This window comes from Xanthomonas sp. NCPPB 2864, assembly GCF_056675615.1.
The window spans coordinates 1-46750 of sequence record NZ_JBWWVS010000017.1 but is presented as its reverse complement, the minus strand read 5'-3'; the positions used below and the strand labels follow the sequence as shown (position 1 = coordinate 46750).

The 46750-nt window shown below is 65.6% G+C and carries 36 protein-coding genes and 1 riboswitch; of the genes, 28 read left to right on the top strand and 8 right to left on the bottom strand.

The features are described from left to right. Together AC1KVE_RS20510 and crcB are read left to right on the top strand one after the other, a co-directional pair. A partial coding sequence (locus AC1KVE_RS20510) for an AAA family ATPase (protein WP_481093108.1) occupies nucleotides 1-434 on the top strand: 434 nt, incomplete at its 5' end. Nucleotides 435-436: 2 nt separating this feature from the next. After that, nucleotides 437-505: riboswitch (Fluoride riboswitch) on the top strand. A gap of 114 nt (nucleotides 506-619) precedes the next feature. Further along, entirely contained in the window at nucleotides 620-1021 is a 402-nt protein-coding gene (gene crcB / locus AC1KVE_RS20505; RefSeq protein WP_065031396.1) for a fluoride efflux transporter CrcB, read from the top strand. A gap of 325 nt (nucleotides 1022-1346) precedes the next feature. Here the strand turns inward: crcB and AC1KVE_RS20500 are convergent, their stop codons facing one another. From AC1KVE_RS20500 to AC1KVE_RS20490, 3 genes are all read right to left on the bottom strand, one after another. Continuing rightward, nucleotides 1347-2552, bottom strand: coding sequence for an acetyl-CoA C-acyltransferase (locus AC1KVE_RS20500; RefSeq protein ID WP_102256773.1), 1206 nt, complete (start codon nucleotides 2550-2552; stop codon nucleotides 1347-1349). Nucleotides 2553-2714: 162 nt separating this feature from the next. After that, nucleotides 2715-5087 (bottom strand): 3-hydroxyacyl-CoA dehydrogenase/enoyl-CoA hydratase family protein, encoded by a 2373-nt coding sequence (locus AC1KVE_RS20495; RefSeq protein ID WP_481092847.1) that lies wholly within the window; start codon nucleotides 5085-5087, stop codon nucleotides 2715-2717. A gap of 25 nt (nucleotides 5088-5112) precedes the next feature. Next, nucleotides 5113-5745, bottom strand: a complete 633-nt coding sequence (locus tag AC1KVE_RS20490) for a TetR/AcrR family transcriptional regulator (protein WP_024940119.1) — start codon at nucleotides 5743-5745, stop codon at nucleotides 5113-5115. A 217-nt stretch (nucleotides 5746-5962) separates the two neighbouring features. Here AC1KVE_RS20490 and ndk point away from each other — a divergent pair, with 217 nt between their 5' ends. The 8 genes from ndk (at nucleotide 5963) to AC1KVE_RS20450 (ending at nucleotide 13999) form a co-directional block, all read left to right on the top strand. Continuing rightward, the gene (gene ndk / locus AC1KVE_RS20485) at nucleotides 5963-6388 is read left to right on the top strand and encodes a nucleoside-diphosphate kinase (RefSeq protein WP_024940120.1); all 426 of its coding nucleotides are present in this window, start codon (nucleotides 5963-5965) and stop codon (nucleotides 6386-6388) included. A gap of 18 nt (nucleotides 6389-6406) precedes the next feature. After that, nucleotides 6407-7612, top strand: a complete 1206-nt coding sequence (rlmN, locus tag AC1KVE_RS20480) for a dual-specificity RNA methyltransferase RlmN (protein ID WP_065031393.1) — start codon at nucleotides 6407-6409, stop codon at nucleotides 7610-7612. A gap of 10 nt (nucleotides 7613-7622) precedes the next feature. Further along, on the top strand, nucleotides 7623-8411 hold the full coding sequence (gene pilW / locus AC1KVE_RS20475; protein WP_065031392.1) for a type IV pilus biogenesis/stability protein PilW: 789 nt from the start codon (nucleotides 7623-7625) through the stop codon (nucleotides 8409-8411). After that, entirely contained in the window at nucleotides 8408-9268 is an 861-nt protein-coding gene (locus AC1KVE_RS20470; RefSeq protein WP_184455901.1) for a RodZ domain-containing protein, read from the top strand. The genes pilW and AC1KVE_RS20470 overlap by 4 nt, the downstream gene beginning before the upstream one ends. A gap of 70 nt (nucleotides 9269-9338) precedes the next feature. Then, nucleotides 9339-9977, top strand: coding sequence for a YfgM family protein (locus tag AC1KVE_RS20465; protein ID WP_054590942.1), 639 nt, complete (start codon nucleotides 9339-9341; stop codon nucleotides 9975-9977). Beyond that, nucleotides 9977-11194 carry an outer membrane protein assembly factor BamB gene (bamB, locus tag AC1KVE_RS20460; protein ID WP_046342719.1) on the top strand — a complete coding sequence of 406 codons (1218 nt, stop codon included), beginning with the start codon at nucleotides 9977-9979 and terminating at the stop codon, nucleotides 11192-11194. The genes AC1KVE_RS20465 and bamB overlap by 1 nt, the downstream gene beginning before the upstream one ends. A gap of 10 nt (nucleotides 11195-11204) precedes the next feature. After that, nucleotides 11205-12602 (top strand): ribosome biogenesis GTPase Der, encoded by a 1398-nt coding sequence (gene der, locus AC1KVE_RS20455; RefSeq protein WP_024940126.1) that lies wholly within the window; start codon nucleotides 11205-11207, stop codon nucleotides 12600-12602. A 176-nt stretch (nucleotides 12603-12778) separates the two neighbouring features. Then, on the top strand, nucleotides 12779-13999 hold the full coding sequence (locus AC1KVE_RS20450) for a molybdopterin molybdotransferase MoeA (protein WP_349783290.1): 1221 nt from the start codon (nucleotides 12779-12781) through the stop codon (nucleotides 13997-13999). Nucleotides 14000-14223: 224 nt separating this feature from the next. Here AC1KVE_RS20450 and moeB read toward each other — a convergent pair whose 3' ends face one another. After that, nucleotides 14224-15366 carry a molybdopterin-synthase adenylyltransferase MoeB gene (gene moeB, locus AC1KVE_RS20445; protein WP_349783291.1) on the bottom strand — a complete coding sequence of 381 codons (1143 nt, stop codon included), beginning with the start codon at nucleotides 15364-15366 and terminating at the stop codon, nucleotides 14224-14226. Between the two features lie 104 nt (nucleotides 15367-15470). Between moeB and AC1KVE_RS20440 the strand changes: the two genes are divergently transcribed. From AC1KVE_RS20440 to AC1KVE_RS20430, 3 genes are all read left to right on the top strand, one after another. Beyond that, on the top strand, nucleotides 15471-15686 hold the full coding sequence (locus AC1KVE_RS20440) for a hypothetical protein (protein ID WP_154831983.1): 216 nt from the start codon (nucleotides 15471-15473) through the stop codon (nucleotides 15684-15686). Nucleotides 15687-15977: 291 nt separating this feature from the next. Then, complete coding sequence (locus AC1KVE_RS20435; RefSeq protein WP_481092848.1) at nucleotides 15978-16556, top strand: DUF4142 domain-containing protein; 579 nt, start codon at nucleotides 15978-15980, stop codon at nucleotides 16554-16556. A gap of 48 nt (nucleotides 16557-16604) precedes the next feature. Next, nucleotides 16605-17030 carry a hypothetical protein gene (locus AC1KVE_RS20430; RefSeq protein ID WP_184455909.1) on the top strand — a complete coding sequence of 142 codons (426 nt, stop codon included), beginning with the start codon at nucleotides 16605-16607 and terminating at the stop codon, nucleotides 17028-17030. Nucleotides 17031-17120: 90 nt separating this feature from the next. Here AC1KVE_RS20430 and AC1KVE_RS20425 read toward each other — a convergent pair whose 3' ends face one another. Next, nucleotides 17121-17873 carry an OBAP family protein gene (locus AC1KVE_RS20425; protein WP_046342728.1) on the bottom strand — a complete coding sequence of 251 codons (753 nt, stop codon included), beginning with the start codon at nucleotides 17871-17873 and terminating at the stop codon, nucleotides 17121-17123. A 161-nt stretch (nucleotides 17874-18034) separates the two neighbouring features. Between AC1KVE_RS20425 and xth the strand changes: the two genes are divergently transcribed. Next, nucleotides 18035-19027 carry an exodeoxyribonuclease III gene (gene xth, locus AC1KVE_RS20420; protein WP_481092849.1) on the top strand — a complete coding sequence of 331 codons (993 nt, stop codon included), beginning with the start codon at nucleotides 18035-18037 and terminating at the stop codon, nucleotides 19025-19027. A 10-nt stretch (nucleotides 19028-19037) separates the two neighbouring features. On the opposite strand, the gene AC1KVE_RS20415 is transcribed toward xth, so the two are convergent. Next, on the bottom strand, nucleotides 19038-19325 hold the full coding sequence (locus AC1KVE_RS20415; RefSeq protein ID WP_053045453.1) for a PQ-loop domain-containing transporter: 288 nt from the start codon (nucleotides 19323-19325) through the stop codon (nucleotides 19038-19040). A gap of 211 nt (nucleotides 19326-19536) precedes the next feature. On the opposite strand from AC1KVE_RS20415, the gene AC1KVE_RS20410 reads away from it, so the two are divergent. The 3 genes from AC1KVE_RS20410 to AC1KVE_RS20400 are packed head-to-tail and all read left to right on the top strand — an operon-like array spanning nucleotide 19537 to nucleotide 21752. Beyond that, entirely contained in the window at nucleotides 19537-20790 is a 1254-nt protein-coding gene (locus AC1KVE_RS20410; RefSeq protein WP_184455913.1) for a molybdopterin molybdotransferase MoeA, read from the top strand. A 46-nt stretch (nucleotides 20791-20836) separates the two neighbouring features. Further along, nucleotides 20837-21406, top strand: coding sequence for a molybdenum cofactor guanylyltransferase (locus AC1KVE_RS20405; RefSeq protein WP_102256761.1), 570 nt, complete (start codon nucleotides 20837-20839; stop codon nucleotides 21404-21406). Then, nucleotides 21390-21752 carry a hypothetical protein gene (locus AC1KVE_RS20400; protein ID WP_184455915.1) on the top strand — a complete coding sequence of 121 codons (363 nt, stop codon included), beginning with the start codon at nucleotides 21390-21392 and terminating at the stop codon, nucleotides 21750-21752. The genes AC1KVE_RS20405 and AC1KVE_RS20400 overlap by 17 nt, the downstream gene beginning before the upstream one ends. Before the next feature lie 27 nt (nucleotides 21753-21779). Here the strand turns inward: AC1KVE_RS20400 and AC1KVE_RS20395 are convergent, their stop codons facing one another. Next, complete coding sequence (locus AC1KVE_RS20395; protein ID WP_184434510.1) at nucleotides 21780-22778, bottom strand: NAD(P)-dependent oxidoreductase; 999 nt, start codon at nucleotides 22776-22778, stop codon at nucleotides 21780-21782. An 82-nt stretch (nucleotides 22779-22860) separates the two neighbouring features. Between AC1KVE_RS20395 and AC1KVE_RS20390 the strand changes: the two genes are divergently transcribed. From AC1KVE_RS20390 to AC1KVE_RS20345, 10 genes are all read left to right on the top strand, one after another. Then, nucleotides 22861-23433, top strand: coding sequence for an ANTAR domain-containing response regulator (locus tag AC1KVE_RS20390; protein ID WP_024940396.1), 573 nt, complete (start codon nucleotides 22861-22863; stop codon nucleotides 23431-23433). 4 nt (nucleotides 23434-23437) lie between these two features. Beyond that, complete coding sequence (locus tag AC1KVE_RS20385) at nucleotides 23438-24508, top strand: CmpA/NrtA family ABC transporter substrate-binding protein (protein WP_481092850.1); 1071 nt, start codon at nucleotides 23438-23440, stop codon at nucleotides 24506-24508. Nucleotides 24509-25404: 896 nt separating this feature from the next. After that, nucleotides 25405-26574, top strand: a complete 1170-nt coding sequence (locus AC1KVE_RS20380; protein WP_184456502.1) for a nitrate/nitrite transporter — start codon at nucleotides 25405-25407, stop codon at nucleotides 26572-26574. Between the two features lie 58 nt (nucleotides 26575-26632). Then, nucleotides 26633-29050: a nitrite reductase large subunit NirB gene (gene nirB / locus AC1KVE_RS20375; RefSeq protein WP_228911806.1), complete on the top strand. Its 2418-nt coding sequence runs from the start codon at nucleotides 26633-26635 to the stop codon at nucleotides 29048-29050. Then, nucleotides 29047-29412 carry a nitrite reductase small subunit NirD gene (nirD, locus tag AC1KVE_RS20370; protein ID WP_184578006.1) on the top strand — a complete coding sequence of 122 codons (366 nt, stop codon included), beginning with the start codon at nucleotides 29047-29049 and terminating at the stop codon, nucleotides 29410-29412. The genes nirB and nirD overlap by 4 nt, the downstream gene beginning before the upstream one ends. Continuing rightward, on the top strand, nucleotides 29409-32207 hold the full coding sequence (locus AC1KVE_RS20365) for a nitrate reductase (protein WP_481092851.1): 2799 nt from the start codon (nucleotides 29409-29411) through the stop codon (nucleotides 32205-32207). Before nirD ends, AC1KVE_RS20365 begins: the two co-directional genes overlap by 4 nt. A gap of 68 nt (nucleotides 32208-32275) precedes the next feature. Further along, nucleotides 32276-33022: a uroporphyrinogen-III C-methyltransferase gene (cobA, locus tag AC1KVE_RS20360; RefSeq protein WP_181142323.1), complete on the top strand. Its 747-nt coding sequence runs from the start codon at nucleotides 32276-32278 to the stop codon at nucleotides 33020-33022. A 515-nt stretch (nucleotides 33023-33537) separates the two neighbouring features. Next, nucleotides 33538-33795, top strand: a complete 258-nt coding sequence (locus AC1KVE_RS20355; protein ID WP_024940389.1) for a KGG domain-containing protein — start codon at nucleotides 33538-33540, stop codon at nucleotides 33793-33795. A gap of 674 nt (nucleotides 33796-34469) precedes the next feature. Next, nucleotides 34470-35390: a M14 family metallopeptidase gene (locus AC1KVE_RS20350; protein WP_481092852.1), complete on the top strand. Its 921-nt coding sequence runs from the start codon at nucleotides 34470-34472 to the stop codon at nucleotides 35388-35390. A gap of 133 nt (nucleotides 35391-35523) precedes the next feature. Then, complete coding sequence (locus tag AC1KVE_RS20345) at nucleotides 35524-36222, top strand: DUF1349 domain-containing protein (RefSeq protein ID WP_228911789.1); 699 nt, start codon at nucleotides 35524-35526, stop codon at nucleotides 36220-36222. Nucleotides 36223-36345: 123 nt separating this feature from the next. Here the strand turns inward: AC1KVE_RS20345 and AC1KVE_RS20340 are convergent, their stop codons facing one another. Then, the gene (locus AC1KVE_RS20340) at nucleotides 36346-38157 is read right to left on the bottom strand and encodes an EAL domain-containing protein (RefSeq protein WP_102581663.1); all 1812 of its coding nucleotides are present in this window, start codon (nucleotides 38155-38157) and stop codon (nucleotides 36346-36348) included. 732 nt (nucleotides 38158-38889) lie between these two features. Here AC1KVE_RS20340 and AC1KVE_RS20335 point away from each other — a divergent pair. After that, a partial coding sequence (locus AC1KVE_RS20335; RefSeq protein WP_481093107.1) for an autotransporter-associated beta strand repeat-containing protein occupies nucleotides 38890-46750 on the top strand: 7861 nt, incomplete at its 3' end.

Sequence of the window (46750 nt, the reverse complement as noted above, 5' to 3'; positions counted from 1 at the left end):
CGCGCGCGCAGAGCATGGCGCTGGAAGCCTGGGACATCTACGAGCGTCTGGGCAGCCCGGAGGGCGAGCTGGCGTTCGCGCAACTGGTGCTGTATCTGGCCAGCACCGCCAAGTCCAATGCCGGCTATGCCGCCTTCAACCAGGCCAAGGCCGAGGTGCGCGCCACCGGCACGCAGGAGGTGCCGCTGCATCTGCGCAACGCGCCGACCAAGCTGATGAAGACGTTGGGCTACGGGCAGGACTATCAGTACGACCACGACGCCGAAGGCGGGATCGCGCTGGACCAGACCGGCTTTCCGGATGCGATGGGCGAGCGGGTCTATTACAACCCGGTGCCGCGCGGGCTGGAGATCAAGCTCAAGGAAAAGCTCGACCGCCTGCGCGCCGCGCGCGAACAGGCGCGGGCTGACAAGGGCGGCAAGCCCACGGCATAATCGGCCGCACAGGAGATGGCATTCCTCCTTGAACCGCATGCACCCTGCGCGCTGATGATGCCTGCCCACCCCCGCCGGGGCGGCAGGTCTGTGCCCCGGCATCCTTTCTCGCTCAGAAAACCGGATGATGCCGACATGCACGACACCTTGTTGAAACCCCCTTTGGCCGCCTGCGGAGTGCGCGCATGAACGCACCGGTGTGGTGGCAGCAATTGCTGTTGGCGATGACCGGCGGTGCGCTGGGCTCCGGCCTGCGCTTTGCCATCGGTGCGTCGTTGCTGCAGCGCTTCGGTAACGGATTTCCGTGGGGCACGCTGACGGTGAATCTGCTCGGCTCGTTCGTCGCCGGCGTGCTGCTGGTCTGGCTGGATGCGCGCGGGCCGGCAAGCTGGCCGTTGCGGGCCTTGTTGATCGTCGGCGTGATCGGCGGGCTGACCACGTTCTCGTCGTTGATGATGGAATGCCTGGTATTCGCACGCACGGATCGGTCCGCGATGATCGGCGTGTATCTGGCCATCACGCTGGTGGCCGGGCTGGCGCTGGTGTTCGCCGGTGCGCGTGCCGGTCAGTGGCTGGTGGCGCGTTAGGCGCAGCTTTGCCGTGTAATCGCGGCAGTGAAGCCAAGGCCGGGATGCGGCGACGTTGCGAGCGTAGATACACACCGACGATTGAATGGCTGGCATGGGTTGGCGCCGCCGGGCGACGGTCAACGTGCGATCAGGAGCCATGCTCGGACGCGACGCCTGGCCGCGTGCCTGTCGGGCGCGCCGACGGATGCATGGTGTCGCTGGCATTCGCTGACGACCGTTTGCACTGGCGCATAAAAAAGGCGTGCTCGCGCACGCCCTGATTGACTGACAGCCTGGTCGGCGTTGCGGGATCGGCCCGGCGGCCGATCCCGCAGTGCATGACTTACAGCGCTTCGATGATGCCTGCCGCGCCCATGCCGGTGCCGATGCACATGGTGACCATGCCGTATTTCTGCTGACGACGGCGCAGACCGTGCACCAGGGTGGCGGCACGGATCGCACCGGTGGCGCCCAGCGGGTGGCCCAGGGCGATGGCGCCGCCGAGCGGGTTGACCTTGGACGGATCCAGCTCGCTGTCGCGGATCACCGCCAACGCCTGTGCGGCGAAGGCTTCGTTGAGCTCGATCCAGTCGATCTGGTCCTTGGTCAGGCCGGCCTGCTTGAGCGCCTTGGGAATCGCCGCGATCGGGCCGATCCCCATCACCTCCGGACGCACGCCGGCCACCGAGAAGCTGACAAAGCGCGCCAGCGGGGTCAGCCCGTAATCCTTGATCGCCTGCTCGGAGGCCAGCAGCACCGCACCGGCGCCGTCGCTCATCTGCGAGGAGTTGCCGGCGGTGACGCTGCCGCCGAACTGGCCGTTGCGGAACACCGGACGCAGCTTGGCCAGGCCTTCGAGCGAGCTGTCGGGGCGCGGGCCTTCATCGGTGTCGATCAGCCGCTTGCGCAGCGCGATGACATTGCCGGCCAGGTCGGGCTGGTGCGAGAGGATCTCGTACGGAGTGATCTCGTCGCGGAATTCGCCGGCGGCAATGGCGGCAATCGCCTTCTGGTGCGAAGCGAGCGCGAATGCATCCTGATCCTCGCGCGAGACCTTCCATTCCTCGGCCACTTTCTCGGCGGTGATGCCCATGCCGTAGGCGATCGCGACGTGGTCGTCGGCAAAGACGTTCGGCGACATGGCGACCTTGTTGCCCATCATCGGCACCATCGACATCGACTCGGTACCGCCGGCCAGCATCAGGTCGGCATTGCCCAGACGGATCTGGTCGGCGGCCATCGCCACGGCCTGGATGCCGGACGAACAGAACCGATTGATGGTCTGGCCGGCCACGCTGTTGGGCAGGCCGGCGAGCAGCACGCCGATGCGCGCCACGTTCATGCCTTGCTCGCCCTCGGGCATCGCGCAGCCGATGATGGCATCGTCGATCCGCGACAGATCGATGCCCGGCGCCTGCGCCACCACCGCACGCAGCACGTGCGCCAGCATGTCGTCGGGACGGGTATTGCGGAACACGCCCTTGGGCGCCTTGCCGACCGGCGTACGGGTGGCGGCGACGATGTAGGCTTCTTGAATCTGCTTGCTCATGGCTATCTCCGATAGCCGGGATTGGGGAGTCGGGATTGGGGATTCGCAACTGCGGATCCTGATTCCTGAATGGTCCTGCCCGGCGGATGAATTTGGTGGAAGCGAGAATGTTGGAGGGCAGGGGAGCCGCTGTTACGAATCCCCAAACCCGAATCCCGAATCTCAGTTCCTCAACGGCTTACCCGTCTTGAGCATGTGCCCAATCCGCGCCTGGGTCTTTTCCTGCTGGGCCAGTTCGACGAAGTGCTTGCGCTCCAGCTTGAGCAGCCATTCTTCGTCGACCAGTGCGCCGCGATCGACTTCACCGCCACACATCACCGTGGCGATGCGGGTGGCGATTTCATAGTCGTAGTCGCTGATGAAGCGGCCTTCCAGCATGTTGACCAGCAGCATCTTGAAGGTGGCGATGCCGACGTCGCCGGCGACCTGGATGCGGCGTGCCGGCAGCGGGGCGCGGTAGCCGCCTTCAGCCAATGCGCGCGCTTCGGCCTTGGCGATGTGCAGCGCCTCGAAGCTGTTGAACACCACCTTGTCGGTGGCGCGCAGCAGGCCCAGCTCCTTGGCATTGACCGCCGAATTGGAGACCTTGGCCATCGCGATGGTTTCGAAGGTCTTCTTCAGCTCGGCGAACACATCGCCGCCCGGACCTGCGGCCTGCGAGGCGCGCACGGCGATTTCCTTCAGGCCACCGCCGGCCGGCAGCAGGCCGACGCCAGCTTCGACCAGGCCGATATAGCTTTCCAGCGAGGCCACGGTCTTGGCGCTGTGCATCTGGAACTCGCAGCCGCCGCCCAGCGCCAGCCCGCGCACGGCCGAAATCACCGGCACCTGCGCGTACTTGATGCGCTGGCTGGTGGCCTGGAAGTTGGCGACCAGCGCTTCGAATGCATCGACCTTGCCGGCCTGCAGCAGACCCAGCGCGCCGGCCAGATCGGCGCCGGCGGAGAAGGGCTCCTTCTGCTGCCAGATCACCAGCCCGGCGAAGTCCCTCTCGGCGCGGCCAACGACCTCCTGCAGGCCATTGAGCACGTGATCGGAGACGGTGTTCATCTTGGTCTTGAAGCTGACCACGGCGATGTCGTCGCCGTCATGCCACATGCGCACGCCGTCGTTTTCGAACACCGTCTCGCCCGGCGAGAACTGCTCGCCCAGCAGCGGATCGGGGAAGCGCTGGCGCTTGTACACCGGCAGTGCCGAGCGCGGCAGCTTGGCGTCGCGCGCCGGGCTGTACGAGCCTTCGGACGCATGCACGCCGTCGCGGCCGTCGAACACCCAGTTCGGCAGCGGCGCGCTGCTCATGCTCTTGCCGTTGGAGATGTCTTCGGCAATCCACTGCGCTACCTGCTTCCAGCCGGCGGCCTGCCAGGTCTCGAACGGGCCGAGCGACCAGCCGTAGCCCCAGCGGATCGCCAGATCCACGTCGCGCGCGGTCTCGGCGATATCGGCCAGGTGATAGGCGCTGTAGTGGAACAGGTCGCGGAAGGTAGCCCACAGGAACTGCGCCTGCGGGTGCTGGCTCTCGCGCAGTTTGGCGAACTTCTCGGCCGGGTTCTTGATCTTGAGGATCTCGACCACTTCCGGCGCCGCGCTGCGATCGGCGGTTCTGTAATCCTGCTTCTCCAGGTCCAGCACCACGATGTCCTTGCCGACCTTGCGGAAGATGCCGGCACCGACCTTCTGGCCGAGCGCGCCCTTGCCGATCAGCGCCTCCAGCCACTTGGGCGACTTGAAGTACTGGTGCCACGGATCGTCGGGCAGGGTGTCGCCCATGGTCTTGATCACGTGCGCCATGGTGTCCAGGCCGACCACGTCCGAGGTGCGGTAGGTCGCCGACTTCGGGCGCCCGACCAGCGGGCCGGTCAGCGCATCGACTTCATCGAAGCCCAGCCCGAACTCGGCGGTGTGGTGGATGGTGGACAGGATCGAGAACACGCCGATGCGGTTGCCGATGAAGTTCGGGGTGTCCTTCGCATACACCACGCCCTTGCCCAGCGTGGTGACCAGGAAGCTTTCCAGTCCTTCCAGCACGGCCTTGTCGGTGCCCTTGGCGGGAATCAGTTCGGCCAGGTGCATGTAGCGCGGCGGATTGAAGAAATGCACGCCGCAGAAGCGGTGGCGCAACTGCTCGGGCAGCACGTCGGAGAGCTTGTTGATGCCCAGGCCCGAGGTATTGGAGGCCAGCACGGCGTGATCGGCCACGAACGGGGCGATCTTCTTGTACAGGTCCTGCTTCCAGTCCATGCGCTCGGCAATCGCTTCGATGATCAGGTCGCAATCGCGCAGCTGCTCCAGACCGCTTTCATAGTTGGCCGGCGTGATCGCCTCGGCCAGGGCCTTGCTGGCGAGCGGGGCAGGGCTGAGCTTGCCGAGGTTGGCGATGGCCTTGAGCACGATGCCGTCGGCAGGACCTTCCTTGGCAGGCAGGTCGAACAGCACGGTGTCGACACCGGCATTGGTGAGGTGCGCGGCGATCTGCGCGCCCATGACGCCGGCACCGAGCACGGCAGCACGACGGACTAGCAACGGATTGGACATAGCGATGAGCCTTTGGTGTGAGCGACTACGGTGTGGAATGGGTACGGAAACCGGGTTCCGCAAAACGAATCAATTCGCGCGCGGCGCGCGCGCGGTGGTCGGCCTCGCTGACCCCGGCCGGGCGCTTGATCAGTCCGAAATCGGCCATCGCATAGGTGAGCGCACCGGCCAGGAAATCCAGGCGCCAGTACAGCTCTTCCTTGCTCAGGCCCGGCACGCAGGCAGCGATGGCCTTGCCGAACTCGCGCAGCACATGCCCGTAGTGGTCGGACAGGAACTTGCGCAGGTTGTCGTTCTTTTCAGCATAGGCGCGCGCAATCACCCGCACGAACGCGCCGCCGCTCTGGCGGTCCTGCGCCATTGCCAGCGCCGGCTCGACGAAGGCCGCCAGCACCGCAGTGAGCTCGCCCGGCTGTGACTTCCTGGCCGCCTCCAGTTGCTGCAGGCGCGCGGCGGTCATCTCGTCCATGCGGCGACGGAACACTTCGTTGACCAGGTTTTCCTTGGACCCGAAGTGGTAATTGACCGCCGCGATATTGACGTCGGCCTGGGTGGTCAGCTGGCGCAGAGAGGTTCCCGCGAAGCCATGCTGGGCGAACAGCTCCTCGGCCGCGCCGAGGATGCGGTCCTTGGTGGAGAAGTGGGCGGGCTTGGGCATGCGCGGGGCGGAACTCAATCAAACGATTGTTTGAGTCTACGGGCTGGACGCTGTGGCGGTCATGCGGCAACGCAGCACGATTCAGGGGGCGGTGTGCAAATGCAGCGACGAAGGGATAGAATTGACCATCGCAAAGAAGCCTAAGCCCGCGTTTTGACGCGGGTTTTTTTCATGATAACCTCGGGCCTTCAGTGGCCCGCCCAACGGAGATCCTCCCATGGCGCTGGAGCGCACCCTGTCCATCATCAAGCCCGACGCCGTTGCCAAGAACGTCATCGGCGAAATCTACAGCCGTTTCGAGAAGGCCGGCCTGAAGATCGTGGCGTCCAAGTACAAGCAGCTGTCGCGTCGCGAAGCCGAAGGCTTCTATGCCGTGCACCGCGAGCGTCCGTTCTTCAACGCGCTGGTCGAGTTCATGATCTCCGGCCCGGTGATGATCCAGGCGCTGGAAGGCGAGAACGCCGTTGCCGCACACCGTGACCTGCTGGGCGCGACCAATCCCAAGGACGCTGCGCCGGGCACCATCCGCGCCGACTTCGCCGACTCGATCGATGCCAATGCCGCCCACGGCTCGGATTCGGTCGAGAACGCTGCCAACGAAGTCGCGTATTTCTTTGCCGCCACCGAAGTGGTCTCGCGCTGAGGCCGAGAGAGTCGAATCGTGAATGAGGTCGTGATCCCCTCCGTGCTGCAGGACGTTCCCGTCCGTACCCCGGAACTGCGCAAGCAGAACCTGCTCGACCTCGACCGCGAGGGACTGGAGCGCTTCTTCGCCGACACGCTCGGCGAAGCGCGCTACCGTGCCCATCAGGTGATGAAGTGGATCCACCATCGCTACGTCACCGATTTCGACCAGATGACGGACCTCGGCAAGGCGCTGCGTGCGAAGTTGCACCAGCACGCCGAGGTCCTCGTCCCGAATGTCGTGTTCGACAAGCCGTCCACCGACGGGACCCACAAGTGGCTGCTGGCCATGGGCACCGACGGCAAGAACGCGATCGAAACCGTCTACATCCCCGACAAGGGCCGCGGCACGCTGTGTGTGTCGTCCCAGGTCGGCTGCGGTCTGAACTGCACCTTCTGTTCGACTGCCACCCAGGGCTTCAACCGTAACCTCACCACCGCCGAGATCGTCGGGCAGGTGTGGGTGGCGGCGCGCCATCTGGGCAACGTGCCGCACCAGCAGCGCCGCCTCACCAATGTGGTGATGATGGGCATGGGCGAGCCGCTGATGAATTTCGACAACGTCGTGCGCGCGATGAGCGTGATGCGCGACGACCTGGGCTACGGCCTGGCCAGCAAGCGGGTGACGCTGTCGACCTCGGGCCTGGTGCCGATGATCGACCGGCTCTCGACCGAAAGCGATGTCTCGCTGGCGGTCTCGCTGCATGCGGCCAACGACACGCTGCGAGAAAGCCTGGTGCCGTTGAACAAGAAATACCCGATCGCCGAGCTGATGGAATCCTGCGCGCGCTATCTGCGCGGCAACAAGAAGCGCGATTCGGTCACCTTCGAATACACCTTGATGAAAGGCATCAACGACCAGCCCGAGCATGCGCGCCAGCTGGCCAGGTTGATGCGTCAGTTCGACAATGCGGTGCAGTCCAAGGACGCCGGCAAGGTCAACCTGATTCCGTTCAATCCATTCCCGGGCACGCGTTACGAGCGTTCCGGCGAAGCCGAAATCCGTGCCTTCCAGAAGATCCTGCTCGACGCACAAGTGCTGACGATGGTCCGGCGGACCCGTGGCGACGATATCGACGCCGCCTGCGGGCAGCTCAAGGGGCAGGTTATGGACCGCACCCGTCGTCAGGCGGATTTCCTGCGCACCCTGGAAGGGCAGGCCGGTCGAGATGCGGCAGCGTGATCTAGCAGCCATGGCGGCTGTGGCGATCGCACTGTGCGCGGTCGGCTGCGGTGGTCGCAATGCCAAGGCCGGCTCGGTCCAGACGGTCGAGGAGGTCGCGCAGGTGCATTCGTTCCGCGACAGCACCGCGACAAAGAATCGTCTGGCGGTGCAGGAGAAGCTGGGCCTGGCCAATAACCGGCTGCAGACAGGCGACTACGTCGCTGCCGAAGAGCAGGTCCGTGCAGCCTTGAAGAAAGATCCCCAGTCGGTGGATGCCATTGGTCTGCTGGCGCTGATTCAAGGCGCCAAGGGCGATGTTGCCGGCTCCGGTGCGTCATACCGCCGGGCCGCGGAGCTTGCGCCGCAGCGCGGCGATGTCCTGAACAATTACGGCGCGTGGTTGTGCGCGAACGGCTCGCCGGCCGAATCGCTGATCTGGTTCGATCGCGCCCTGACCGACAGAAACTACGCATCGCCAGCCTCCGCGTTGGGCAATGCAGGTGGCTGCGCACTCAAGGCCGGGCAGCCGCAGCGGGCGGTCGGCGACTTGCGCAAGGCGCTGGAACTGGATCCGCGGAATCCATACGCACTCGAGTCGATGGCGCGCTCCGAGGTAACCAATCGCAATTATTTCGAAGCGCGTGCGTTTATTGAACGACGGCTTGCGGCTGCACCGGCAACCGCTTCCGTGTTACAACTCGCCATTCAGATTGAGCAAGGGCTAGGCGACAAGGTAGCTGCCAGCCGTTATCAACAGCGGTTGGTCAAGGAATTTCCTGACGCAGCGACCGCTAACCCCGGGGCCAATGCATTGTGATCAGTGATTCCAATCCGAACCCTTTCGAGCAGGAAAAGGGCTGCGGACAGCATTTGCGCGATGCGCGCGAAGCGGCAGGTCTGAGCGTGGACGAAGTCGCCGGCAAGCTGCGCATGCCGGCGCACGTGGTGCGCTCGCTGGAGCAGGAAGACTGGCAACGCCTGGGTGCGCCGGTCTTCGTGCGCGGTCAGTTGCGCAGCTATGCGCGCTTGCTGCATGTGGACCTGGAGCCGCTGCTGCAGCAGGCGGCGATTGCGCCGATCGAGCCGGTCAAGCTGGTCAGCCACACGCATACGCCGCGGGCGCGGCGCATCCTGGAAAGCACGGCGCGCAAGGCGATGTATGTGGTGATCACCGGTGTGTTCGCGGTTCCGGTGTGGTACGCGACCCGTTCGCATCTGGATGGCAAGGCGCCCAGCACGGTATCGCTGGACAGCATGCCGGAAGCGCCCGGGGCCGGCACCCCGGCCAACGCTGCCACGCAGCCGGCCAGCGCGCCGCGCGAGCAGCCGGCGCCGTACATCGCGTCGATGACGCCGGTGCCTCGGGCCACGCCCGAGGTCGAGACCCCTGCAGCCTCGGCCGCCAGTGGTGGCAGTTTGTCGTTGAGTTTCAGCGGCGACAGCTGGGTGCAGATTCTGGCACCGGATGGCAGCGCGGTCGAAAAGGCACTGGTGCGTGCCGGCGAGCGTCGCAGTTATTCGCCAGGGCAGGTGGGCCGCATCGTGCTGGGTAATGCGTCGGCGGTAGAGGTTCAGCAAGGCGGCAGTATCGTCGATGTGAAACCGTTCCAGCGCGCTAACGTGGCCCGTTTTGCGGTATCCTCCGATGGCTCCGTGGTACCTGCTTCCGAGTGAAGCGGACTGCGGTTTTTCATTTTTCCCTATTGATGTTCCGCGCCTCCGGGATGACGGAGCGAGAGTACGCATGGCGATCGACGATCTGCTGGACGAACACGAACAAGGCGAACGCGTTCGTTCCTGGTTGAGAAAGAATGGCGCAGGGCTGGTAGGCGGCATCGTGGTGGGCCTGGCCCTGATCCTGGGCTGGCAGTGGTGGCAGAAGCACACCGCCACCCAATCGGTGGAAGCCAATACCCGTTACGAAGCGGTGGTCAAGTCCATCCAGGGCAAGGACCTGGACAAGGCGGCCAAGGACATCGTGGCGCTCGATGACGGCAAGGGCGGTGTCTACGCCGAACTGGCTGCATTGCGTCTGGCCAAGGCCCAGGTGGATGCCGGCAAGCATGCCGAAGCGATCAAGACCCTGCGCGACGTGCCGGCCGAAGGCGAGCTCAAGCAGATCGTGCAGCAGCGCCTGGCGCGTGTGTTGACCGAAAGCGGCAAGCCGGACGAAGCGATCAAGCTGCTGGCCGATGCGCAGGACCACACCAGCCTGGAGATCCGCGCCGATGCGCTGGTCGTGCAGGGCAAGCCGGACGAAGCGCGTGCGCTCTACGCCAAGGCCCTGACCACGGTGGACGTGGCCTCGCCGCAGCGCCGTTTGCTGGAAACCAAGCTGATGGATGTGGGCGGCAAGGTGCCCGATCCGGCGGAGCCGATTTGATGAAGCAGGTTGATATGTACAAGCGCATTGCAATGATCGCCCTGATGGGGGTGTCGCTGGCTGGTTGCAGCACCGTCAAGGGCTGGTTTGCCGGGAAGGACGCTGCTGCCAAGAAGGCGCAGGAACCTGCCGAGCTGGTCAAGTTCGAGCCGTCGGTCAAGGTCGACAAGATCTGGTCCACCGGCGTGGGCAAGGGCGAAGGCCATATCGGCGTGCGCCAGCGTCCGGCGGTGGCCGATGGCAAGGTGTACGCCGCGGCGATTACCGGCGGCGTGCAGGCGCTGGACCTGCAGACCGGCAAGCGCGTGTGGGAATACAAGCCCAAGAAGGAAGAGCGTAACGATCGCAAGTTCAAGCAGCGCCTGTCCGGTGGCCCCGGCGTCGGCGAAGGCCTGGTGGTGATCGGCACCCTGTCTGGCGACGTGATTGCCTTGAACCAGGCTGATGGCACCGAAAAATGGCGTGCCAAGGTGCCGAACGAAGTCATCGCCGCACCGGCGATTGCACAGAACCTGGTGTTGGTGCGCAGCAACGATGGTCGCGTCAGCGCCTTCGACGCGGCCACCGGCGAGCGTCGCTGGTTCCATGCCGAAGAAGGCCCGACCCTGTCGGTGCGCGGCAATGCGCCGATCGTGACCGGCCCGGGCGTGCTGTTCGTCGGCAACGACAGCGGCACCTTGAGCGCCCTGGCGCTGCAGGACGGCCGCCCGTTGTGGGAACAGGCGATCGGCGTGCCGGAAGGCCGCACCGAGCTGGAGCGTATGGCCGATGTGGACGGCGCCCCGGTGCTCGATGGCACCACGCTGTATGCGACCAGCTTCAAGAACGAAACCCTCGCACTGGAAGGCCCGAGCGGCCGTCCGCTGTGGACGCGCGATCACGGCGGCGCCGGTGGCGTTGGCGTGTCGTCGGCAGTGGTGGTGGTCTCCGACAACGCCGGCTCGGTGTGGGGCCTGGACAAGAGCAGCGGGGCGGCGATGTGGTCGCAGGCCGCGCTGGCGCGTCGCTCCCTGACCGGTGTGGCCATCCAGGGCGATTACGCCGTGGTCGGCGATTACAAGGGCTATCTGCACTGGCTGAAACTCAGCGACGGTGCACTGGCCGCGCGCGCTCGCGCTGGACGCGACACGCTGCTGGCGCAGCCGATCGTCGTGGACGGCATTCTGTTGGTACAAAACACCGATGGCGATATCACCGCCTTCCGGTTGGCACAATAAGGACTTCGCGATGCTGCCCCTGGTCGCCCTGGTCGGACGGCCCAATGTCGGCAAGTCCACCATCTTCAATGCGCTGACGCGCACCCGTGACGCGCTGGTCCACGACCAGCCCGGCGTCACCCGCGACCGTAACTACGGGGTCTGTCGTCTCGACGAGGAACGCCCGTTCATCGTCGTCGATACCGGCGGTATTGCCGGTGACGAGGAAGGCCTAGCCGGCGCCACCGCGCGGCAGGCCCGCGCCGCTGCCGGCGAGGCCGATCTGGTGCTGTTCGTGGTCGACGGCCGCGAAGGCGCCTCCTCGCTGGACGACGAGATCCTGGCCTGGCTGCGCAAGCTGGCGCGGCCGACCGTGCTGGTCATCAACAAGATCGACGGCACCGATGAGGAAACCGTGCGCTCGGAATTCGCGCGCTACGGGTTCTCCGATGTGGTGGCGTTGTCTGCCGCACATCGGCAGGGCATCGACGAACTGCTTGAGGAAGTCGGCGCACGTCTGCCCGAGGAAGGTGCCGGCGAGCTGCTGGATACCGACCCGGCGCGTGTGCGCATCGCCTTCGTCGGCCGCCCGAACGTGGGCAAGTCGACGCTGGTCAATCGCCTGCTCGGCGAAGAACGCATGATTGCCTCGGAAGTGCCGGGTACCACGCGCGATTCGATCGCCGTGGACATGGACCGTGACGGGCGCCAGTACCGCTTGATCGATACGGCCGGCCTGCGTCGCCGCGGCAAGGTCGAGGAGGCGGTGGAGAAGTTCAGCGCGTTCAAGACGCTGCAGGCGATCGAGCAATGCCAGGTTGCGGTGCTGATGCTCGATGCCGGCGAAGGCGTCACCGACCAGGACGCGACCATTCTGGGCGCCATCCTGGACGCTGGCCGCGCCCTGGTGGTGGCGATCAACAAGTGGGACGGGCAGAGCGACTACCAGCGTGCGCAGGCCGAAGACCTGCTGGCGCGCAAGCTGGGCTTTGTCAGCTGGGCCGAGGCGGTGCGGATTTCCGCGCTGCACGGCTCGGGCATGCGCGAGCTGTTCCAGGCGATTCACCGTGCACATGCGTCGGCCACGCACGAATTCAGCACCAGCGAAGTCAACCAGGCGCTGGAAATCGCCTACGAGACCAATCCGCCGCCGAGCATCCGTGGCCACGTCTCCAAGCTGCGTTACGTGCATCCGGGTGGCGCAAATCCGCCCACCTTCATCGTGCACGGCACGCGCCTGAAGGTGCTGCCGGAGTCGTACAAGCGCTATCTGGAAAACTTCTTCCGCAAGCGCTTCAAGCTGGTTGGTACGCCGGTGCGTTTCATCTTCCGCGAAGGTGCCAATCCGTACGAGGGCAAGAAGAACACGCTCACCGAACGGCAGGTGGCGCGCAAAAGACGGTTGATGAAGCACGTCAAGGGCAAGTAAGCAGGGAACGGCCCGTGCCTGGCCAATGATCGTCAGATGGAGTGGCCGCAGCGCCTGCAACTGCCGTGGTCCAGTGCCGCGAGCTACGCCAGGAAGGTGCAGTGATTCCTTCTGGCATCTGCACTGGCAGTGCCTGGCGTTCTGAGTCGTCGTGGTGCACTGGTATCCTGCGTGCCATGACCGACTATCCCTCCCGCATTCCCTATGCACAGGCGCTGCAGATCCTGCAGGCCGTCGCTGCCAACAGCCGTCCGCCCGACGAGAACATCGCCACCTCGCGTGCCGACGGGCGGATCAGCGCTGCCGATCTGATCGCACCGATCGCGTTGCCGCCCTTTGCCAACAGCGCAATGGACGGCTTCGCGTTGCGGCATGCCGATGTCGCTGGCGGCGATGCGTCGTTGCAACTGGTCGGCGAACAGTTCGCTGGCGAGCGTTGGACCGGCACGCTGAGCGCCGGCCAATGCCTGCGCATCACCACCGGGGCGCCGCTGCCCGATGGTGCCGATACGGTGATCCCGAAAGAAGATGCGCAGGAACGCGATGGCGTGGTGCGTTTCAATAGCATGCCTGCGCCGGGTGCGGCGGTGCGTCTGGCCGGCAGTGACGTGCGCGCGGGCGATCTGGTGGTGCAGAGCGGCCAGGTGTTGACGCCTGCGCGGATCGGACTGGCGGCTGCGCTCGGCCTGTCGCGGCTCGCGGTGGCGCCGCGGCCGACCATTGCGGTGCTGGCCACCGGCGATGAGCTGGTGGAGCCGGGCATGCCATTGGGGCCGGGACAGATCTACAACAGCAACCGCGACATGCTGATGGCGCAGCTGCGGGCACTGGGCTACGCGCCGACCGCATGGCCGACCCTGCCGGACGATCCGCAACGCATCCGCACCATGCTGGAGGACGCGGCTGCGGCGTTTGATGTGGTGATCACCTGCGGCGGCGTCTCGGCTGGCGAAAAGGATTACCTGCCGCGCCTGATCCAGGAGCTGGGGCGGATCCATTTCTGGCGTGTGCGTATGCGGCCGGGTATGCCGGCGGTGCTGGGCCAGATCGGCCGCTGCCTGGTACTGGGTCTGCCGGGCAATCCGGTCTCGGTGCTGGCGACGCTGATCGCCTACGGCGTGCCGCTGCTGGATGGCCTGCAGGGACGTAGCGAGCCGCGCCCGCTATGGCATGCGGCCCTGGCCAGTCCGTGGGAAAAACGCCACGAGCGCCTGGAGTTCCTGCGCGGGCGGCTGGAGTGCGGCGAAGACGGGCGTCTGACGGCATTGCCGCATCGTGGTGATGCATCGCACCTGCTGCGTGGCGCGGCCGACAGCAATGCCTTGATCGTGTTGCCCGAGCAGGCACGGCGTTTCGAGGCGGGCGAGAGCGTGCGGGTGATTCCTTACGCGCTTTGAGCGTTTGGTACAGCACGCGCGACAAACAGCAGGGCCGCGCTCGCCGCCAGGCGGGCGCTATCGGATGCAGGCCGGTCCTTCGCGGCTTCGGCACTGAACGCCGACGGTGCGTGACGTGATGGCAGCCACGGAGGGCGCACGCAGTGGCAGACTGCCCCGTCCACGTCACGCGCAGGAACGTGGCGGCCTGATGCGAAGCGACAACCAGCGCCGATCGGTCGCGCTCAGCCGACGGCGCTGCCGCAGAAGGCGGCGTAATCGGCATATCCGGTGAATGCGGCACCGGGAGCACACACCGGGCAATGCGGGTCGGGCGGCAGCCGGATTTCGCGAAAGCGCATTGCCAATGCATCGAAGCTGAGCAGGCGCCCGGTGAGGGTCTCGCCGATGCCCAGCAGCAACTTGATCGCCTCGGTGGCCTGCAGCAATCCGATCACTCCGGGCAGCACGCCCAGCACGCCGGCCTCGGCACAGCTGGGGGCGAATTCGGGCGGCGGCGGCTCGGGAAACAGGCAGCGATAGCACGGTGCATGGCCGCGCTTGCGGCCGGCATCGAACACGCTCAATTGCCCTTCGAACTGCTGTACCGCGCCGTAGACCAGCGGTTTGCCGAGTTTGACGCAGGCATCGTTGAGCAGATAGCGCGCAGGAAAATTGTCGGCGCCGTCGACCACGACATCCACGTCCTTCAGCAGGGCTTCGACATTGTCGGCAGTCACGCGTGCCTGCAGCGCCTCGACCTGCACGCGTGGATTGAGCGCAGCAATGCGCTGCGCGGCCGAGCTGACCTTGGCGACGCCGACGCTGTCTTCCACATGCAGGATTTGGCGCTGCAGATTGCTGCGGTCCACCACATCGTCATCGGCGATCCGCAGGTGGCCGACGCCGGCGGCAGCCAGATAGAACGCCGCCGGCGAGCCGAGCCCACCTGCACCGACCAGCAACACGCGCGACTGCGCCAGGCGCTGCTGGCCTTCCAGACCGACCTGCGGCAGGCGCAGATGGCGCGAGTAGCGCTCGAGAAAATCCTGCTCGTCCGGCGGCAGGGTAGGGCGCACCAAGGGAAGGCCGGCGCCGGTCCATGCGGCGGTGCCACCGAGCACCGAAGACACCTGCGTATAGCCGTGCGCGCGCAAGATCTCCGCCGTGTGTGCCGAGCGCTTGCCGCTCTGGCAGATCAGCACGATCTCGCGCGTCTGCTCCGACAGATGCTGTGCGGGTGCGGTTTCCAGATCGTGTTGCGCAATCGCCAACGCGCCTTCGGCCTGGCCGCCGGCACGCTCGTGCAACTGCCGGATGTCGATCAGCAAGGCGCCTTGCAGGGCGCGCAGGCGGGCGTCTGCAGGGGAGATATCGTGGCTGCTCATGGCTCCATTGTCGCGCAAACGCAGGCCGTGCGATGCACAGGACTGCCATGTTGGCATCAGGCTCACCAGCACGGCGGTAGCGTGGGCACACAAGGAGACCCTCAATGACCCCCGATATCGACGCGCAATTGAAACAACTTGCCGATGCACTGCCTGATATTCGTCGCCAGCATCCGGACGATTTCTGGGATGTATTCCACGCACGTGCAGAGAAGATCACCGCTGCCGCAGAGTCGCAGGAGCAGGCGGCGCAAATCGTCAAGCGCATCGACGACATCCTGTCGGCGCATCAGTTGGGCCCTGCGGATCCAGGCGCCTGACCCGGCGGGCCTTGCTACGTGCAGTCTTGCAAGTGCGCATTCGCAGTCCTGAATGCTGGATATTCCAAGGCAGCCGGACGGCTCGAGCCATGTTCCGTGGGAACGGGAGCCGGTTGCTCAGTGTGCCAGCACCGTCCTAAGTCGCCCAACACGGATGCCATGCCACCTTCACTCCATGTGAAGCGCACTGCGGTGCAGCACGGTTTCCTCTCCAGCTTTCGACGCCGGTACGACGATTAGGTCACGCAACCAGGTCCAGCATGCAGGCACACCTTCTGGCTGGAGATCCATATGAAAGTACGTCACCCGATGTTTGCGGCGCTGACCCTGTGTCTAGGCATCACCGCCGCTGCGCATGCGCAGAATGCAACGCAGGCCGGCATGCCCGCCAGTGCCCAGCAACAGGCGGGCACTAATTCCCCGAGCGCGAAGGAGCGTGAGGCGCTAGGCACCCTGAGCGCCATCAACACCAGTGAAATCGGTGCGGCCAATCTCGCGCTGCAGAAGCAGGTGCAAGGTGGCGTGCGCGACTATGCGATGCAGATGGTCAAGGAGCATACCGACAACAATCAGAAGCTAGCCAAGTGGTCGCCGGACCTGTCTGCTGCCGCTGCCAAGGCGCAGATGAGCAAGGGCAAGACCGAACTGGCGATGTTGCAGAAGCTCGATACCAAGGCCTTCGAGGCTGCGTACGTCACGGCAATGGTCAAGGACCACACCGATGCGCTGGCGGCGCTGGACAAGCAACTGATTCCTGCGGCCAAGACGGCACAGGTGCTGGCGCATCTGCAGACCACGCGCAGCCATGTCGCCGAGCATCTGGCGGCTGCCAAGACGCTGCAGGCCAGCAGCAAGGGTGCTGGGCGCTGAGGCATGTCTGGCTTACCGGCAACACCGGGTGCCGCTGTTGAAGACCCCATGAAGCGGATGCGTCGCCTGATCATCCGGGCCGAGCCGCACCAGATCCTGGATGCGTGGTGCGATGCCAATGTGCAGCGACGCATCCTGCGTGGAGTGGCGGAGCTGGTCGCTGGCGATGGGCATGCATCACGCTGGGCGCTGCAGGCCACCTGGTGTCGGCGCGGCGTTGTCGGGCTGCAGCGTGGTGAGGCGCGCCTGGGTGAATCGGTGCGTTACCAGGTTGATGGCGGTCGCGGCCTGCAGCTGGGCGTGTTGCTGCATGTGCAGACTGCGCCTGGATGCGAGGGCAGTTGTGTCACGTTGAGCCTGCAGGGTGCAGATGAGCGAGAGCGCGCTGGGCCATCGGTCGAGCGCATGCAGCGTGTCGGGCATCTGTGGATGGGCAAGGCGTTACGGCGCCTGCGTGACGGTATGGACGTGTGAGATCGCGTCCGCTCGTCCGCACCTTGTCGATGGACTTCGAATGCCTGGCCCCCCGATTGCAGTTGCTACGGGCGGCCAGGTCTTGAGGGTTCAGTCGGATGGGGTGCTCGCGTCGACCACCCCGGGGAGCGGTTCGGCATTGCCGAAGTGTGGCCGCAAGGCATCCACTCCGTGCTGCGGCCTGGCCAGCGGGGTCAGGTCCTGGCGATTGGCGCGACGTTGCGCGGTAGAGAACGTGGCCAGCTTGTCGCGCTGATCGATCAGCGGTTGCTGCACCTCGCCATCGCGATTGAACGACCAGGCCAGCATCGGCTCGCCCAGCGGCAATGCATCGCCCGCGGCGGTGCCGTTGCGCGAGTGCCAGGTGTGCCAGGTCTTGCCATAGCTGTTGAGCTTGCTGCGCATCAGTTCTTTCTCCGCAACCAGCGGCAGGTTGGGCGCGGATAGCTGGCCTGACAGGATTTCGCCATTGTGCGGATGCCAGAAGCTGCGCTCGTGCTCCGGCAACTGTGCGAACAGTTGTTCGGAAATGATGTACTCGATACCGGTGAGGTTGGCCTGATCGGTATTGCCGTCGTAGAGCGCGCATTGCGCCAGGTCTTCATTGACCTGATGGCAGTAGTGATGCGCTTCCATCTGTACATCTGGTGCGTCTTTCATCGGATGGAAGCCCACCAGGTAGATGTCGAGCTTGCCGACCGGCCCGGTCGGTTGCAGAACCCTGGCACCGGCTTCCAGCACATTGGTCTTGGCGCTTTCAGGCGCGCCCGGTGGGGTAACCGAAGGCGGGCTGCGCGAGCAGCCGGCGCACAGCAGGGCAATCCAGAGCGCGGACTGTCGCATGCGATCTCCAACAATCAGTAGTGGGGCCAGCCTACGGAGGCTGATGGTTTGCGAGGCGTGAGCGCGTGCGCAGATATCCAACGGAGCTTCACCTCGCTTGAGCATCTGCTTAATGCCACGGCGGCGATGCTGCGCAGCTACGCATGCCTGGTCGCTCACCCATGTCCGCCACCACCCGCAAGATCGCGACATTCAACGTCAATGGCATCACTAGCCGGCTGCCGCATCTGCTGGAATGGTTGCAGCGCGAGCAACCGGACATCGTCGGCCTGCAGGAATTGAAAGCCACGCAGGACGCCTTTCCGGAACAGGCGATCCGCGATGCCGGCTATGGCGTCATCTGGCAAGGCGAGAAGTCGTGGAACGGTGTGGCATTGCTGGCGCACGGCGCCGATCCGGTCGAAATCCGTCGTGGGCTGCCGTGGGACCGCGGCGATACGCAGAGCCGTTATCTGGAAGCTGCAATTCACGGGGTGGTGGTGGCCTGCCTGTATCTGCCCAACGGCAATCCGCAGCCCGGGCCGAAGTTCGACTACAAGCTGGCGTGGTTTCAACGCCTGATCCGGCATGCCAGGACGCTGGTGGACCTGCCGCACCCGGTAGCACTGATCGGCGATTTCAACGTGGTGCCGACCGATGCCGACATCTACGACCCCAAGGGCTGGCGCAAGGATGCGTTGCTGCAGCCGGAGAGTCGCCAGGCGTACCAGACCCTGCTCGAGCAGGGCTGGACCGACAGCCTGCTTGCAGTGCATGGCGAAACGCCGATCTACACCTTCTGGGACTATTTTCGCCAGCATTTTGCGCGCGATCGTGGCTTGCGCATCGACCACCTGCTGCTCAACCGCACCCTGGCGCCCGGGCTGCAGGACGCCGGCGTGGACAAGTGGGTACGTGCACTGGAAAAGGCCAGCGATCATGCGCCGACCTGGATCAGCGTGCGTGTGCCCGCAGCGGTAGCCGAGCCAGCAGCGCAGGCCAAGGCTGTGCCCAGGCCACGAAAGCGGGCCGTGGCAAAGGCAAGCCCGGCACGCAAGTCCACGACGAAGAAAACGCCCAAGACTGCGGCGAAAAAGGCCGCAATGCGGTATGCCACCCGCAAGTCAATCGCACCCACCAAACCGCGCAAGCTGGCGAATAAAAGCGCTGAGTGACGCGGCAGGGCTAGCCGATACTGCCCGCGTGACGCTCCATCCGACGCTGCTTGACCCGGTGCAGCACATGCCCGGTGAGGGCGGTCAGCAGGATCAACACATTGCTGACGATAAACACGGCATTGCCGACCAGGTAGCTGTAGAGGATGAACAGCACCGAGGCGCTGATCTGGCCGATGAACAGCCAGCGCGAAACGCCCTGTGCCGTATCCGAGCGCCATTGCTTGTAGATCTGGCGGATCAAGGTGGCAATCAGGACTGCACTGGCGAGCCAGCCCACAAGGTCAACGAGTTGCATGCGGCATGAATACCGTGGGGGAACTGGGTGTCACTTTGCGATCTGCCGTGTAGGCGCGGCGTTCTAGCGGCTTCAAGCGACGTGCGCCCTGGTCGAGATGAGGGAATGCGTGCAGCAGGGTGCGGTGATGCCGCGATCGCTGCGCCTGTACCGGCCACGTCGGGGGCCGGTATCCTAGCCAGGTCATCCACCGGTCGACCGTGCCTTGCTCATGATCAGCTACGCCGACGCACTTGCGATTGTCCATCGGCAGATCGCCGTGCTTGCCGGCGAGTGGGTGGACAGTGCCGATGCCGAGGGGCGTGTGCTTGCGCAGGTGTTGTCGAGCCCGGCGGAGTTGCCGGCGTTCGACAACAGCGCGATGGATGGATTTGCGTTGGTCACCGCCGGCCGTGGCGCGATCGCCGGCAGCGAACATGTGATCGGTGGCAGCGTTGCCGCAGGCGAAGATGTAGGTGGCATCACGGCTGGCAGCGCGTGGGAAATCATGACCGGCGCCGGTTTGCCCGCGGGCGCCGATGCCGTGGTGCCGATCGAACAGGTGGACGTGCTGGCGCACGATGGCGCGCGGCCGGGCCGCATCCGGCTGCGCGCCGATATCCGCGCCGGTCAGCATATTCGTCGACGTGGGGAAGATGTGGCCTTGCACGACCGCGTGATCGAGGCCGGCACCGTCTTGCGCGCCGCACACCTGATGCTGCTGGCCGGGCTGGGCTGTGCGCGGGTGCAGGTGGTGCGGCGTCCGCGTGTGGCCTTGATTGCGACCGGCCGCGAGTTGATCGGCGATCCGGCGCAGCCGTTGCGGCCTGGCCAGATTCGCGATGGCACCAGCAGCTATCTGCTCAGCCAGCTGCGGGCAGCCGGTGCCGAACTGGTCTGGCATGGACAGGTGGGCGATGACGATGCCGGTTTCGATCTGGCGCTTGCGCAGGCGCGCGATGCGGGCGCCGAGGTGATTCTGAGCACTGGTGCGGTGTCGCGCGGTCGCTACGATTTCGTGCCCGATGCCTTGGCACGGCATGGCGCGGCGGTGCTGTTCCACAAGGTTGCGGTGCGGCCGGGCAAGCCGGTGCTGCTGGCGCGCTTCGCAGACGGTGCGCTGTATGTCGGTTTGCCGGGCAATCCGATGGCCAGCGCTGCCGGGCTGCGCTTTTTCGTGGAGCCGGCGCTGCGCGGTTTGCTTGGCATGCCGGCCGAGCGCGGCGTGCAGGTTGCGCTGGAAACCCCGATGCAGGCACGACCGCTGTGGCGGCAACACCTGCGCGCACGGTTGACCTGCAGCGCTGCCGGAGTGCTCTGCGTGCAGATCCTGCCCCAGCAGGAGTCGTTCCGCGTGGCGCCGTTGTTGCAGGCCAATGCGTGGGCGGTACTGGAGCCGCAGGACGAAGGCGCCGCGCCCGGTACGACAGCGCAGGTGTTCGGGCTGGGCCATCTGCAGCCGGCTGCACCGGCGATCGCGCCATGAGCCAGCACCTGCACGTCATGCGATGCCGTGCCGGCGAGCAGGCGGCATGAACGCGAGGCCTGCATGGACGGGCGTGGTGCTGGCCGGCGGTCGTTCCTCACGGATGGGGCAGGACAAGGCGCTGCTGCAGTGGCGCGAACGTCCATTGCTGGAGCACATGCAGGCGTTGCTGCGCGACGCCGGCGCGCACAATGTGGTGATCAGTGGCGATCGCCCGGACTACGCCGGGATTGCCGACGCGCAGCCGGACCTGGGGCCGCTTGGTGGCCTGGCCAGCGTGATCGATCAGCTAGCCGATGCAACGACACTGGTGGTGGTGCCGGTCGACATGCCGCTGCTGTCCCGGTCATTGCTGAATCGGCTGCTGGCGCCACCGCATCGGCGCTGCGTTACCTTTGAAGACCAGATGCTGCCGATGCGGCTATACGTAGATGACGTTGTGCGTGAGGCGCTCACTGCGCAGATGGCAGGAACTGGTTCGTCACGCTCGCTGCGCGCCCTGCAGGCTGCGCTGCAATGCCATCGCATCGCTGTCACCGCCAGCGAACGCGCCGCGTTCGTCAATTGCAATACGCCCGAGCAGTGGAGTCAGCTCATTCATGAAAATCCAGATTGAAGCTCAGCAGCTGCGCTTCCGCATCGACGAAGCCGAACTGGCCGACTTGCTTGCCGGGCGCACAATCGAGAATCTGAGCCGCTTGCCGAGCGGGCAGGGCGCGCGACTGCTGCGCCACAGCGTCAGCCTGAGCGATGGTGACGCGGCCTGCAATTGCACTGCCGAGCATTGGCAGTTGTCGGTGCCGCGCGATGCGCTGGAACAGCATGCACGGCAATTGCCCAGCCGCGAGGGGTTGCGCTTCAGCTTCGATGCCGGTGCTGGCCATGCCGAACCGACGGCGTTGCAGGTGACCTTCGATATCGATGTGCGCGACAGTGCGCGCAAGCGCTTTCCGAAAGCCTGACGTGCCGTAGACGCATACGCGCAGCGCTCATGCGTTGATTTCAAGACCCGCAGCAATGCCTGGCACCCGATCGCAGGCCAGGCCACGCGCCTTTAGCGCCGCTTCGATGGCCGCAGCATCGGCATCGCTGTAGCCGGCGCCACTGCGCAACGCGACCACATGCAGGCCTTCTGCGGCCAGTTGCAGCACCAGATGCTGTTGTGCGTCGGCCTGCCGCGGCAAGGCGCGGCGTGCGGCATCGCGTCTTGCCAGTTCCAGTACCGCGTCGGGGATGTCGTCGCCGATCAGCAGGACGTCGGCCAGATTCATCGCACGCAGCGCCTTGATGGTGAGCAGGCCGGGATCGCCCGGCCCGGTGCCGACCAGTTGCACGCTGCCGCGCGCCGGCACCGCGCCGGCATCGTCCAGTGCCGCGATAAAGGCGCCTTCGGCTGCGTCGTCGTTGCCGGCCTGCAGCAGCAGCGGCACGTCGCCGTCGATGACGCGATCGAACCAGCGCCGGCGGCGGTTCATGTCGGGGAACTGGCTGCGGATGCGCTCGCGGTGACGCGCGAACATGCCGGCGAAGCGGCCGACCGAGACATCCAGTTCGCGTTCCAGCCGTTCGCGCAGGCGGCGCGCCAGCATCGGTGCGGCACCGGCGGAGGAAATGGCGATGACCAGCGGGTCGCGATCCACGATGGCGGGCACCTGATAGGTCGACAACTCGGCATCGTCCACCACATTGACCAGGCGCTGACGCGCGCCTGCAGCAGCGGCGACACGTTGATTCAACTCGCCATCGTCGGTGGCGGCGACCACCAGCCACACGTCGTCGATCCAGGCGGGATCGAACTCGCCGTCCAGTTGTTCGAAACGGCCAGCCTGCATCAGTTCCGCCAGTTCGGGCGAGAGCGCATGCGCATACAGGCGGATCTGCGCACCCGCCTTGAGCAGCGCCAGCACCTTGCGCGTGGCGACCTCGCCACCACCGATGACCAGCACGGCGCGTGCTTGCAGGTTTGCGAACAGCGGGAACAACGGCATCAGACGTACTCCGAAAGGATGGCTCGCACCGACGGCATGTTGCATGGCACCATCAGGCCACGTCCACGCCTCGCTGCCGCCAATGCGTGTCTTGCTGGTCAACGATACCGAAAAGCCGATCGGCGAACTGCGTCAGGCACTGACGCGCGCCGGTTATACGGTGCTCGACGATGTGGCCTCGGTCGGTGCATTGCTGCACGCGGTACAGAGCCAGCAGCCGGATGTGGTGGTGATTGATGTCGACTCGCCCTCGCGCGATACCCTGGAGCAACTGTCGATGCTGCATGCACATGCGCCGCGGCCGGTGGTGATGTTTTCCGGCGATGGCGACGATGCGTTGATCCATGCGGCGGTCGGTGCCGGCGTCACCGCCTATGTGGTCGATGGCCTGGCGCCGGCACGGCTGGCGCCGATCGTGCAGGTGGCGCTTGCGCGGTTTGCGCAGGAGAGCAGCATGCGCAAGCGCCTGGACGATGTGCAGCAGGCGCTGCAGGACCGCAAGCTGATTGATCGCGCCAAGGGCCTGCTGATGGAAAAACGCGGCCTGAGCGAGGCCGATGCCTACGCGGCGCTGCGCCAGCAGGCGATGAAGCAGGGCGTCAAACTGGCCGAAGTGGCGCGACGCATCGTGGCCATGGCCGAGTTGCTGGGATGAACACATGAGCCAAGCCGACCTCCCCGTATTGCGCGTGGCCTACATGCCGCTGATCGATTGCGCGCCCCTGGTCGCGGCGCAGCGGCTGGGCCTGGATCGCGTCCATGGGCTGCAGTTGGACTTGCAGCGGCAGGCCTCCTGGGCCGGCGTGCGCGACCGTCTGCTGGCCGGCGAGGTCGATGCGGCACATGCGCTGGCCAGCCTGGTGTATGCGATCGACCTGGGCATTGCCGGGCCGCAATGCCCGATGGCGCTGTTGATGACGCTCAATCACAACGGCCAGGCGATCACGCTGGCGCCTGCGCTTGCGCAGGCCCTGGAGGAGGGGCAGAGCTTGCCGCAGGCGCTGGCCAGCCTGGGCCGCCGCGCCGTGTTTGCGCAGACCTTCCCGACCGGCACGCATGCGCTGTGGCTCTACTACTGGCTGGCCGCGCGCGGCGTGGATCCGATGCGCGACGTGGAGGTGCTCAGCATCCCGCCACCGCAGATGCCGGACGCCCTGGCCAGTGGCCTGGTCGACGGCTATTGCTCCGGCGAGCCATGGGCTGCGGTTGCACAGGCGCAGGGCAGCGGTCGCCGCGTGATCCGCAGTGGCGAGCTGTGGGCTGGCCATCCGGAAAAGGTGTTGGCCTGCAGACGCGAATTTGCCGCGCTGCAACCCGAGTTGAGCGAACGCATGACCGCCTGCGTACTGGATGCCTGCCGCTGGCTGGATGCGGACCCGGCAAATCGGGCGCAGTGTGCGCAATGGCTGGCCGAGCCGCAGCATATCGGGGTATCGGCCGCGCATCTGGCCGCTTGCCTGGATGCCGATGTCGAAGCCGAGGCACATGCGAAGGATGTGACAGCGCTGGTCTTCCATGGCGATGGCGCGGTCAACATGCCGTGGCTGTCGGACGGTGAGTGGTTCCTGACCCAGTTCCAGCGCTGGGGTTGGCATGACATCCAGGAAGACGACATCGCGCGGCTGCGCGACATCCATCGACTGGACAACTATCGGCGCGCTGCCGCGCGCGTGGGCGTGGTTTCCCCCGAGGACGACCACCGCAGCAATCGGTTGTTCGATACGCCCTGAGCCCGGATGCCGAGCGCATCAGGCGGCAAGTCAGGCTGGGGTGGGTTGGATGAGACTGGATGCATTGGATCTTGCGGACAGAAGCCGAGGCGACGGCAACGGCGCGAGGCATGTGGTCTGCGGCTTGGTTGCAGGGTCCTTGCCCGCCCACCCTCGCAGGACACGCCGCAAGTACGTCCCTGTAGGCCCTTACGCGGCATCCATGCAGCGTAAGGTCCCGCGAGGGTGGGCGGGCAAGGACTTGTCGAGATGCTCGGTGTGCAGAGTTTTCAATAAAACAGCCTGCAAACTTCCTGGTGCGGTGTCCTCGCCGATTGCGGGACCGTGTGGCGGCATGGATGCTGCCACCGAGCCTGCACGGACGGATTCACGCCGTGTCCCGCGGGCGGCGAGGGCACCGCGCGCTCGACTGACACGGCTTTTGACCTGGATATTTGATCGGTATGCACGCGTCCTAGATGAGGCTTCCGAGCACAGCCGTGTATTAGCTCTGTTGGGCGCTGTTAGTCATGCCAAGCGACAGAGCCTGCGATACAGGGTGCACGCTGTTGGTGCAAGGCTGCACGAAAGACGGGACTGGTGAGCTGCGCTGGCGTGTCGGTAGGCTGTCGTGAAATCGGACGCAATGCATCCAAATCGCTATTTTTCAATGACTTGTATCGTCGTGATGCTCAGGTGAGCAAGTTGGCACGTTGATTGCGTAGTGACTCCGTGCAGGTGCAACGGCGTACCTGCCACAACACGAACACGATGCAGCGGATCAACGGCGATCCGCACGCATCCAGGACAACGGCGTCCTTCCGGTTTTACCGGAGGGGCGCCGTTTTTTTTTGGCCATCGCATTCGAAGAGGTCTCTATGCAGCGCTCGTTCTGGCGATCCGGGCACACGCCCACCTTGTTCGCATCCTTCCTGTATTTCGACCTGAGCTTCATGGTGTGGTATCTGCTCGGTCCGCTGCAGGTACCGATTGCGCAGTCGCTGGGGCTCGATACGCAGCAGCGTGCCTTGATGGTGGCGGTGCCGATCCTGTGCGGCGCGGTGCTGCGGCTGGTGCTGGGCATGCTGGCCGACCGTATCGGTGCCAAGCGCGCGGGCGTTGTCGCACAAGTTGCGGTGATCGCTTCGTTGTTTGGTGCCTGGCAGTTCGGCGTGCACAGCATGGGGCAGGTGTTGTTGCTGGGCGTGTTGCTCGGCATTGCCGGCGCTTCGTTCGCGGTTGCGCTGCCGCTGGCCTCGCGCTGGTACCCGCCCGAGCATCAGGGCACCGCGATGGGGATTGCCGGGGCGGGCAATTCCGGCACCGTGCTGGCGGCGTTGTTCGCACCGATGCTGGCGTTGGCGTTCGGTTACCAGAACGTGTTCGGACTGGCATGCATTCCGCTGCTGCTGACGCTGGTCGTATTCGTCCTGATTGCGAAAGAAGCGCCAGTACCGGTCGCGCGCAAGCGCTGGTCCGACTATGGCCGCGTGTTGGTGGCCAACCGCGACGCGTGGCGCTTCATGTTTTTCTATTCGGTGACCTTTGGCGGTTTTTCCGGGTTTGCCAGTGCATTGCCGGGCTACTTCCACGACCAGTTCGGCTTCGATACGCGCACTGCAGGGTGGGCGACGGCTGCCTGCGTATTGGCGGGTTCGGTGATGCGTCCGTTGGGCGGTGTGATTGCGGACCGCATTGGCGGCACGCGCGCCTTGCTCACTGTCTATCTGCTGGTGGCTGCGCTGGTGGGCATCGCAGGCTTCGGCGCAGGCGGGGCAATGGTGACGCTGGCCTTGTTCGTACTGACCCTGCTGTGCCTGGGTGCCGGCAATGGCGCGGTGTTTCAGCTGGTGCCGCAGCGGTTTGCGCAGGACATCGGCGTGATGACCGGCTTGATCGGCATGGCCGGCGGCATCGGCGGGTTTGCGCTGGCTGCGGGTCTGGGCGTGCTCAAGCAGCACACCGGCAGTTATGCGATGGGCATGTGGATGTTCGCTGCGTTCGCACTCGGTGGTTGGGCGCTGCTGGCCGGGGTCAAGACACAGTGGCGTAGCGAATGGTCCAGCGCCGGCGCGGCGCGGGTCTGACATGTCGACAGGAATCCAGGCAATGAAGCAACCCAGACTGGTCGTCATCGGCAATGGCATGGCCGGCATCCGCACCGTGGAGGAACTGCTCAAGCTGATGCCGGGCATGTACCAGATCACCGTGTTCGGGGCCGAGCCGCATCCCAACTACAACCGCATCCTGCTGTCGCCGGTGTTGGCCGGCGAGCAGGAGTTCGACGACATCGTGCTCAATCCGTTGCAGTGGTATCAGGACAACGGCATCCGCTTGCATCTGAACAAGGAAGTCACCCGCATCGATCGGGTACGTCGCCGCGTGATCGCCGCCGATGGCACCGAGGCGGAATACGACCGCTTGTTGATCGCCACTGGTTCGGTGCCGTTCGTGTTGCCGATTCCCGGTAACGAGCTGAAGGGCGTGATCGGCTACCGCGATATCCAGGACACCCGCACAATGATCGAGACCGCGCGCAGCAAGCGGCACGCGGTGGTGATCGGTGGCGGTCTGCTTGGGCTGGAAGCGGCCAATGGCCTGAAGCTGCGCGGGATGGACGTGACCGTGGTGCATCTGGCCGGGTGGTTGCTGGAGCGCCAGCTCGATCCGGTAGCCGGCAATCTGCTGCAGCAGGCCCTGCGCGCGCGCGGGCTGGAGTTCAGGCTGAGCACGGCGACCAGTGCAGTGCTGGGCAACGCGCAGGGCGAGGTGATTGGCGTGAAGTTCGCCGACGGCAGCGAGATCCCGGCCGATCTGGTGGTGATGGCAGCGGGCATCCGCCCGAATACGCGGCTGGCCGAAGAAGCCGGCATCCACTGCGCGCGCGGCATCGTGGTCAACGACAGCCTGCAGAGCTTCGACCCACGCGTGTACGCAGTGGGCGAGTGCGCAAACCATCGTGGCATTGCCTACGGCCTGGTGGCGCCGCTGTTCGAGCAGGCCAAGGTGTGCGCGAATCACCTGGCGCAGTTCGGTATCGGCATCTATCGCGGCTCGGTGGCGTCGACCAAGCTCAAGGTCACTGGGATCGATCTGTTTTCCGCCGGCGATTTCATGGGCGGCGATGGCTGCGAGGAGATCGTGCTGTCCGACCCGGCCGGCGGGGTCTACAAGAAGCTGGTGATCCGCGACGACGTGCTGGTCGGCGCCTGCCTGTACGGCGACACCAGCGATGGCGGCTGGTACTTCAAGCTGCTCAAGGACGGCACGCCGATCCGGGCGCAGCGCGATCAACTGATCTTCGGAGAAAGCGCGCTGGGCGATGCCGGCACCGGCGGACAGGATCGCGCCAGTGCGATGGCCGACAGCGACGAGGTCTGCGGCTGCAACGGCGTGTGCAAGGGCACCATCGTCAAAGCCATCAGCGAGCAGGGGTTGTTCACCGTCGACGAGGTGAAGAAGCACACCAAGGCCGCCAGTTCCTGCGGGTCGTGTACCGGCCTGGTCGAGCAGATCCTGATGAACTGCCTGGGCTCCAACTTCCAGGAAACGCCGAAAACCAAGGCAGTCTGCGCCTGCACCGATCTGAGCCATGGCGATGTGCGGCGCGCCATTGCCGAACACAAGCTGCTGACCCATGCGCAGGCGTATGCCTTCATGGAATGGCGCACGCCCAACGGCTGCGCCACCTGCCGGCCGGCGATCAACTACTACATGTTGTCGAGCTGGCCGCATGAGGCCATCGACGATCCGCAATCGCGTTTCATCAACGAGCGTGCGCACGCCAACATCCAGAAGGACGGTACCTTCTCGGTGATTCCGCAGATGAAGGGCGGGGTGACCAATGCCGGCGAGCTGCGCCGCATCGCCGATGTCGCCGACAAATACGCGGTGCCGATGGTCAAGGTGACCGGTGGCCAGCGCATCGACCTGCTCGGGGTCAAGAAGGAAGATCTGGTCGATGTCTGGCGCGATCTGGGTATGCAGTCCGGGCATGCGTACGGCAAGTCGATCCGCACGGTGAAGACCTGCGTGGGCAGCGAGTTCTGCCGCTTCGGCACCCAGAACAGCACGCAGATGGGCATCGACCTGGAAACCATGCTGGCCAATATGTGGAGCCCGCACAAGGTCAAGCTGGCGGTGTCCGGCTGCCCGCGCAATTGCGCCGAATCCGGCATCAAGGACGTGGGCATCATTGCGGTGGATTCGGGGTGGGAGCTGCATGTTGGCGGTAATGGCGGCATCAAGACCGAGGTCGCCCGCTTCCTGGTCAAGGTGAGCACCGCCGAGGAAGTGCGCGAATACACCGGTGCGTTTCTGCAGCTGTATCGCGAGCAGGCGTATTACCTGGATCGCACCGTGCACTACATCGCACGGGTGGGGCTGGATTACATCCGCGCACAAGTGGTGGATGACGCGGCCAACCGGCGTGCCTTGTACGAACGCCTGCTGTACTCGCTGGAAGGCCTGGTCGACCCATGGAAGGCGCGTATCGCCGGCGAACGGAAGCAGGAGTACCAACCCTTGCGCATCGCCGCGCCGGCCGCAACGGTGGAGGAATGAGCATGCAGCAGACCGCGTGGATTCGCGTGTGTGCGCTGCAGGAGCTGCCTGCATTGGGTGCGCGCGTACTCAAGATCGAGGGCATTGCACCGATCGCCTTGTTCCGCACCGCCAGCGATCAGGTGTTTGCGTTGCGCGACCGTTGCCCGCACAAGGGCGGGCCGTTGTCGCAGGGCATCGTGGCCGGCGACACGGTGACCTGCCCGTTGCATGGCTGGGCGATCGCCTTGCAGAGCGGCCAGGCCTGCGCACCGGATGTGGGCTGCGCGCCGCGTTACCCGGTCAAGGTGGAAGCCGATGCGGTATGGATCGTGTTGCAGCCGGTATCGCTGCCGGATGCAGTCGCCGAGCCGGCCGCATGAGCGACGGCCAGCAGCTACCTTTGATCGCTGCGGCGGTACAGCCGCACACATCCGCACCGATGCATCGCATCACCCGGTCGACCTGCTGCTACTGCGGGGTGGGCTGCGGGGTGCTGATCCACAGCGAGCACGACACGCATGGCGAACGCATCGTCGGCATCGAAGGCGACCCGCTGCATCCGGCCAATCATGGCCGGTTGTGCAGCAAGGGCCTGGCCTTACCGCAGACCGCCGCCGGTACGCAGGGGCGCGTGCTCGCGCCGGAGCTGCGTCGTCATCGGCAGGCACCGCGGGCGGCGGTGAGCTGGGATCAGGCGCTCGATCACGTTACCGGCAAGCTGGCGGCGATCGTCGAGGAGCACGGCGCGGACGCGGTGGCGTTCTATCTCTCGGGACAGCTGCTGACCGAGGACTATTACGTCTTCAACAAGCTCGCCAAGGGCCTGCTGGGCACCAACAACATCGACACCAACTCGCGCCTGTGCATGTCCAGCGCGGTCACCGCCTACAAGCTGGCGCTGGGCGCGGATGGCCCGCCCACCTGTTACGAGGATCTGGAGCTGGCACAGACGGTACTGTTTGCCGGCAGCAACATGGCGTATGCGCATCCGGTGCTGTTTCGCCGGCTGGAAGAGGCGCGGGCGAAAAATCCCGCCATTCGCTGGGTCGTGATCGATCCGCGTCGCACCGACACCGCGGCTATGGCCGACCTGCACCTGGCGATCGAACCCGGGACCGACGTCGCCCTGTTCAACGGCATGCTGCACCACCTGATCTGGGAGGGTCTGGTGGATGCGCGTTTCGTTGCGGCGCATACCGAGGATTTCGACGCCCTCAAGCACATGCTGCGCGAGTACACCCCGCGCATGAGCGCCGAGATCTGCGGTATCTCGCACGAGGACCTGGTGCAGGCGGCCGAGTGGTTCGGGCGTAGCCCGGCGGCGCTGTCGCTGTACTGCATGGGCCTGAACCAGTCCGCGCAGGGCACCGACAAGAATCTGGCCCTGATCAATCTGCATCTGGCGACGGGGCAGATCGGCAAGCCGGGCGCAGGGCCGTTTTCGCTGACCGGCCAGCCCAATGCGATGGGCGGGCGCGAGGTCGGCGGCATGGCGACGATGCTGGCGGCGCATCGCGAGATCGGCAATGCCGACGATCGTGCGGAACTGGAACGTCTGTGGCAGTTGCCCGCCGGCCGTCTGAGTGCCACGGCCGGCACACCGGCCGTGCAGTTGTTCGAGCGTCTGCGTGCGGGCACGTTGAAGGCGGTGTGGATCGTCTGCACCAACCCCGTGCATTCGATGCCGGAGGTGGAGGGCATTCGCGCCGCACTGGAACAGGCCGAACTGGTGATCGTGCAGGATGCGTTTTCCGGCACCGACACCGTGCCGTATGCCGACGTGCTGTTGCCGGCCGCCAGTTGGGGCGAGAAGGACGGCACCGTGACCAACTCCGAGCGCCGTATCACCCGCGTGCGCAAGGCGGTGGACGCGCCGGGCCAGGCGCGCGCGGACTGGTGGATCGCCCGCGAAGTCGCACGCCGGCTCGAAGCGCGTCTGGCACCTGCCAGCGGCGCAGGGCTGTTCGGGTTCGACAGCACCGTGCAGATCTTCGACGAGCATCGCGCGTTGACGGTGGGGCGCGATCTGGACATCGGCGGGCTGGATTACCCGCTGCTGGATGACGCGCCGCAGCAGTGGCCGTTCCCTGCCGGTGCCGCACACGGGCAGGCGCGGCGCTATACCGATGGCATGTTCGCCACCGGCAACGGGCGCGCGCGCTTCCACGCCACGCCGTATCGCAAGGTGGCCGAGCCGACTTCGGCCCGCTTTCCGATGCGCTTGCTGACCGGCCGCCTGCGCGATCAATGGCATGGCATGTCGCGCAGCGGACGCGTGCCGGCAGCGTTTGCGCATAGCCCCGAACCCGCGTTGCGCATGCATCCGGACGACGCAGCGCGGCGCGGCCTGGTCGCCGGCGAGCTGGTGCAGATCGCCAGCAAGCGCGGTGCGCTGGTGCTGCCGCTGGAACTGTCCGACGAACTGCGCTCGGGCAGCGCGTTCGCCGCAATGCATTGGAGCGGGCAGCACCTGTCCAGCGGCGGCATCAACGAAGTGAGCAGCCCGGCGGTGGATGCGCGCTCGCAGCAGCCCGAGCTCAAGCATGCGGCGGTGCGGGTGGAGAAGGCGGTGTTCGGCTGGCATCTGCTCGCTGCCCGGCGCGGCGATGCGTTGGCCTTGCAACAGGCACTGCAGCCGCTGTTGCGCGACTGCGGCTATGCATCGCTGCGGCTGCATGCCGAGCCGCTGGCCGAGGCCGGCGGGCACTGGGCGGTCCTGCACGCGGCCTGCGAACGCGCGCCGGATGCGCATTGGCTCGATCGCCTGATCGCCGCATTGCAGTTGCCGGCCGGCGCAGACGTGCTGGAGTACCGCGACCCGCACCGCGGGCTGCTGCGTCGTGTGGGCTGGCGCATGCAGGACGGCCACAGCCATATCGACGGCCTGCTGCTCAGCGCGGCGCAGCCCAGCGAGGCCAATCAGGCGTTGTTGCGTAGCGCATTGGCAGGCCGGCCCTGGCGCGGCCCGCGGCTGGCGGTGTTTGCGCAGACGCAGGGCGCACCCAGCGACCCGATCGTCTGCAGCTGCATGCAGGTGTCGAGTGCTGCGATCCATGCCGCCATCGACGACGGCGCTGACCTGCACCAGCTCAAACAACGCCTGGGCTGCGGCACGGTCTGCGGCTCCTGTGTTCCGCAACTCACCCGGCTGTGCCGGCAACCCCGACACGCCTGAGTGCCTGTCCCGACCTCCACATATTGCGAGACCTGCTCATGTCAGTCATTCCGTCCTGCGCGCGTGATGTGGTGTTGTTGTCCGCCGGCCCCGGCGATCTGGATCTGCTCACCATCAAGGCGGTCAAGGCGCTGGCTGCCGCGCAGGTGGTGTTGCTGGACGATCTCGCCAACCCGCAGATCGTCGAACTCGCACCGCAGGCGCGGGTGATCCGGGTCGGCAAGCGCGGTGGCTGCCGCTCGACGCCTCAGGACTTCATCTGCCGGCTGATGCGGCGCTACGCCGTGCAGGGCTTGCGCGTGGTGCGCGTCAAAGGCGGCGAGGCGCTGCTGTTCGGGCGCGCGGGCGAGGAGATCAGCTTCCTGCGCCGCGCCGGTGTGGGCGTGCAGATCATCAACGGCGTCAGTGCCGCATTCGCCGCCGCATCCGCACTGGAAGTGTCGCTGACCCATCGCAGCCATTGCCACGGCATCACCTTCGTCACCGCGCATACGCACGATCACGGCGAGCCGAATTGGGGCGCACTGGCCGCCAGCGGCACCACGCTGGGCATCTACATGGGCCTGCGGCGTGCCGATGCCTTGGCTACCGCGTTGCTGGCGCATCTGCCGGCCAGCACGCCGGCGGCCATCGTGCAGGCCGCCACCCGGCCCGAGCAGCAACGCCGGCTGACCACCCTGGGCGAGCTGGGACTTACCGCCGCCGGCATGCTGCCGGGCTTGCCGACCTTGCTGCTGGTGGGCGCTGCCTTGTCCGAGGCGGCAGCGCAGTGCGACGACCGCTTCGGCATGGCGCTGGAGCAGGCAGCGGGGTGAGCGCGATCTGCTGAGCGCCGCGTGCGGCGATCCGCGCACCATCGTCGGCGCGTCTCAACGGGCAACGCGGTGTGCGAAGCACGCCCGCGCGGGTGTCGCTACGTGATGCGCACGCGCTACAGGCGAGAGGTCACACCGAGCAAGGCCGGCCTGCGGTGAGCAGTGCGCAGCATGTAGCCGCATCGCTTGCCGCTCCCGGTTCCGGTTTTCTGGCGCATTGGACAGCAGTGGACAGGGCAGGACAGTGATTGATCAGACCCATGCTGCATGCCCGGTGGAGCGGCGATGGCTGCACAGTGAGTTAGGCGTTATGGCCGCATTGGTAGCGCTACCGATGGATAAAAAGCGGACCCTCCTGCGGCGCGTGGCAGGAGTGCAAGATTTGCACAGCGAGCGCAGCTGTTTTTTCCTGCATTGTGGCGCTTGGCGCCGTCTCGCATGGCTGCACGGCTTGGCACGATAGTTGCGTTACCCCTCCTACCAGTGGCGTGATCGACGCATCGAGAGGAGGCACAGTGGAAGACGGACAAAGCAGTACTCGTAGCCGGCGCGGTTTTGCCGCATTGGATCCTGAAAAGCGCCGCGTGTTGGCGAGCAGCGGCGGCAAGGCAGCACATGCCAGCGGGAACGCACACGAATTTACCAGCGACGAGGCACGCGAAGCTGGCCGCAAGGGCGGCCAGGCCGTGAGCCGCGATCGCGATCATATGTCGCGGATCGGCAGCAAGGGTGGGCGTTCCAAGCAAGCCAAACCTCAGGAAGAGGCCGTCTAGGCGAGCGTTCGGCGCGCATCCGGCGCGCCGTTCTCGCTGCAGCGGACCGCAGGCCCTGCACGTCACGTGCAGGGCCTGCGGCGTTTTTGCGGACACCTCCGCCGCGTCAGCAGATCGGCCTGAACAATCGATTGCAGTTGTGTGTGTTCTTTGAAGCATTTGCGTCTTGCCTTGCTCGGCCAAGCTGTGACGCAGAGGTTGATGTGCAATGCATCGTCAGGCCCTGGGAAGTTTTTTCACTCGTCCTCGCGCGCACGCGATCGATTGCAGGGAAATATCTGCCCATTCCCCGGCGCGCTCACCCAGGCGACTGCAGGATTTGCATCCATTGCAGAATTTTCCTGATCGGCGGCCCGGGCTGGCTCCCTGAGGGTTGATGGAAGGCTCGGGATGCCACTGCATGGCAGCGCGTCTGCGTTGGCCCTTGCGACCGACAAGCATTGCAGCCGTGTCAGCGCACACGCAGCGTCAAGCCAACGACCGCTTCGTCACGACATTGCGCCTGCCGAAGGTGACGCGCCCGTTGTCGCGGGACTTGTCGACGCGCACACTCGCAAAGTCGGCCCTAACCGGACTCGACCTTACGGGCGGTTGCCGTCATCGGGTTCGTCGTCGAATGGACCGCCATGCTCGGAGCGCTTACGCTGGCCGTCTTTCATTGGACGGCACCGGTAATGACACAGCGCATGGCGTATCCGATCGGCACACCACGGCAGCCCTGGGGCGAGGCAGAGCGCGCTGCATGGCGCGCACGCCAGCTGCGTCAGCGCAGTCATGCTGACGATGTGGTGCAAGTGATCGATGCACTGGATGCCAGTTATGAGCGCGTGCATTACGGAACGATCCCGGCGGCATCCGAGCAATACCCGTTGATCGCGCTGCGCAGCGTGGCGTGGGACGCCGCTTTGCCCTGCGCGCTGGTGACCGGTGGCGTGCATGGCTATGAAACCAGCGGCGTGCAGGGCGCGCTGCAGTTTCTGCAGCAACGCGCGGCGGCCTATGCAGGCAAGCTCAATCTGCTGGTGGTGCCTTGCGTCAATCCATGGGGCTACGAGCGGATCCAGCGCTGGAATGCCGATGCCATCGACCCCAATCGCGCGTTTCGCCAAGACAGCCCGGCCGCCGAGTCGGCGGCCTTGATGCAACTGGTCGCCACAGTGGCCGGACAGATGCTGGTGCATATCGATCTGCACGAAACCACCGACAGCGACGAGAGCGAATTTCGTCCGGCCCTGGCCGCACGTGACGGCGTCGATTTCGTGCCCGGCAGCATTCCCGATGGCTTTTACCTGGTGGGCGATAGCGAGGATCCGCAACCGCAGTTTCAGCAGGCAATCATTGCCGCCGTCGCCGAGGTCACCCATATCGCACCTGCCGACGCGAACGGCCAGATCATCGGCGCAGCGGTGGTCGCTCCTGGCGTCATCAACTACCCGGTGCGGCGTCTTGGCCTGTGCGCGGGCGTCACCGACGCGCGCTATCGCACCACTACCGAGGTGTATCCGGACAGCCCGCGCGCAACGCCCGCACAGTGCAACGCCGCGCAGGTGGCTGCGATCTGCGCGGCGCTGGACTACGCGCTCGCCCAGCGCTGACAGCATGGACTGGCGCCAGATCGACGCTGGCGTCGCGGCGATGTCAGCCATCTGCAGCACGGCCCACGCATGCATGCCCTGAGCCACCGCACGGCTAGACTATGCAGTTCTTCAAGCGCATGGACGACCCCGAATGACTCACGATGCGATAGACGGTGCACGCAGACGCCTGCTGGGCGGCGCGATGGGAATGGCCATCAGCGGCGGCGTGCTTGCCAGGCAACCCAAGACGGAGAACACGATGGCGCAGGACACGCAGTGGCAGGACGGCAGCTGGCTCAATCGGCCACGGACCGTCGCAATCAGCGGCGGCACCTTGGACGTGGTTACCGACAAGGCCACCGACTTCTGGCGCAAGACGCATTACGGGTTCACGCGCGATAGCGGGCATTTTCTCGGTATCACCGCCGCAGCGCGCTTCACTGCGCAGTTGCGGGTGCGCGCGCAGTACGAGTCGCTCTACGATCAGGCCGGCATCATGGTGCGTGTGGACGAGCAGCATTGGGTCAAGGCGGGTATTGAACTGAGCGATGGCCGCGCGATGCTCAGTAGCGTGTTGACCAACCCGGTCTCGGACTGGGCGACCGGCCCTTACGAGGCCGACCCCAAGGACTTCTGGATACGCGCCACCGTTGCCGACGGCGTTCTGCGCCTGCAGGTGTCGGCCGATGGCCGGACCTGGCCGCTGGTGCGGCTTTGCCCGTTTCCTGTTGCCGATACGTACCAGGTCGGGCCGATGTGCTGCACGCCGGAGCGTGCCGGGCTGAAGGTGCGTTTTTCCGACTGGACGCTGGGTCCGCCGCTGGGCAAGGACTTGCACGATCTGAGTTGATGGCCGTGTGGCAACGCAGCTTGCGCGCTGCGTTGCCACGCACATCACTGCAGGAGGCGAGGGCGGCGTAGTGTGGGTCGATCAAGGACGATGCACGCGCCGACTGCACGCGGGCAGCTCGGATCACGGCAAGCGCTGTTCTGCCACCGCGCTTGCCACATAGGCCGCCACCAGCTCCGCCTCCATCGGCCGGGCAAGCAGATAGCCCTGCGCTTCATCGCATCCCCAACTGCGCAGCAGCGCGATTTCGTCGGCGTGTTCGATGCCTTCTGCAACGGTGCGATAGCCCAGCGCGCTGGCCAGGCGTACCACCGCCTCGGCGCGCAGCTGCATGCCGGTCTTGGTGGCGATGCCGGTCACCAGGGAGCGATCGAGCTTGAGCACGTTGACCGGCAGCTCGGTGAGGTAGCCGAAGTTGCTGTAGCCGGTGCCGAAGTCGTCGATGGCGACATTGACTCCGGCGTCACGCAGGGCGCGCAGCCGTGGCACGGCCTCCACATTGCTGCGCAGCCAGCGGCCCTCGGTGATCTCCAGCTCGATGCGCTGGGTGGGGATGGCCAGCTCCCTGCAGCGATGGATGACGTCTGCGGCGAGATTGCGGTTGCCAAAATCGCGCGAAGACAGATTGATCGACATGGAGAAGTCCAGCCCCTGCGCACGCCAGCTGGCCAACTGCACCAATGCGTTTTCGATCACCCAGTTGGTGACGGTGCACATCAAGGCGGTCTTTTCGAACAAGGGGATGAATTCGTCCGGACCGATCGGGCCAAGGCTGGCATGCCGCCAGCGCAACAGTGCCTCGAAGCCGGTCACCGACAAGTCTTCAAGGTTGATCCGTGGCTGGAACACCAGCCGGAAATCGCCTGCTTCCAGCGCCTTTTCGGCATCCAGTGCCAACCGGTACGAACGCTGGATCGCGTCGTCGTGCGAGGCGCTATACCAGCATACGATGGCGTGATTGCTGATCGCATCACCCAGTGCCACCAGCCCCTTGCGCATGACGTCGTTGGTGTCCGGTTGTTGCGGTGCAAAGCGCACGACGCCAGCGTGAAAGGTCAACGACATCGGGATGCCGGCTGCGTCCATCGGCGCATGCAGCATGTCGCGCAGATCGAGCAACAGGTCTTCCATCTCGTCGGGCGCGGAATTCAACAGAAAAAACGCAAAGCGCATCGGTGCCACGTGATAGACGGTGGCCTTGCCGCGCAGCGCGCGCGTCAGTACATAGCTGGCGTGGCGCGCCAGTTCTTCCAGCGGCTGCATGCCCAGTGCCTGACGTGCTTCATTGGCTGCCTGGGTGTCGTAGACCTCGATGAAGGCAGCGATGGTCGGTACGCAGTGGCTGCCGAAGGCGAGGGCATCCAGGTCCGACTGCAACTGGCGTGCATTGAGCAGGCCGCTGTGCGGTTCGCGCCGCCCGGCGCCGAACTGCAGTTCCAGTTGCGCCGCGGCCACATTGGCGAACATCAGCAGCTGTTGGTGTTCCTGGCTGGCCAGGCGACGCTCGCGCGTATCGATCACGCACAAGGTGCCGGAGACGCCGGTCTGCGGTGCACCGACCGGGACGCAGGCAATAAAGCGCGCCGGCAAGCCCGGGAAGGCGGCGTCGCCCAGTTGGATCGGGGCAAGGGCGGCAGGTTCGATCAGTTCCGTGACGCCATTGGGCGCCGCAGACGCATGCCGGCACAATTCAATGGCCTGCTCGACATGGGCGGCACTGATGCCGCGCGCCGCCAGCACGCGCACGCGGCCGCCCTCGACGATGGTCAGTGCGGCCGCAGGCGCAACCAGAGCATGGCATAGCAGACGCGCGATCTGATCGAGCGGCTCCATGCCCCCCAGGTCGATCGGCACGCCCGACCAGTCGAACTGCTGTTGCTGCCGTTTGCTGTCCAAAGCGAGCGTCATGTCGTCAGTTTCCGTGTTGAAGATCACACACTGCCTGGCTACTACAAACAAACCGAGGTCGTTGACAGGTGACGATCATCGGGCACTAAAACCTTTTCGAATAAGCCGGCCTCTTCAATAGACTCCATCGCAGGATATCGAGCGCGACAATAAACTGGACGGGCGGAGTGGCTGCACACAAATACCGCAATCAATGAACGGCGTCGACAGTTGGTGGTGGTCTTAATGGTAAAAGCGGGCTCATTAAATCAAATGACGGCGCTGCATCGATCAGGCTTTCACTCCTGCACCGCAACATTCCACACAAAAGTTGTAGTCGAAATGGTTCGGCTCGCTAATATCCGGGTGACCGCATCAGATCGCTTTAAATCATTCGGACTCATCCAGCCATATTCCGCTTTACCGCTGAATTATGCCATGTTTTTATTTGAATTCTGCCGCACATGATCTGTGGCGCCTGCCGCATGAGGTGGCGCGATAACGCTAACGGGCACGAGTAAACCAGTCGACAGTTTGGGCGTGTGTCATGGATAGTTTCGTGGTTAGTGATATTCGGCACAGTTTCAGGCATGGCGCTTTTCCTATTAATCTCCCACTATTATTCGCAGGGAATGGTATTAAACGTCCTCATCCGTAGGCGATACCGGTTGGTACGGCACAAGCTGTTTTAAACCGACTCGACAGTAAATCAACTTTCTGCTGTTGGAGAGCGCGTGTGTGTGTGCGTGAGTCTCTGCACGGCGATACAGGGGGAATAAAATGAATCGTGCATTTGCGCTGGTCTGGAACGCGGCGATTGGTAATTGGGTGGTGACGCACGAGCTGGTACGTCGGCGGCGCAAGCCCGGGGCAACCCGCCGCAGCGTGTCGAGCCTAGTCGTGCTGGCGGTGGGAGCCGCCGCACCGATGCTGGCCTGGGGGGCGTGCACACCTGCACTTCCAGCAGCGGGCGCCACCGTCACCTGCACGGGGTTGCCAATCACCAGCAACAGCTTCGCAAGCAGCGCAAACAACCTGACCATCAACGTTGCGGCAGGCACGCAGATGACCGCCGGGCTGCTGGGCGGCACCGCCATTGCGCTCACCGGCACCAATGCCACGCTCAACAACAGCGGTACGATCGACCCCTCGGCGCTCGGCCTGTTGTCGGTGTTGAGCACCGGCGTCAGCATGGGCAATGCCAGCTCCACCGCGGTGACCGCCAATAATCTCGCCACCGGCGCGATTTACGGCACCGGCGGCCTACTGGGGGCGAACCTGCTCAATCTCGATGGCATGGCGCTTGGCATCACCTCGGCCAGCAATGGCGTCGTGCAGATCAACAATGCCGGGCTGATCGATAGCCGTGCATTGTTGAACCTGTCGGTGCTGAGTGCGGATACGCCGGTGATAGCAGTCAGCGGCGGCGGTACCGTCAATGCGGTCAACACCGGCACCATCAACGGGCGCGTCGGCTTCCAGAGTTCGGCCACCGGCAACAGCTTCGTCAACGCCGGCACCATCAACGGCAGCGTGTCGATGGGGGCGGGCAGCACCAACAGCTTCACGGCGGTGACTGGCGGCAGCGTCAACAGCGGCAGCGGGCTGGCGCTGGAACTGCTTGGGCCGGGGAGCTTGCTGAGCTTCGCGCAGACCGGTGTGGTGGATGGCGGCGCAGGCGGCACCAATACGCTGATCCTGCAGAATTCGGCCACCGGCACTGGCAGCGGCAGCACCGGCGTCGGAACACTCAGCACCGCGCAGTACATCAATTTCGGCAGCCTGCGCGTCAACAGCGGCACCTGGTCGGTGGGGGGCGGAAGCAACTTCGGCAGTAGCGCGCTCAATGGCGGCGTACTGCAGTTTGCCAATCCTGCGCAGCTAGGCACTGCCATCACCGCCAACGGCGGTGCGCTGGAGGCGACGGCCGCCGGCCTGAGCCTGTCGCCTGCTGGCGGCATCACGTTGGGAACAGGTGGCTTGACCTTGCAGGGCGCCAATGCCCTGACCGTTGCCAGCCCCATCATCGGCACCGGTGCGCTGACCAAGACCGGGACCGGTGCGTTGAGCCTGACCGGCAGCAATACCTTCAGCGGTGGCGTCAATCTGCTCGGCGGCTCAGTGACGGTGGGAACCAATGGCGCACTGGGAACAGGCACCGTCAACGTATCTGCCGGCAGCGTGCTTTCCAATGCGGCAGTCGACTTGCCGAACGCGTTCGTGCTCAACGATTTCATCGGCATCGGCGGTGCCAATAACCTGCGACTTGGCGGCGGCATCAGCGGTGCCGGAGCGCTGAACAAGATCGGCACCGGCACGCTCACCCTGGGCGGCAGCAATACCTATGCAGGCGGCACGACGCTGGCTGCGGGGACGCTGCGGATCGAAACCAACACTGCGCTCGGAGCGGGCACGGTGACAGCCGCCGGTGGGCAGCTGGATACCAGCGCTCCACTGACCCTGGCCAACAATGTTGCCTTGACCAATACGCTGGGCCTGGGTGCCAGCGGCAATGCGCTGACCCTGACCGGTACGCTTGCCGGTGCGGGTGGTGTCAACAAGACCGGCACTGGCACGCTCGCGCTCAACGGCGCCAACACCTTCGCTGGCGGAACCACGCTGGCATCGGGCACCTTGCAACTGGGCAGTGCCTCGGCACTGGGAACCGGCGGCTTGAACGTCACCGGCGCGTCCAACCTCAGCAGCAGTGCGCCACTGACGGTGGCCAACGGCATCAGCCTTGGCGGACCCTTGAACTGGACCGGCGCGCAGGCGCTGACATTGAGCGGTGCCATCAACGGTGGCGGCAGCCTGATCAAGAGCGGTGCGGGCGACCTCACCCTGACCGCTAACAACGCCTACACCGGTGGCACCAGCTTGAGTACCGGGCGCCTGGTGGTGGGCTCGAACGCGGCCCTGGGCACCGGCACCCTGACCGCAAGCGGCGGCGAGCTGGATGCCACCGCTGCGGCAACCCTGGGCAACACGATTGCACTCACCGGTAGCTTGGGCGTGGGCAGCAGCGGCAATGCCTTGAACCTGACCGGCGCCATTGGCGGCACCGGTGCGTTGACCAAGCTCGGCACCGGCAGCTTGACCCTGGGCGGCCTGAACACCTATGCCGGCGGCACCAACCTCACTGCCGGCACCTTGCAGGTGGCCAGCGGCACCGCGCTGGGCACGGGTGCGTTGAACGTCACCGGCAATGCGGCCCTGCAAAACACGGCGGCCACCTCGTTGAGCAACGCGATCGCGTTGACTCCAGGTGCGCTGACACTGAGTGGGGCGCAAGCACTGACACTGAGTGGCGCGATCAGCGGCACCGGGAGCCTGATCAAATCCGGCAGTGGCGACCTCACCCTGAGCGGCAACAATCTGTACAGCGGCGGCACCACGCTCAGCGCCGGCACACTGACGGTGGGCAGCGACACCGCGCTCGGTGTTGGCGCGCTCAGCGCAGCAGCCGGTACCACCCTGGCCAATGCAACCGTCAGCACGCTGTCCAATGCCATTGCCTTGGCCGGCCTGGTCAATGTGGGTGGCAGCAACGCGCTCACGCTTACCGGCGCCATCACCGGCGTGGGCAGCCTGGACAAGCTGGGCCCCGCCAGCCTGACCCTGGCCGGTAACAATAGCTACACCGGCGGCACGCGCCTGAGTGCAGGCAGCCTGATCCTGGACAGCGACACCGCCTTGGGTCTTGGCACCCTGACCGTCGGCGGCGGACTGCTCGACAGCACCGCCGCACGCGTGCTCGCCAACAACGTGGCGCTGGAAGCGGACCTGCAGCTCGGCGGCAGCCAGGATCTCACCCTCACCGGTGCGGTCAGTGGCGTGGGTGGCGTGGTCAAGGACGGCAATGCTGCATTGACGCTGGCTGGACCCAACAGTTTTGCCGGTGGCGTGGATCTCAATGCAGGCGCGCTGCTGATCGGCGACGGCGCAGCACTGGGCACCGGGGCGCTGACCGCTGCCGATGGCACGCAGCTGCAGGCCACTGCCGCGACCACGATCGGCAACGCTGTGGTGCTCAACGGTGCGCTTTCGCTCACCGGCAACAACGATCTGGGCGTCACCGGCATCGTCAGTGGCGCAGGCAGCCTGCTTAAGCAGGGCGCCGGTGCGTTGACCCTCACCGGCAACAATGTCTATACCGGCGGCACCTTGCTCGACACCGGCATCCTGTCGGTCGGCAGCGACAGCGCACTCGGCACCGGCGCGCTCACCGCTGCCGATGGCACGCAGCTCACTGCCAGCACGGCGGTGACCTTGCAGAACGCGGTCAATGTCGCCGGCCAACTCGCCATCGATGGTCAGAACCTCACCCTCGATGGCGTGGTCGACGGCGCCGGTCGCCTGATCAAGAACGGCACGCAAACGCTCACGCTCAATGGCAACAACACCTGGGCGGGCGGACTGCAACTGCAGGGCGGCGCAGTGGTGGTCGGTAGCGACACGGCACTGGGCTTGGGCACACTGAGCGCCGCCGCGGGCACCACACTGGATGCCAGCAGCGCGGTGACGCTGGGCAATGCACTTGCGTTGAATGGCGCACTCACCTTGCCTGGCACGCAGGACATCACGCTCAATGGCGTCGTCAGCGGCAGCGGCAGTCTCGACAAGCAAGGCGCTGCCACGCTGACCTTGGCCAATGCCAATACCTTCAGCGGCGGCGTTGCGCTGGATGCGGGGCGTGTGGTGCTCGGCAACGACGCCGCGCTGGGCGTGGGTGCGCTGCTGGTCGGCGGCCCTGCCGAACTGGATGCCGCTGCCGCGCTGACGCTGGGCAATGCGGTGCAGTTGAACGATCAGCTCACGCTGGTCGGCAGCAACGATCTCGGTTTGAACGCTGCGATCACCGGCACCGGCAGCCTGATCAAGAATGGCGCCACCACGTTGTCGCTCAACGCGAGCAACAGCTATAGCGGTGGCACGACGTTGACGGCCGGCACCATTGCGGTCGGCGCCAACGACGCACTCGGCACCGGCAGCCTGTCGGTGGTCGGCAATGCAGCGCTGAGCAATGCGATTGCGGTGGCGCTGGGCAACGACATCGCGCTTGGCGCAGCGCTCACCGTGGATAACGGTGCGGACATGCTGGTCAGCGGCAGCATCAGCGGTACAGGCGACTTGATCAAGACCGGTGCCGGCACCCTGACCTTGAGTGGCAGCAACAGCTACACCGGCCCGCTGGCGATCCAGGCCGGCACGCTGGTTGCGAGCACCGCTGCGTCGCTTGGCAACGCCAGCAACGTCGATGTCGTTGCAGGGGCGGTGCTGAATCTCAGCAACGGCGGCCTGATCAGCGCGCTCAGCGGCGCCGGCAATGTCACTACCGATGCCGGCGGTACGCTGCAGTTGGGCGGTGGCGATTTTGGCGGCAGCCTTGGTGGTGGCGGCAATCTGGACAAGGTCGGCGCCGGCACGGTGCGCCTGCTCGGCAACAGCGCGATCGGCGGTGCCACCCAGGTCAGCGGCGGTACCCTGGATGTGATCGGCACCCTGGGCACCAGCGCAGTGAACGTGGCGCTAGGCGGCACGCTGACCGGCACCGGCACCACCGGCAACGTGGGAAGCAATGTGACCATCGCCGACGGTGGCCGGCTTGCATTGACCAGTGGCTCCTCGCTCAGCGTGGGTGGCCTGACCCTGGCACCGGGTGCGTTTTTGGATGTCGCACTGGCAGCGCCGAGCAATACGCGGCTGCTCGCGGTCAATGGCGACCTCACCCTGGACGGCACGCTCAACATTACCGACATCGGTGGGTTCGGCACGGGTGTGTACCGGCTGATCGACTACACCGGCCTGCTCACCAACAACGGTCTGGCGATCGGCCTGTTTCCGGGCAGCGTGGATCTCAGCCAGCTCGCACTGCAGACCGCCATCGGCCAGCAACTCAACCTGGTGGTGACGGCACCGGGCAGCATCGTGCAGTTCTGGGATGGCGCGCAGACCACCGCCAACGGCACCATCGATGGTGGTGCAGGGACCTGGGGTGCGGCGACCAACTGGACCAACCAGGACGGCAGCGCCAACAGCACCTGGCAAGGCGATTTTGCGGTCTTTGCCGGCAACGCAGCCGCCGTCGGCGTGGTGGGCACGCAGAGCATCGGCGGCCTGCAGTTCGTCACCGATGGCTATCAGCTGACCGATGCCGGCGCGGGTGGACTGGCTGTGACTGCGCCGTTGACCGCGATCCGTGTGGATCCGGGTGCAACCGCCAGCATCGATGTCGCCATTTCCGGTAGCGGTGGCGTGGAAAAGCTCGACACCGGCACGCTGGTGCTCGATGCGGCCAACAGCTATACCGGCGGCACCGCCCTCAGCGGCGGCACCCTGGTGCTGGGCGACGCGCAGGCGTTGGGCACCGGCACCCTGACCGCAGCAACCGGCACCAACCTCGATAGCAACCAGGCATTGGCGGTCGGCAATGCAGTGGTACTCGATGGCGCGCTCAACCTGGTCGGCAGCAACGACCTGCGCCTGTCCGGCCCGATCAGCGGCGCGGGCAGTGTGATCAAGAACGGCGCGTCCACGCTCACGCTCGACGGCGCCAACAGCTACGTCGGCGGCAGCGTGTTGAACGCAGGCACCCTGGCGGTTGGCAGCAACACCGCGCTCGGTGTCGGCAGCCTGTCGGTGCTGGGCAATGCCACCTTGAGCAACGCGATTGCGCTGGCACTGGGCAATGCGGTCAATCTCGGTGCCGATCTGACCATTGCCAGCGCGGACGATCTGGGCCTGACCGGGGTGCTGAGTGGCGCGGGTGCCTTGACCAAGACGGGCCTGGGCACCTTGACCTTGTCCGGCGGCAACACGTTCACCGGCCCGGTGTCGGTGCAGGCCGGCGTGCTCGCCACCGCCGCCCCCGGCGCGTTGGGCAACACCAGCGTCGTGGATGTGGCCGCAGGTGCCGGGCTCTCGCTCGGCAGCAATGCGGCCCTGAGTGCAGTGACCGGGCAGGGCAATGTCGCGGTGCTGGGCGGCACCACGCTGCAGCTTGGCGCCAACAACGTCGGCAGTACTTTTGCCGGCAGCCTGAGCGATGCAGGCAATCTGGACAAGGTCGGCACCGGCACCTTGCAGCTCACCGGCACCAGCGCGCTCGGCGGCACCACCCAGGTCACCGCCGGCACGCTGGACGTGGATGGCACGCTGGCCAGTGCAGGTGGCCTGACCGTGGGCAGCGGTGCCAGCTTGAGCGGCAGCGGCGTGGTCGATGCGGCGGTCACGGTGAATGACGGCGGCCGCCTGGTGGTGACCAGTGGCGCAGTGTTGACCACCGGCAGCCTGAGCCTGGCTCCCACTGCCACGCTGGACGCGTTCCTGGGCATCCCCAGCCAGACCGGCGTGTTGGCGGTCAATGGCGATCTCACCCTGGACGGCACGCTCAACATCACCGACATCGGCGGCTTCGGCACCGGTGTGTATCGCCTGATCGACTACACCGGTGGCTTGACCGACAACGGCCTGGGCATCGGCACGCTGCCAGGTACGATCGATCCCACCCAGCTGACGTTGCAGACCGCGCTGGCCCAGCAGATCAACGTGGTGCTGCTGGCGCCCGGCAGCAACGTGCAGTTCTGGGATGGTGCGCAGACGGTTGCCAATGGCAGCATCGATGGCGGCGCAGGCGTCTGGGCCGCAGGCCCCACCAACTGGACCTCGATCGATGGGCTGAGCAACAGCGACTGGCAGAGCAGTTTTGCCGTGTTCGCCGGCACCGCGGGTAATGTAGGCGTGCAGGGCACGCAAGGCATCACCGGCATGCAGTTTGTCAGCGACGGGTATGTGCTGAGCGATGCCGGCGGCGGTGCATTGAGCGCCAATGCGGCCACCACCATCATCCGGGTCGACCCTGGCGTCACCGGCACCATCGATGTGGGCATCGGCGGCACCGGCACGCTGCAGAAACTCGACACCGGCACGCTGGTGCTGAGCGCCGCCAACACCTACACCGGCGGCACCGCGCTCGGCGGCGGCACGCTGGTGCTGGGCGATGCGCAGGCATTGGGCACCGGCACGCTGACCGCGGCAGCCGGCACCAGCCTCGATACCGATCAGGCATTGGCCGTGGGCAATGCGGTGGTGCTCGACGGTGCGGTGACGCTGCTAGGCAGCAACGATCTCGTCCTGACTGGCGCCATCAGCGGTGCCGGCAGCGTGATCAAGACCGGTGCATCCACGCTCACGCTCAGTGGCAACAACAGCTATGCCGGCGGGACCGCGCTGAGCGATGGCACCTTGTCGATCGGCAGCAACAACGCGCTGGGCACCGGCAGCCTGTCAGTGGTCGGCGCTGCGGTGCTGACCAACCCTGTTGCCGCAACCGTGGGCAATGCGGTCGTCCTCGGCGCTGCGCTGAGCGTCGACAATCCGGCAGACCTCACGCTTGCCGGCGATATCAGCGGCAGTGGCGCCTTGATCAAGACCAACACCGGCACGCTGACACTGGACGGCAGCAGCAGCTACACCGGTGGCACGACGGTCAACGCCGGCACGCTGGTTGGCGACAGCGCCAGCCTGCAGGGAGCCATCGTCGACAATGCGACGCTGGCGTTCAACCAGGTGGCCGATGGCGTGTTCACCGGCTCGATCACCGGCACCGGCAACGTGATCAAGGATGGCGCCGGCGCACTAG

Bases quoted from the DNA above. Each gene is read 5' to 3' on its own strand.
- AC1KVE_RS20425 (WP_046342728.1), bottom strand. From the start codon at position 17,873: ATGCGACAGTCCGCGCTCTGGATTGCCCTGCTGTGCGCCGGCTGCTCG.
- AC1KVE_RS20430 (WP_184455909.1), top strand. From the start codon at position 16,605: ATGAAGCGGATGCGTCGCCTGATCATCCGGGCCGAGCCGCACCAGATC.
- crcB (WP_065031396.1), top strand. From the start codon at position 620: ATGAACGCACCGGTGTGGTGGCAGCAATTGCTGTTGGCGATGACCGGC.
- der (WP_024940126.1), top strand. From the start codon at position 11,205: ATGCTGCCCCTGGTCGCCCTGGTCGGACGGCCCAATGTCGGCAAGTCC.
- AC1KVE_RS20495 (WP_481092847.1), bottom strand. From the start codon at position 5,087: ATGTCCAATCCGTTGCTAGTCCGTCGTGCTGCCGTGCTCGGTGCCGGC.
- xth (WP_481092849.1), top strand. From the start codon at position 18,035: ATGTCCGCCACCACCCGCAAGATCGCGACATTCAACGTCAATGGCATC.
- AC1KVE_RS20415 (WP_053045453.1), bottom strand. From the start codon at position 19,325: ATGCAACTCGTTGACCTTGTGGGCTGGCTCGCCAGTGCAGTCCTGATT.
- AC1KVE_RS20385 (WP_481092850.1), top strand. From the start codon at position 23,438: ATGAGCCAAGCCGACCTCCCCGTATTGCGCGTGGCCTACATGCCGCTG.
- AC1KVE_RS20465 (WP_054590942.1), top strand. From the start codon at position 9,339: ATGGCGATCGACGATCTGCTGGACGAACACGAACAAGGCGAACGCGTT.
- AC1KVE_RS20345 (WP_228911789.1), top strand. From the start codon at position 35,524: ATGACTCACGATGCGATAGACGGTGCACGCAGACGCCTGCTGGGCGGC.
- AC1KVE_RS20405 (WP_102256761.1), top strand. From the start codon at position 20,837: ATGAACGCGAGGCCTGCATGGACGGGCGTGGTGCTGGCCGGCGGTCGT.
- AC1KVE_RS20390 (WP_024940396.1), top strand. From the start codon at position 22,861: ATGCGTGTCTTGCTGGTCAACGATACCGAAAAGCCGATCGGCGAACTG.
- nirD (WP_184578006.1), top strand. From the start codon at position 29,047: ATGAGCATGCAGCAGACCGCGTGGATTCGCGTGTGTGCGCTGCAGGAG.
- AC1KVE_RS20365 (WP_481092851.1), top strand. From the start codon at position 29,409: ATGAGCGACGGCCAGCAGCTACCTTTGATCGCTGCGGCGGTACAGCCG.
- AC1KVE_RS20440 (WP_154831983.1), top strand. From the start codon at position 15,471: ATGACCCCCGATATCGACGCGCAATTGAAACAACTTGCCGATGCACTG.
- moeB (WP_349783291.1), bottom strand. From the start codon at position 15,366: ATGAGCAGCCACGATATCTCCCCTGCAGACGCCCGCCTGCGCGCCCTG.
- AC1KVE_RS20400 (WP_184455915.1), top strand. From the start codon at position 21,390: ATGAAAATCCAGATTGAAGCTCAGCAGCTGCGCTTCCGCATCGACGAA.
- AC1KVE_RS20500 (WP_102256773.1), bottom strand. From the start codon at position 2,552: ATGAGCAAGCAGATTCAAGAAGCCTACATCGTCGCCGCCACCCGTACG.
- ndk (WP_024940120.1), top strand. From the start codon at position 5,963: ATGGCGCTGGAGCGCACCCTGTCCATCATCAAGCCCGACGCCGTTGCC.
- AC1KVE_RS20490 (WP_024940119.1), bottom strand. From the start codon at position 5,745: ATGCCCAAGCCCGCCCACTTCTCCACCAAGGACCGCATCCTCGGCGCG.
- AC1KVE_RS20410 (WP_184455913.1), top strand. From the start codon at position 19,537: ATGATCAGCTACGCCGACGCACTTGCGATTGTCCATCGGCAGATCGCC.
- AC1KVE_RS20350 (WP_481092852.1), top strand. From the start codon at position 34,470: ATGACACAGCGCATGGCGTATCCGATCGGCACACCACGGCAGCCCTGG.
- AC1KVE_RS20450 (WP_349783290.1), top strand. From the start codon at position 12,779: ATGACCGACTATCCCTCCCGCATTCCCTATGCACAGGCGCTGCAGATC.
- bamB (WP_046342719.1), top strand. From the start codon at position 9,977: ATGAAGCAGGTTGATATGTACAAGCGCATTGCAATGATCGCCCTGATG.
- pilW (WP_065031392.1), top strand. From the start codon at position 7,623: ATGGCGGCTGTGGCGATCGCACTGTGCGCGGTCGGCTGCGGTGGTCGC.
- AC1KVE_RS20395 (WP_184434510.1), bottom strand. From the start codon at position 22,778: ATGCCGTTGTTCCCGCTGTTCGCAAACCTGCAAGCACGCGCCGTGCTG.
- nirB (WP_228911806.1), top strand. From the start codon at position 26,633: ATGGCCGGCATCCGCACCGTGGAGGAACTGCTCAAGCTGATGCCGGGC.
- AC1KVE_RS20435 (WP_481092848.1), top strand. From the start codon at position 15,978: ATGAAAGTACGTCACCCGATGTTTGCGGCGCTGACCCTGTGTCTAGGC.